This window comes from Psychroflexus sp. MES1-P1E (assembly GCF_002836055.1).
GTDB lineage: Bacteria > Bacteroidota > Bacteroidia > Flavobacteriales > Flavobacteriaceae > Psychroflexus.
On the sequence record NZ_PJBS01000307.1, the window covers coordinates 1 to 56022 of the forward strand.

Below are 56022 nucleotides of genomic sequence, written 5' to 3' on the forward strand. Positions count from 1 at the left end.
AAAATATGAAAAACTTGAATTTGATCTTAATACCATAGATAGTTCGCTTATAAATAGTAGGATTTTCAATGGTATGGAGTTTATTTTTGATGATTTAGATACGAACGCTGTTACTGGAAAAACTTATCTGCCTATTTTTCTCAATGAAGCAGCTTCCGAAGTTTATGGAAGCAATGTCTTAAATAAGGAGAAGGAAATTTTATCCGGGAATAAAAATTCAGGATTTAGCAATAACCAGAGTCTTATCGCCTTTATTAAAGATCTGTACGCAGAATATGATGTCTATAATAATTATATCAAATTTTTTGATAAAAGTTTTGTAAGTCCTCTGTCAAAGACCGGTATAGATAATTACAATTACGTGCTTACTGATAGCACCTACATAGATAAAAAGTGGTGCTATAATATTGTCTATTATCCTAGACGAAAAGGCGAGCTCAATTTTAAAGGAGATTTTTGGGTTAATGATACGACCTGGGCTATCAAAAAAATAAATTTGGCCATGTCCAAAGGCGCTAATATCAACTGGATAAAAGATGTCTACATTGAACAAGAGTTTGATGTGCTTAACGACTCTGTTTTTTTGATTACTAAAGATTTATTTATGACCGATTTCTCCTTAACTAAAAAAGAGGAATCTCGTGGAGTCTATGGAAAACGTACCACCCTATATGATAATTATATATTCGATAAGCCTAAAGGGAGTTCCTTTTACAATTATCAGCCAGAGGTCTACAACGAAGCTATATATAATAGAGATGACCAATTTTGGACTCAAAATCGACAAGAGGAATTAAACAAAGATGAAAATCAGGTTTATAAAACTCTAGATACCCTTAAAACCGTAGATGCGTTTAAGCGAATATATAATGTAGGAACTATTTTAGCTACAGGATATTGGGAGCAAAAGGGCTGGGACTTTGGTCCGGTATTTTCAACCTTTGGCTTTAATGAAGTAGAAGGCGTAAGATTAAGAGTTGGGGGAAGAACTTATTTTTCTCAAAACGATCTTTGGAGAGTTCAGGGATTCATGGCTTATGGATTTGGAGATGATAAGTTTAAGTATGGTATATCAGGGAAATGGCTGTTAGACCCAAAAACAAGATTGACTATCGCTGGAGGAAATAGAAGAGATGTGGAGCAACTTGGTGCTAGTCTTACCAGTTCTACCGATGTATTAGGGAGAAACTTGGCTTCATCTTCGGTACTTACAGTTGGAGCAAATACGAGCCTTACTAGTATTAACTTGACTAGTTTTTCAATTGCCTTTGAACCTTTGAAGAATTTTAATTTAAGGTTTGAGGGAAACTTTAAAAGCCTGGAATCCGCATCAGATCAATTTAGCTTAGATTACTTTACAAATACAGAGCGCACGGAAACCAAGGCTGTAACAGAACAAGTGGAAATCTCTTCTATTATACGATTTTCTCCAGGTCGAGAAACGACAGGCTATGGGGTGGAGCGGCTCACGGTAAACACCGATAAATATCCAGAACTCTTTTTTAATTATACAAAAGGACTGAACAACATTACCACGAATGATTTCGACTACGAGAAGCTGCAGTTTTATTATAGACAACCTATCCAAATTGGTGGCTTTGGTAGTTTTATTTCCACTGTAGAATTAGGGAAAACCTTTGGGGCCGTTCCTTTAAGCTTATTGAGCATTGTACCGGGTAACCAAACCTTGTTTTCTATACAAGGCACATTTCCTTTATTAGATTTTTATGATTTTGCAACAGATACTTACGCGAGTGTTAACTTTGAACATAACTTCAATGGTCGATTCTTTTCCAGAATACCATGGCTTCGGGAGCTAGATTTAAGAGAAATTGTCTCGGTGAGAGCAGTTGCAGGGAGTATTTCAGAAGAAAATCAGTTGCTTAATGCTTCATTTTCCAATCCGATATTAAGGGCGCCAGGCCGAGAGCCCTATTGGTCCTATAGCTTTGGGATTGGTAATATATTTAGGATTTTAAGAATAGATTTTCACTTTAGGGGTAACTATAATGATCTCCCTAGTGCCAGAAAATTTGGGGTGACAGGTGGATTTGGGTTTCAATTCTAAAATAAATTTTAAAGTAGGGTAAACAGATTTTGTGTTGTTTTATACTTAAACACCTAAAACAAACACATAATGAAACTCTTAAATCAACAGTAGGACCTACTTGGATTAGTTTTAATGTCTTCCTGCTCGTTAGACGATTCTGTCTCAGATCCAAATCTAGGCACTACTCCTAAATCTAATCTAGAAATCAAAGCCCCTGTTGACGCAACCTCTTTTGCTAGTGTAGAAGTTGCTGAATTTTTCATCAACATTAAAAATATTAAATTCGATTTTGCAGACGAATTTGGTGATAGAAATTCATCTGATTCTGACGATGAGTATGATTTGACTTTTGAAGACTTATACCAAATTAAACCTATAATGTCGCAATAAATCGTTTCTTTTTCGCCTGCTTTTTATCAAAAATAATTACCGTAACTAAGGCTATGCTAATTATTTTCAACTTCAATCAATCAAAAAATAATTCAATTTATTTATACGACATTATAAATTTAATTTGGTATTACCTAGTGAGATCGTAGCTTATCTAGAGGGCAATTATCCGAACGATCCTTTTTGTAAAGAAGAACTAGAAGATGATGACGATGACCCTTATGTCTATGAAATCGAATTGCAAAGTGAAACTGAAATCTATTTCAGAGCCGACTTTAGCATTTATGCAACAGAGTTTGATGACGATGGTTGCGATTTTGATGACGACGGTGATTACAATGACGGAAATTACGGAAATGATGACGATTTCGAATTAAATGGTCCTTTCGAGCTGAATCTAAATTCAGATGTGATCACAGTGATTAACGTTGAAATTCCGGTTGGAGAATATGAAGAAGTAGAGTTTGAAATGGATAGAAGCAGTGATCCAAGTAGTGACTTATATCAAAAATCTATCCTGATGAGAGGAACAATCTCAGGAACAGAATTTGAATTTTCCCACACTTTCAGTGAAGAGTTTGAAATAGAAGACGAAGATGCCGGTCAAAATCTTGTGATCACCGAGGACAATAATAACAGAGTTATTTTTGAATTTGATTTAACTTCAGTATTTGGTTTTGTCGATTTAAGTGGTGCTACAGATGGAAATGAAAATGGAGTCATTGAAATAAGCCCAGAAGATAAGGATGGTAACAGACAACTTGCCTACAGAATTAAAAATGCAATTAAAGATTATCTAGACTTACTAGACGACTAGAAAGTGTTCTAGACTCCATTTTAACTCCCTATTTGGATCGCCAAATAGGTTTTTTTTATGCTATATTTTTTATTGATCTATCAGTTTAATGTGATATTGTAGTGTATCCAGAGATTATTTTGGGATAAGAAATGCTGCATAAAACTATTTATAAAGGGTTGTGTTTTAGGCATTCTCTATTTCATTTTTAATCCTAGTTTTGATCTGGCTTAAAATCAAAAGTGCCCCAACCAATGGGATAGAAACAATGAATAATGTTTGAGTGCTCTGGGAAGTAAAAAGTCTGACAAGGATAACTACAATGAGAATTAACCATGCTAATAGGGCTAAATAAAAAATAATGTTTAAAATTTTTAATTTGGATTTTAAATCCTCTGTAGTCGGTTGATTAGAATTCATTAAATAAATTTATTAGTTAGAGTTTTTCAACTATTAAAAAACTCAATTCATCAGTATCTTCATCGGAAAGTTCAATAGTATTTGGGGTCGAAAACCTGTCGACCACCCAATCTTCATTAAACTCTTCCAATAGTTCATTGTTTTCAAAATCCAGCTCAAAAATCAATTCTTCCTCATCAATTTCTGCAGTCCATTCACCTTTAAAAGAGTTTCCGCTTGTTAGTCATCAAATTCATTTAGGGTGAAGGCGTTATTTGAATTGATGGTAATCTCGTATTGAAATTCAAGGCTTAGGCTATTAGAATTATCGATGAAATCGTCAAAAGCGGTCGGGTTTTGATGAAGTCTGGAGATGAGGCCAGTCAATTCACTTAGACTTGTAAGACTAGAAGTTTTATCCACTTGTTCAAAAAATTCCTCAGTTTGACAAGAGAGTAAAATAAAAAAGAAACCAAATCCGTAAAATTGTTTCATAATCTGTAAATTTATAAAAACCTATCTTAAGATATAACAACTTTTTCCATATAAACCCTAACTTTCAATTAGGGTTTATATATTGTCATTTGTTTATATAAAACTAGTTAAGGAGATCCTATGGAGAAACAACTCGTCAATAATGTTTGTGAAGAACAGGTTTTTGAAGGGATTTATAGCAAAAATTCAGAAGTGATAAATAATTACTTCTTCTATAAGTTTGGTCATAAAATCATGGCAGAGGACTCTGTTCAGGAAGCTTTTTTAAAGCTCTGGGAGAATTGTAAAAAGGTTCCTTTTGCAAAGGCAAAATCTTATTTATACACAGTAGCCAATACTATTTCTTTAAATAAATACAAACACCAAAAGGTGGTTTTGAAGTATGCAAAGACTGAGCCTCAACGGACTGAAGATTTCCAAAGCCCAGAGTATAAGATGGATGAAAAAGAGTTTAAGGTAAAGCTAGAAAAAGCTATACAAGACTTGTCAGAAAAGCAAAGAGTTGCCTTCTTGCTCCATCGGATTGATAATAGATCTTATAAAGAAATAGCAGAAATTTTGAACATAAGTGTAAAGGCTGTTGAGAAGCGCATGCAAAAGGCTTTAGAGGGGGTGAGAAAAAAAATTGATGAATTTAAGTAGGGTAAACCCTTTTTAATTATTCTTTAAACAGAGAGTATAAAAATGAAACAAAAATATAATTTAGTAGATTGGCTCGACGGTAAAGTAGATGATGAGGCTGTCAAAAACACGAAGGGATTTGATACATTAAAGAAGATCAAAATGTATTCAGCGCATTTTCAAAAGCCAGAGTTTAAAAAAGATGAAGTTTATAAGGCTATTAAGAAGAAAAAAAACAGCCGTAGAAAAACTAAATTTAATTGGTCTATAGCTGCATCTACCCTTTTAATTATTGGAGTATCAACACTTGTTTATACTTTATCCAATAAAGATTTTACATCCAAAATCAACTCCCAAGAAACGGTTTTGCTTCCCGATGACTCTAAAGTTATTCTAGCTCAAAATAGCAAATTTCAATTTAATAATTGGTTTTGGAGTTTTGATAGGTCCACCACACTTTTCGGTAAGGCTTATTTTGATGTGGCTAAAGGAAAAACATTTACGGTTAAAACCGATTTAGGAACCGTTCAAGTGTTGGGAACTCGCTTTGATATTGAGTCCAGAGATTCTATTTTTAGAGTAGTCTGCTATGAAGGATCAGTAAAGGTGACCTCATTAGAAAATGAAATCATTTTAGAAAAAGACGAGTTTGTTGCTTTTCAAAATGGGCGCAAAGTAGAGCAAAGTAATGTTTATATAGATGAGCCAGACTGGATATCCACTGCGAATGTATTTAAAGACTCTCCTTTGTCTGAAGTAATCCTTCAGTTAGAAAAAGACTATACTATAGAAATAGATATATCTAAGCTCAACCAAAACAAGCGTTTTACAGGAAGTTTACCTTCAGATAGTTTATCCTTGGCTTTAGATATTTTAGTTAAAACGTATCAAATCAATTTCAAAATTATCAATAGAAATAAGTTCATTTTTGTTGATGATGAGACCCAATAAACCCTCTACGAGATTTCTTTTTTTAATATTGTTTATCCTATCAGTCAATTCCCTTTTTTGCCAACCCTTTAAAAAGTTAAGTCTTGTTGATTTACTTATTACCCTAGAAGAAAAATATGAGGTGTCGTTTAATTATTAGTCTGAAGATTTATCTGATGTCAGAGTCCTTGCTCCACAAAACGTAGAGCTTAAGTTAGATTTAAAGTTCTTAGAACAACAACTCCCTCTTGAGTTTACTTTTATTACTGAAAAATATATAAGTATTTCTTATAAAAGGAATCTAAAGTGCTAGACGTTTTTAAATGCAAATGCCTTGTCTCCCGTTTTTGGTGTAAAAATATACCGAAATACTAAGCTTTTGGGAGAATCTAATGGCATGGGAAAAGTCTTTGTCGATTCTACGCTTGAACTATCAGAGTTGAAATTCTATCATCCTAAGTATTTTAATACTAAAGGGGTGCAAGCTCAATCAAATGTAGAAAGCATTTCTTCAGGCAGTCAAGGCTTTCAAAACCAATTGGAGTTTTTGCGGTTAAGTGGAAATTATGAGGTTTTTGGTGCTGAGTTTCTTGCTCAAAAAAGAGTTAATCAGTTCATTTTTTGGGTTAACTTCTCTGTGATGGATAATAGGTATGATGTCTAAAATTTTGATCCTCAGCAGTTTGCTAATAATTTTGAAATCAGACAGAGTTCAGCATTTGGGATGAGCTACGACTCAGATGAGCTTAAATTATCTTTTGGTGGCCGCTATTTCTCAGGTAAGCCAACCACAGATATAGGTCTTGATAATCCAATTTTGTCTCCACAAACCAATCCAAGTTTAAATTTCCTAAGTCCAAACGAAGCCAATTTGCAAGATTATTTTCAGCTTAATTTTTCAGGAAGTTATACGCTCAACTTTGATTCTTCAGCCTTAGAAACTGGTTGAGTATTTTGAACTTCTTCAATAATGACACTTTAACCAATCAGTTTTCAGACTAGATGAGTCTGGATCCACTGAAGAAAATAGTCGCGTTAGAAATCTAGAGTTGACTCCTAATCTTTTCTTGACCTATCGGTTTTAGCACAATTACACCAATTTAAACCTATAATATCGCAATAAATCCTTTTACCGAAACGAATTCGGCACAGGCTTTTTTCGCCTGCTTTTTATCAAAAATAATTAGCATAACTAAGGCTATGCTAATTATTTTCAACGTCAATCAATCAAAATACTTGTGCTGAGCTACGTCGTAGCATAATTAAATTTATGTCATACGACATTATAAATTTAATTTGGTATTACTTTTTTTCTTTTGAATGTTTTACGGTTCATCTGAATTATTCAACTGCTCGTCAATTAATTAAGAATACAATGAAGCTTTCATTCTATTTTTGACATGAATTTAAAACCCAAATATCATGTATACTATTGTGAAATTAATGATACTAGCTTTACTATTTTTTCTTCAAAGTCTTGTTGCTCAGGATGCGGGAGATTTGACCGTTAGATTTGAGAATGTAAAAGAAACTAACGGAGAACTCTATGTTGGAATTTTTGAAAAGGATAATTTCCTAAGACAACCTACTATTGGAAAAATGGTTAAAGTAGATTCAAATGGCTCAGAAGTAACCTTCGAAGGAGTGGCCTATGGCTCTTATGCGATTTCAGTATTTCATGACCTTAATGGGAATAAAACAATGGATCGTGAGTCAGATGGAATGCCATCAGAACCTTGGGCGATGTCTGGATCTGTGGATCCTAATCAATATCCAACTTGGGATGGCGCTAAATTTGAATTAAACTCAAAAAAACAGGAACTTCTTCTCGAGTTTTAATAAAGTAAGAAGGTCTGACTCGGAATTTACTTTTGAGTCAGGTTTTTTATTTACATATTTTTTAACTATAAGTCAAAGATTTTGCTATTTTTGCGATCCTTAAAATTTACATAAATAAGCGATTATGACATTTGATGTTTTGATAGAGATCCCGAGAGGAAGTAGAAATAAATACGAGTACGATTTTAACTTAAAGCAAATTAGGTTCGATAGGATGTTGCATACTTCAATGATGTATCCTGCAGACTACGGTTTTGTCCCAGAAACTTTAGCCTTAGATAACGACCCTATAGATGTATTAGTGTTATTCACCAATCCTGTTGTTCCAGGTTGTGTCGCTAGGGTTAGACCTGTAGGTGTTCTGAATATGTCTGATGAAAAAGGCCCTGATGAAAAAATTATTTGTGTTCCAGTAACAGATCCAATGGGAGATGATGTTCACAAATTTTCAGATTTAAACCCTCATACAATCAAAGAAATCGAGCACTTTTTTAGAACGTATAAAGATTTAGAAAATAAAGAAGTGATCATAGGAAACTGGGGCGATGAGCAAGAAGCTAAAGATTTAGTTGATAAAGCTATAGCGCGCTACAAAGAAAGCGATACAGTGACCAATAACTTCAGTTTATAAGAGGTTATATCATCTACACTAATTTTAAGCCACTTTATTTGAAGTGGCTTTTTTAGTTAATAAAAATCTTCTTTAATAGATTTCAAATTCCTATTTTTGCACAAATACAGATGAAATTATGTTCGATAGTTTAAGTGATAAATTAGACAAGGCATTTCATGTTTTAAAAGGACATGGACAGATTACAGAGGTTAATGTAGCAGAGACACTTAAAGAAGTAAGAAGAGCATTGGTAGATGCCGATGTCAACTTTAAAATAGCAAAAGATTTTACAAACCTCGTCAAGGAAAAAGCCCTAGGTCAGGATGTTTTAAAGACTTTAAAGCCTAATCAATTGATGGTCAAAATCGTTAAAGACGAGTTGACAAAATTGATGGGAGGTGATGCAGAAGAAGTTGATTTATCGGGTAATCCTAGCGTTATTTTAATGTCTGGACTCCAAGGGTCTGGTAAAACAACCTTCTCTGGTAAGTTGGCCAACTACCTAAAGTCCAAAAAGTCTAAACAACCCTTGCTGGTTGCTTGTGACGTTTATAGACCTGCAGCTATAGATCAATTGCATGTCGTTGGAGACCAAATAGGCGTTGAGGTATTTTCTAACAAAGAAGAAAAAAACCCAGTTTTAATAGCAGAAGCTGCAATAGCTCATGCTAAACAAAATGGACATAATGTTGTGATTTTGGATACGGCTGGGCGACTTGCTGTCGACCAAGTCATGATGAATGAAATCTCCGATATTTACAAGGCTGTAAAGCCTCAGGAAACTTTATTCGTTGTCGATGCTATGACAGGACAAGATGCGGTCAACACGGCCAAGACTTTTAACGATGTCTTAGATTTCGATGGTGTTATTCTTACAAAATTAGATGGTGATACTAGAGGTGGAGCAGCAATCTCTATTAAGTCTGTGGTCAATAAACCAATTAAATTCATTGGTACTGGTGAGAAGATGGATGCTATAGACGTCTTCTATCCTTCTAGGATGGCAGATCGTATATTGGGAATGGGAGATGTTGTTTCCTTAGTGGAAAGAGCACAAGAGCAATATGACGAGGATGAAGCTAGAAAAATCCAAAAGAAAATTGCCAAAGATAAATTTGGCTTTGATGACTTCTTAAAGCAGATCCAACAGGTGAAGAAGATGGGAAGTATGAAGGATTTAATGGGAATGATTCCTGGTGCTGGAAAGATGATGAAGAATATGGATATCGATGATGATGCTTTTAAGCATATAGAAGCAATGATCCATTCCATGACTCCACATGAGAGGGAAAATCCAACTAGCATAAATGCTAGCCGAAAGAAAAGAATAGGAAAAGGTTCCGGAACTTCCGTTCAAGAGGTAAATCAACTCCTAAAGCAGTTTACTCAAATGAGTAAAATGATGAAGATGATGCAAGGCGGTGGCGGTAATAAAATGATGGAGATGATGAAAAAGATGCAATAACTAAAATCTAAATACATGACAATTCTTGACGGTAAGAAATGCAGCAACGACATCAAAAATGAGATCAAAGATGAAGTTGATAAGATGAAAGCTAAAGGTGAGAAAGTACCACACCTTGCCGCAGTTTTAGTTGGAAATGATGGAGCTAGTCTTACTTATGTAGGAAGTAAAGTTAGAGCTTGTGAACGAGTTGGATTTAAATCTACTTTGGTTAAGCTATCCAGTAATATTTCAGAATTAGAATTGTTAGATAAAATTGAAGAGCTTAATCAAGATGATGACATAGACGGGTTTATTGTTCAGCTTCCTTTACCTCCTCAAATTGATACCCAAAAGGTCTTGATGCAAGTGGATCCTCAGAAAGATGTGGATGGTTTTCATCCGACAAATTTTGGAAAAATGGCATTGGATATGACCACTTTTATTCCTGCGACACCCTTTGGGATTTTAGAACTATTGGAAAGGTATAATGTAGACACCAAAGGAAAGCATACGGTTGTGATTGGGAGAAGTCACATTGTAGGAAGACCTATGAGTATTTTGATGGGTCGCAAGGGTTGGCCGGGTAACTCGACAGTCACCCTAACCCATAGTCATACTAAAAACATTACACAAATCATAAGCCAGGCGGATATTGTGATTTCAGCTCTAGGTATTCCTAACTTTTTAAAGGCAGAAATGATTCGCGATGATGCTGTTGTTATAGATGTTGGAATTACAAGAGTGCCAGATGAGAATGCTAAAAAAGGCTATATTATTACTGGTGATGTAGATTATGAAAATGTAAGTAAAAAAGCCTCTTTTATTACACCTGTACCAGGAGGAGTAGGACCAATGACCATAGCTATGTTATTAAAAAACACACTCTTAGCTAGAGAGTTGCATAGATTGAGAGAATAATAGCTATAGTGTAGTAGTGATCTCTTCGGATCTGGCTATTTTCCAGTTCTCATAATCCAACAAGTCATCATTAATGAGCTTTAGGACAAAACTGAAAACGGTGATGTCATCTAGATATCCTAGAAAAGGGATAAAGTCAGGAACCAAATCTAAAGGGTTAATAATATAGAGAATGGTAAAAATCATTGCTGCTATAGTCTTCCAAGGTGTTTCAGGATATTTCTTTTGCTTTACATCTTTTAGCATTTGAAACATCAGAATTATTTTATCTTTATACTTCTTCCAATTGGGATGGTTGATTTTCGCAAACAATTGATCCTTTTTATTAAAGACAGTTTCAAAATCTATATCTGAAACAGTTTCTATTCCTTTTTCAATAAAATTCTTGTCAACTTTCTTCTTTTTCTTGTTTGATGTTTTCATTTAATTTAATTTCTTTTTCAGATTCGAATTCACCATATTCTTTTTTGTAAATCACGACTACCAACAAGAATAAAGAGAGTAATAAAGGTCCAAAGATCAATCCTATAAAACCAAATAAGGGAACTCCAATAATAACTCCTATTAAAGTGATGAGCGGATGTTCGTTGGCCATCTTCTTAAGAACAAGTAGTCTAACAATATTATCTGAAGATCCTACAATCACAAAGCCATAAAGCAAAACCCCAATAGCGGAGGCTGTTTCTCCTTGGTAGTAAAACAATAAAGTTACCGGGATAAAACCAATTGCTGTCCCAACAAATGGGATCATTGAACCAATAGTGGTTATGACGAACCAAAACATAGCTTCTTGAACTCCAAAAATCCAATATCCTATCAAAGAAATGATGCCTTGAAAAAGAGCAACAAGAGGGATTCCAATGGCGTTTGCTTTCACCTTCTTTGCAGACTCTTTAGCGATGAGTTTTAGATTTTCTACATCGATAGGGATATAGGTCTCCATAGATATCGTTAGCTTTTTTTGATTGAGTAGCATATAATATAATAAGAAATACATGATACTAATCGAGATAAAAACTTCAAAAGTTCCTCCAGCCAACCCTTGTAAATTGTTAGATAACCAATCGGTTACGGCTGTACTGTCAATTTTTTCTCCGAGATTAATTCCAGACATGGTTTCAATCTGAACCAACTGAGCTTTTGTGGCTTCAATGACTTTTTCTGAATTCTGGATAGCGCTACTTACTTTGGAAGAAAGCATAAGAATAATTCCTAAGACAGGAACAAGAATTAAAATAAAGGAGGCGACCATCAATATGCTGACACTTACAGTTGGGTTCCAGCCATTATTGAGCATCCATCTCATAAGACCCCTCAATAAAACATAAAAGGTAATTGCGCCTAATATTCCCGAGATATAGGGGAGGAGTTCTCCAAAAATAAGACCTCCGAGAGAAAGAATAATCAATAGAATGAAGAGCTGTCTAACAAGTCTTGGTGAGAGTTTATCCATTTTTATTTAGCAAAGATTTGATCTGTATTTTTAAAGCTTTTAAATTCTAATGCATTTCCACTTGGATCTTTAAAAAACAGTGTGGCCTGCTCGCCAGGCTTTCCTTGAAATCTTATGTAGGGTTCAATAACGAAGTCGATATTCAAATTCTCTAACCTTTTTGCGAACTCATGGAAATCATTCCATGCCAAAACAACACCGAAATGGGGTATAGGAACTTCATGACCGTCCACTACACTGAAGGCATTTGGATTAGGTTGATGGGTTTTGTCTTCGTGAATAACAAATTGATGACCAAAAAAGTCATAATCAACCCAATGTGAATCGCTCCTACCTTCTTTAAAGCTTAAGGTGTTACTGTAAAATGATCTTGCTTGGCTTAGATTATTTACAGGGATAGCAAGGTGGAAGGGGGCTAAAGACGTCATGGTAGTATTTTTTTGTTTTAATCTTTATGATTTGTTAGTGTACAAATCTTTTATTTCTTCTTCAGTAAGGTTTCTATAGTTTCCTTTCTCCACATCTAAAGTAATGTTTTTTATTCTTGTGCGCTTCAGGGTTCTTACTCTATAGTCTAAGGCTTCACACATTCTTCTTATTTGACGGTTAAGCCCCTGTGTCAAGACTATTTTAAAACTCCTATCCCCCAATTTTTCTACTTCACATCTTCTTGACATGGTGTCTAAAATTGGAACACCCTTTCTCATTTTTTCAATAAAATCATCGGTTATGGTCTTGTTAACAGTAACTAGATATTCCTTGTCATGAAAATGTCTTGCTCTAAGGATATGATTTACGATTTCACCATCATTTGTCATTAGGATTAGGCCTTCACTCATTTTGTCTAGCCGTCCTATGGGGAAAACTCGAGTAGGATAATCTACAAAATCGACAATATTGTTTTTTTCGACTTTAGAATTCGTAGTGCAAACGACACCTTTAGGTTTGTATACCGCTAGATAGACTTTTTCTTCAGTCTCTTTCTCCACAAGTTTTCCATCTACATAAACTTTATCACCGGAATTAACTTTAGTTCCCATTTCTATGTATTCACCGTTAATGGTGACTCTACCTTGTTCCATCAATTTATCTGCTTCTCTTCTTGAGCAGAAGCCAGCTTGACTTAAATATTTATTAATCCGAATAGACTCTTTATTCATAGGTGTTGGTTAAGAATTTTAAAATATCATCTCGAATTTCACTTTTATTAAGGGAATGGCCAGCACCTTCTGTAATCTTAAGGATGGAGTCCTTTAAATTTTTATGAATTGATTTTGCGGCTTCAACTGGAGCTACTTTATCGTAACGATCATGGATAATTAATGTGTCTTTTTGTACTCCTTTGGCAAATTCTGCAATAGAGAATTCACTAAAGGTATAACTAAATTTTTCTTTAAAGAAAGCTTCTAGAGAAGACATGAATTTAACGTTGAGGTTCAATACCCGTTTATAATCGCTCATGATTTCACTCATCTCAGATGGAGCGCCAAGCAAAACTAGTTTTTCTACATGGATGCTGTGCTTTAAATATTGATTATAAACCACAGTCATTGCTCCTACGCTATGTCCAATAACAATTTCTGGTTGGTAAAGACTCAGTAATTGATCCAGACATTTCGAATATATAAGGACATTAAGTAATTTTCCTTCAGAATAGCCATGTGCTGGTGCGTCAAAAGCAACTATATTAAAATCTTTTTTTTGAAGATCTTCAATAAGATCTTTCCATCTATGGGTGTTGCTATCCCAGCCATGAATAAGAATGACGGTTTTGCCATTGCCTTTCCAGTGATAGGTTTGTATTGTTTTTGAATCATGCTCAATCGCAGTTGATTTGGCTTTATTCAAAAACACCTCCTGTTCTGGTCTTACTTTTCCTTTTCTTGGAGAAGAAAATAATTCATAGGCCTTCAGTAAGGCTTTGTCTGGATTAACAAGATAGAGTGAACTCAACCGAAGACCTATGATTTTTGGGAGATATTTGTTAACTATTTTCTTAGATGTTTTCATAAGGTTGACCGAGATAGTTGAGGGAAAACTTTAAAAATAAGACTTTATGCTTTAGTCTAGATCCTTAAACTTTAACCAAAAGTACTTAATAGGAGCTTCGTCTGGAATTTGATTGGCTTCAATCTTAATTTCAGAATCGAATCTCAATTCACTAGGGAGATGTTTCTTATCAATCACGATATAGGCTCCAATTACATTGATGTTTAAAATAACACTATTGATGCTATTCTGGATATTATCAATTTTATAATTTTTATAGATGGCTTTAAAATTGCTATCAATACCTAAACCTTCTTCTGTTTTATATCTGGAGTCTAAAATTTGAATTTCATCGATAGTGAGTAATGTGTCATTTTTGAATTTAGGTTCTACAATTAAAGATACATTCCCTTTGCTATCATATATTTCGATTTCTTCTGTCTTTCCAAATCTAGTTTCAATATCAAAATCAGCAATAGAGTCGGTTTCTAAAATAGTTTTTAAGTCTTTAATTTCTGTTTTTGGGGTAAGTTGGCCTAATTGATTTTTGCTGATAAGTGTTTTAGAGGTAGAACCATCACAACTCACAAGCAAAACTAAAAGCAAGCTTCCAAATAGGGATAAAAGTTTCATTTAAATTTTTCTTCAAAAATAAATAAAGTCTCGTACTTAATAAGATTTAGTGTCATTTATTATGAGAAGACTTTTGTTATATTTTATTTCGAAAAAAGCTTTCAGTATATTTGTAGCATGCAAAATGAAAAAATCGAAGATCTCGTTCAAAAAGGTGTAATGTTACCCCTTATGGAAGAGTTTTATACTATCCAAGGTGAAGGGTATCATACTGGGACAGCAGCTTACTTTATCCGAATAGGAGGATGCGATGTGGGTTGCCATTGGTGTGATGTGAAAGAGAGCTGGGATCCAGAACGGCATCCTCCCACACAAATAGGATCTATTATTGAAAATGCTAAAAAATATAGTAACACTATCGTGATTACAGGTGGTGAACCTCTTACTTGGGATATGTCTATGCTTACCCAAGGCCTGAAAGATAACGAACTTAGCATTCATATAGAAACATCTGGAGCTTACGACTTGACTGGGGTTTGGGATTGGATTTGTTTATCTCCCAAAAAAAATAAGTTACCTAAACCAGAAATTTATCCAAAAGTAGACGAGTTAAAGGTCATTATTTTTAATAAACATGATTTTAAATTTGCTGAAGAGCAAGCATCACAAGTAGGCGATGACTGTGAACTTTTTCTACAACCCGAGTGGAGCGTCAGAGAAAAAATGACTCCACAAATTGTAGAGTACGTCATGAAGCATCCTCAATGGAGGATTTCGTTGCAAACGCATAAGTATCTCAATATCCCTTAAACACTTTCTATAATTAAACATACATCAAATTCATTTTGTCATCGAAGTGTTTAAAATTAATTTTTTTTCGCCAAGTGCTAACGACAATATTACTGCAATTGGTCAACCCAAGTCTGCTAACCTAAATGATGGTAAAGAATTTGGTGTTGCACATGTACTAGCCTTTTATGGATATGTAACTGTTCATTTAGGCGCTATTCAAACGGTAAGTAGTTTTTATCAACGTAATATAGAGGACAACCTTGAGTAGTCTTCAGTCATAAATAATAAACTAAAAGCGGCCAATTGGTCGCTTTTTTTATGGGTTTAAATAGTGTCCTTCCCACTGATTAGACTTATCAAACCTAACTCTTACATGGTTTGGTCTGCTTAATTGAAGGTATTCTAAGGTTTCGGGAATTAATTTTAAAACGCAAAAGTGATGTTCATCCTCTTTATAGTCAACGTGGTCTGGATTGTCTATGGGTGTTCCTGGGGCATGTTTGGTGATAAAATCTTTTTGTGACTTTCCTTGTACTCGACTCCAGTAGTCTTCATAAGCCTTACCAGATCTTACTAACTCCACTTGTCCCTCAACTTTAATCTGCAAAAGTTTTTTAGGATGGTAGAACAGTAAGCTCGCTTTTGAGTTTTTTTCTAATTGTTGCACTTTATCACTTCTATTGTCTGAGTATATGATAAGGTCAAAATCATCTGTAGCATCTCTTAAAACTACCGTGCGCTGGGTAGGGGCACCATTTTCAATACTCGCTAAACTCACATACCTAAAGGGATGTTTTTTTTTGAGATATCCAAATCTAACTTCACTTTTTAAATCCTTTAAAATTTGGTCTAACATTTTTTGCTTAAAAGTAAAAAAATAGCAGCTAAACGGAAGCCAGTTTTGTCTCAAATTTATACTTTTGCCTATGCAAAAAAATGTTCTTATTCTCGATTTTGGATCTCAATATACACAGCTCATCGCTAGGCGAGTACGCGAGTTAAACATCTATTGTGAAATCCATCCCTTCAATAAATTGCCTGAAGACTTATCTGCTTTTAAAGCTGTGGTACTTTCAGGAAGTCCCTTTTCCTGTAGAAACCCTGAAGCCCCTCAACCAGATTTGAGTCAGATTAAGGGAAAAATTCCACTTCTGGGAGTCTGCTTTGGTGCTCAATTTATGGCACACAACTTTGGAGGTGAAGTTGTAGGTTCTAATACCAGAGAATTTGGAAGAGCCAACCTGTCCTTTATAAAAGATAAAGAATTGCTTTTTGAAGGAATCCTTGAGCAATCCCAAGTATGGATGTCACATAGCGATAGCATCGAGTCTTTGCCAGATCATTTTATAAGAATAGCGAGTACAAGCGACGTGCTTAATGCAGCCTACAGAATTGAAGGAGAAGACACTTATGGAATTCAGTTTCATCCAGAGGTCTATCACTCTAAAGACGGTGCACAACTCTTAGAAAACTTTTTAGTTCATATTGCTCAAGTTCCACAAACTTGGACTCCATCTGCTTTTGTAGATATGACGCTAGCTGACTTGAAAGAAAAAATTGGAGACGATAAAGTGATTCTAGGATTAAGTGGTGGAGTAGATTCTACAGTTGCTGCAACCTTGCTTCACAAAGCTATCGGTAAGAATCTACATTGCATCTTTGTGAATAACGGACTACTGAGGAAAAACGAATTCGACTCTGTTCTTGACCAGTATAAACACATGGGTTTAAACGTAAAAGGGGTGGATGCCACAGATTTATTTTTAGATGCTTTGCATGGTGTTTCTGACCCTGAGCAAAAAAGAAAGAAAATAGGAAATTCATTTATCGAGGTTTTTGATGATGAAGCCACTAAAGTAAAGGACGCTACCTTTTTAGCTCAAGGGACTATCTATCCTGATGTCATAGAGTCTATTTCTGTCAATGGACCTTCTGCAACCATAAAATCACATCACAACGTAGGAGGTTTGCCGGATTTCATGAAATTGAAAATTGTTGAACCTTTAAGAATGTTGTTTAAAGATGAAGTGAGACGGGTAGGAGCAGAGATGGGCATCGATCCAAAACTTCTGGGAAGACATCCTTTTCCTGGACCGGGTTTAGCCATTAGAATTTTAGGAGAAATTACCAAAGAAAAAGTAAGTATATTACAAGAAGTTGATGCCATTTTTATTGATGCGTTAAGAGAATGGAACTTGTATGACAAAGTTTGGCAGGCAGGAGCAATTTTACTTCCTGTAAATTCCGTTGGCGTAATGGGAGATGAAAGAACTTACGAAAAAGTAGTCGCCTTAAGAGCCGTAGAATCCACAGATGGGATGACGGCAGATTGGGTAGATTTACCTTACAACTTTCTCCAAAAAGTATCTAATCAGATAATTAATCGTGTTAAAGGCGTTAATAGAGTAGTGTACGATATTAGTTCTAAACCACCAGCAACTATAGAATGGGAATAATGAAAAGATTTATTTTAAGTAGTATTTTAGTGTTAGCCTTTGTGAATCTGAGTGCGCAAGACCTCAAAAGTTATGCGGCAGAACAAGGTGAAAATCTTCAAGAAATAGCTTCAAAATTCCAGGTAGATTTATTAACCTTAAGAAAGTTGAATCCCTCTATAAGCGACCTTAAAGATATATCGGGGCACCTTTTTGTAGTTCCCGCTCAGCCTAATTTTAGTTTAAATTCAACTGTTAAATTAATTTCCTATGATGTAAGTCCCAAAGAGACGCTTTATAGTATTTCAAAGACTTATAATTTAAAAGTCAAAGATTTAAAAACGTATAATCCATTTCTTTTTGAAAGGGGATTAGACTATAATGATATACTTAGAATCCCTGTATACGAACTTAAAGACAAAGATTTAGATATTAATCAGAGTATTAAAAACTCTGAATTTAGTTCTTTAATGCACCTTGTTTTACCTCATGAAACGAAGTATGGAATTTCAAAAAAATATGGGCTCAGCGTAGAACAATTAGAAGCGCTTAATCCCGGTATTGATGAAAAAGAAATCCAACCAGGGCAATTTGTGAAAATCAAGCGTCCTGTTGAAATTAAGAGTTTTCCAAGACCTAGAGATGAAAACTATGTTTACTTAGAGGTAGATCGTGAAAATTCTATTCAATCTATTTCTGAAAATTACGATGTTACAGAATATGACTTATTAGCTTCCAATCCTTCTTTGAAATTTGAAGGTATGAGTGAAGGTCTTATTCTAAAAATACCTCAAATAGATGAGGCTGAATTTTTTAAATATCAAAAATTCACTTTTGAGGATAAGCTTAAGTATTTTGATACAAAATCTATTGCGGTGATGCTTCCTTTAAATTTAGAGCGGACTAAAATTGATAGTATTGATTTTGGTTCCCTATTGAAAAATAGTAATCTGCTAAGAATTTCGCTGGATTTTTATGAAGGGATACAAATGGCTATCGATTCTGCATCTGCAAGAGGAATCTCAGTAAATATGGATGTTTATGATACTCGGAATGATCCCTCTCATGTTAGCCAACTTTTAACTGAGGATTTTAAAAAATATCAGGCTGTAGTTGGTCCATTATTGGACCCAAGTCTTAAGAAAGTCACCAACTTCCTCTCGAGAGACAACGTGCCTGTTATTTCTCCACTGGTGAATCCAAAATTTGAATTTAACAATCTCTTCAGTACGCTTCCCAAAGACGAAGCTATGCAAGAGTTGTTAATTACTTATATTCAAAAGTCGTGGAGTGATGAAAATATGGTCATCTTAACCGATAGTATTTCAAAGCCTATCCAGAGAAAATACACCTATACATTTCCAGATCTTAAAGTTGTGAATCAAGAAGATTCACAATACTTGCAAAAGATGGACATACAACCTCATTTAGATTTGTTAAAAACCAATTGGTTTATTTTGGAAACAGAAAATATAGGCATCGCTGAGGCAACAGTTTCTTTTTTGAAATCCTATTCTAGAAAAGGATACGACATTAGGCTTTTTACATCAAAACGGAATTCATTTTATGATGATGAAATTTCAAACTACTATCTCAGTGATCTCCAATTTACATTTCCATCTATTTCAAAATCTCACTTAGCATCGGCAGATAGCCAAACTTCCAATGCTTATTACATCAAGCATGGTGCGTCTGCAAACCGCTATGTGATGAGAGGTTATGATGTGATGATGGATTTGCTCTTAAGGTTGACTTATGCTAAAACTCTTCAATCTTCCACGGAAATACAAGGCTATACTGAGCATCTTGAGAATAAATTTAATTACACTAAAAATGAATTTAGTTTAGGTTATGAAAATGATGCAATTTATCTTTTCCAGTATGGTAAAGATTTAAACATTGAAGCTATTGATTTGTCAAAGTTTCTAAGAGCAGGTGAATAATTTAATAGAGCTTGAAACGTTAAAACTCAATTTGGCTGGCTTTAAGTTTGGCAGTCTCAAATTCAGTAATAAGATTTTCAACAATTATTTTAGCAGGTATAACATCATCTATCAATCCAGAGATTTGCCCAATTTCTAATTCACCTTCTTGTAGATCACCTTCAAACATTCCCTGTTTTGCCCTAGCTCTTCCTAGTAATTGTTTAAGGTCTTCCTTTGAAGGAGAAGTTGTGTATAAGCTTTCGATATCATTGTAAAACTTATTTTTTAAAAGCCTTACAGGAGCTAATTCTTTTAAAGTAAGCTTAGTATCGCCTTCTTGAGCTTTGAGGACTTCATTTTTGAAATTGATATGACAGGAAGCTTCTTCACTAGCCACAAATCGAGTTCCTACTTGCACAGCATCAGCACCAAGAATCATCGCGGCTAACATGCCAGCTCCTGTTGCAATTCCTCCAGCAGCGATAAGCGGGATGTCCAAATCCTTCTTGACCATGGGAAGTAACGTAAAGGTGGTGGTTTCTTCACGTCCATTATGACCTCCTGCTTCAAATCCTTCTGCAACGACAGCGTCAACTCCAGCATCCTGAGATTTCAAGGCAAACTTTACACTGCTTACTACATGAACCACTTTTATACCGTTAGACTTTAAATGAGCGGTCCATGTTTTTGGATTTCCTGCAGAAGTAAATACGATAGGAACCTCCTCTTCTATAATGATTCCCATGATTTTATCCAAATCTGGATACAACATAGGAACATTGACTGCAAAAGGCAGAGAAGTTGCTTTTTTACATTTTTGAATATGTTCTCTTAAAATATCTGGATACATAGAGCCAGCACCAATGATGCCAAGGCCGCCAGCCTTACTGACTTCACTTGCCAGCTTCCAACCACTTGCCCAGATCATCCCAGCTTGAATAAGAGGGTGCTTAATACCGAATAATGAAGTTATTCTATTTTGAGACATGAAAAAATATTATGCGATTACACCTGACCCTAACACTTCGTCTTCGTGGTACCAGGCCACAAATTGCCCTTCAGAAATGGCAGTCTGTTCATCTTCAAAAATAACATAAAGTTCGTCTTTCATCTTGTAAAGCTTAGCTTTTTCCAAAGGCTGTCTATACCGGATTCTTGCCATCACCTCCATGGTATCGCCCTCTTTTAATTCCAGATCTTGTCTTATCCAATGCACTTCATCATTTGTGACCCAAAGGCCTTTTTTATGAAGTCCAGGATGAGTTTTGCCTTGGCCAGTGTATAAAATATTATTTTCTACATCGGTATCTATGACAAAAAGTGGTTCTTTGGTACCTCCAATAGCTAAACCCTTCCGCTGTCCTTTAGTAAAAAAATGAGCCCCAACGTGAGTGCCCATAACCTTACCAAACTCAGGTTTTAAACTCAATTTTTTGCTATCCTTTTTAAGCTGAGTTATTAATTCTGAATCTGTTTTCGTTGACTTTTCTGCTTTAAAGACGTCGTGAGAAGAATCAATTTCGATCACTTGGCCTTCCTTGGATTCAAGCTTTTGCTGAAGGAAATCTGGTAATTTCACTTTACCAATAAAGCATAAACCTTGAGAGTCTTTTTTATCTGCAGTGATTAAATTCTGAGATTTAGCGATTTGTCTCACTTCAGTTTTTTGAAGTTCTCCAACGGGGAATAGTGTTTTAGCCAATTGCTTTTGAGACACCTGACATAAAAAATAAGATTGATCTTTATTCTTATCTTTTCCTGCCAACAATCTATAAATGGTTTCACTGTTTTTTTTAATGCTGTCTTTTCTGCAGTAATGCCCTGTGGCGACATAGTCTGCGCCAAGAGAGGTTGCGATATCCATAAATACATCAAACTTTATTTCTCTGTTGCAAAGTACATCTGGGTTTGGAGTTCGACCTTTTTCGTATTCGGCGAACATATAGTCTACAATACGTTCTTTATACTGCTTGCTGAGGTCCACGGTCTGAAAAGGGATTCCTAATTTTTCGGCAACTAACATGGCGTCGTTGCTATCCTCAAGCCAAGGGCATTCATCACTAATTGTCACAGAATCATCGTGCCAATTTTTCATAAATAAGCCTATAACTTCATACCCTTGTTCTTTGCACAAATAAGCAGCTACACTGGAATCGACACCACCACTTAAACCAACAACAACTCTTTTCATGACTCTTAAATTAAAATGCAAAATTACGAAAGTTTATATTGACTCAGTTAAAATAGCTTTGTTAACTTCTTCATATAAGATTCATCTTGTCTAAAATTATTTAACCTAAATTGTAAAGAAAAATAATACCCATGAAAAAGAAAATATTTTTATCTAAATTAATTTTTATAACACTAGTCAACAGCTTCCTGTTCGCGTGTAGTGGCGATGAGGCGGCGGTTCCTATAGCTGACAATCCAACTACTTTTGAAATTATCTCTGAAAGTCTAGATCATACTATATTAGAAGATTTACTTTTGAGCTCTGGTTTGGATCAGGCCTTAAATTCAGGAATCTATACTGTATTCGCCCCTACCGATGCTGCATTTGGAAATATAGACACGTCTAATTTAAGCGATAGCCAAGTAAAAAATATTCTTATGAATCATGTTGTTCAGGGTGCAGCGGAGTCTTCAAATCTTATCACTGCTTACCTCAATACATTAGCTGTAGAAAGTTTATCTGGTGTAGAAAATAATTTAAGTTTATATGTCAATGTAGGAACTGACATAACTTTAAATGGTCAATCCGTTGTCACTGGTCCAGATAATTTAGCGTCTAATGGCGTAGTTCATATTGTGAACGAAGTCATTACCATTCCAGATGTAACTACTTTTGCTATAGCCGATCCAACATTTGGAACCTTGGTCGACGCTTTAATCTTGGATGGACAGCCAGATTTTGTAGCTACCTTGAGTTCTTTTCAGGCTCCAGCTCCGTTTACTGTATTTGCTCCTACCAACGATGCATTTGTAACAGCATTGACTGAATTAGGCGTTGAGAGTCTGACGGATATTGACCCAACAATTCTAACGTCTATATTGAACACACATGTTATTGCTAATGCTAATATTACATCAGCCGAACTTGAAAGTGGAACCATCGAGACTTTAGGTGAAACATTCGAACTAGATGCTCCAAATGCTACAATAACAGACCAAAATGGAAGGTCAATTGCTATTGTTGTGACAGATGTGCAAGCGGGCAATGGAGTTGTTCATGTGGCAAGCAGTGTAATTCTTCCAGACTTAAATTTAGACCCACCACCATCTGCCAATAGTGTAGAAATGACAGTTGGTAATAATGGGGCCTCATCTTACTTTGTGAGTGAAATCATTGGTGATGAAAATGTAACTCCCTTAAATGTGGCTAATAGCTCTTGGGTTTTGACTGAAGGGACCCGTTATCAATTGACTATCTTGGGAGCAAATTCTCATCCCTTCGAACTAAGAAATTCAAATGGTGATGCTCTTTTAAGTCAAAGTAATGAGGGGTCATTTGAAGCAGATACTGCAGTTGACTTTCAAACTGATGGACAACAATTCGACTTTACAGTTACACCTGAGTTAGCAGCTGAACTAAACAAATACTTTTGTGCGATTCATTCAGGTATGAATGGTATGGTGAGTGTTCAGTAATTTTTACAAGCTTTATCAAACAAAAAAGGAGACCAATTTTGGTCTCCTTTTTTTATGTGAAATAAATTTATTTTTTATCTTCTTGTTTCTTCTTTTGTTGTTCAGCAGCTTGTTCCATAATATTTTGAAATCTTTGGCCAATCTTCCCTTTTTTCTTTTTGGGTTTTTTCTTCTTTTCTTCAATCTTAGCGAGAATCTTTTTATCATCTATAATGACATGTTTTATAACCAGCATAATCCCAATGGTAATTAAGTTAGAGATAAAATAATAAAGAGATAAACCACTCGCATAGTTATTAAAGAAAATAAGCATAATGAACGGCGCAAAATACATGATCACCTTCATATTCGGCATTCCAGGCTGAGAGCTTTGTTGCATGTTTTGTCCAGCAGTCATTTGGGTATAAAAGAAAATGGCTATAGACGCTAAAATAGGAAACAAACTCACGTGGTTTCCATACGCAAAAGATACCAATGGAATGTAGGCATCCCATTCGAAAATTACATCGTAACTCGATAAATCATCCGCCCATAAAAATCCTTTTTGCCTTAGATCAAAAGCACTCGGGAAAAATTGAAAGAGCGCATAAAAGACCGGTATTTGTAACAAGGCAGGAATACAACCTGCTAATGGGCTTACTCCGGTTTTGCTATACAGCTTCATGGTCTCCTGCTGCTTTTTCATGGCATTGTCCTTGAACTTTTCGTTGATCTCATTGATCTCTGGTTTCAAAACTTTCATTTTGGCTTGAGATACGTAAGATTTGTAAGTAATAGGGGATAAGACAATTCTTACGACGATAGTCATGACGATAATAGCAAGACCATAACTAGGCAAGCTACTACTTAAAAAGCCAAAAAACGGAATAAAAATATATCTGTTTATCCAGCCGAATAATCCCCAACCTAAAGGAACAATTTCATCTAATTTACGTTCATAAGAACTCAAAACATCAAAATCTGAAGGGCCGTGATACCAATTCATGGTTTCTGAAAACTCTCCGTTATTTAATTTTATGGGAACTTCAGCAAGGAAATTTTTTGTAAAAACCGTATCAATCTGTTCATCCTGAACTAGGTTTAGCGAAGTCATTTTTCCTTTTTCAAACGGAGTATCTGTTAATAAAACCGATGTAAAAAAGTGCTGTTTAAAAGCTATCCAATCAATAGATTCATCTTCTTCTACAGCCTCGTCGCCTTGCCCTGTATAATCGTCCTTTTCATCTTCATAGAGGTATTTAATTTCTGTATATCTGTTTTCATAAGAAATACTCTTAGCTTTCCTTAGAACTTTAACTTTCCAAGATAAGTTAGCTTGATCGGAAGAAACCACACTGTTTAAGCCTTGAGAGCGGATCTTAAAATTCATCATGTAATCCTTCGACTCAAGTCCATAATAAAATTCTAGAAACTCAAGATCGGAGACTTTAGCACGCATAGTCAAGACTTGATTTCCATTTTCAGTGGTAAGATTGGGCTCAAAGTAAAGATCACTTGTATTTATGACACGACCATCGTTGGTTTCAAATTCAATATTAAAATTGGCATTTCCATCTTTTATGAGATAAACAGGATTGCCTTTATAGGTATCATATTGTTTCATTTTAGCTTCAACAATCTGTCCACCTTTGTTGCTAATCTCCAATTTTATAACTTCATTTTCGATGGTGGTCACTGCGTCATCTTTAGCAAAATCTTGCAAAGCAGAATAAGCAAAAGCGCCATAGTCTCTTCTGGCAAGCTCGCTATTTACTGAATCTTGGAGGTTGCTAGCCATTCCATTTTCCTGTGATCTTTTGGGAGTTTGCTTTGAAGTAGAAACAGGATCTGTTGAGGTATTGGTTTCAACTTGGTCTGTAGTATCTTGTTCAGGAATTATGTCCTCATTAGGATTCATGTACATTACCCCAATCAGAATTAGCCCTATAAGTGCAAATCCAATAATAGAGTTTTTATCAAATGTCTTTTTTTCTTCCATTGACTATATATTGTATATTTTGATTTTACAAAATCTTTGCAAAAATCAGCATTTTGTTTCAATTAAGAAAGATTAATCTAGGATTATTTGCTAAGGTGATCCCATTATGATTGATGACTGTGTTTTTTTGCAGCTTTTATAAAACTTAAAAACAAAGGATGCGGAGTCGCTACTGTGCTTTTATACTCTGGATGAAATTGTACTCCAACAAACCATGGGTGATCTTCGAGCTCAATAGTTTCAACAAGTCCCGTTTGTAGATTTTTACCTGAACAGATTAAGCCATGGCTTTCTAGATCACTTACGTATTTATTATTAATTTCATGTCTATGTCTGTGGCGTTCTGAAATTTGAGTAGTTCCATAGATTTCAGCTAACTTAGAGCCAGGTTGAAGTTCACAGTCCCAAGCCCCTAGTCGCATTGTGCCTCCCATTTGTTGAATGTCCTTTTGATTCTCCATAAGACCGATAACTGGGTGTGGAGTTCTTGGATTCATTTCTGTTGAATTTGCCCCTTCCAGTCCCAATACATTTCTAGAAAATTCTATCACAGCCATTTGCAAACCAAGGCAAATGCCTAAAAATGGAATCTTATGTGTCCTAGCATAATTAACGGCATTTATTTTACCTTCGATGCCACGCTCACCAAAACCTGGTGCTACCAAAAGTCCATCGAGTTGATGGAAGATAGTTTCATTGTGCTTTTTCTTTTCCGAGTTGATCCAAACGACCTTCACCCTTACATCGTTGTAGGCTCCTGCATGAATAAAAGATTCTAAAATAGATTTGTAAGAATCCTGAAGATCGACATATTTACCTACAAGTCCAATAGATAACTCTTCTGTGGCATTTTTAAGTTTATCGACGAAGAAGTTCCACTTATCGAGGTTGGGAACTATATTATCTTCAAGATTAAGTTTTTTAAGGGTAATCGTATCCAGTCCTTCTTCTGCCATTAGGTTAGGAACATAGTAGATGGACTCAGCATCGATAGATTGGATGACGGCCTCTTTTTTGACATTACAAAATAAAGCTATTTTGTTACGGATGTCATCGTTGATTTGATGCTCGGTTCTACACACCAAAATTTCAGGAGAGATTCCACTTTCCATCAGTGTTTTGACGCTGTGCTGAGTAGGTTTTGTCTTCAATTCCTTGGCAGCAGATAGATAAGGGATTAGAGTAAGATGAATGACTAAGGAATTGTGATCTCCAAGTTCCCATTTTAGCTGTCTCACAGCTTCTATATATGGTAAAGACTCTATATCTCCAACAGTACCTCCAATTTCAGTGATAACAATATCGTAGGAGTTATCTTGACCTAAGATCTGTATACGTTCTTTAATTTCATTGGTAATATGAGGAATCACCTGAACTGTTTTTCCTAAGAAATCTCCTCTTCGCTCTTTATCGATCACACTTTGGTAGATTCTACCGGTGGTGACATTATTGGCTTGTGAGGTATTTACGTTCAAAAAACGCTCGTAATGGCCAAGGTCTAGATCGGTTTCAGCTCCATCCTCAGTGACAAAACACTCACCATGCTCATAAGGATTCAGAGTCCCTGGATCGATATTGATATAAGGATCTAGTTTTTGGATGGTAACTTTGTAGCCTCTTGCTTGAAGAAGTTTAGCTAAAGATGCTGCGATTATTCCTTTCCCTAAAGACGAAGAAACACCGCCTGTTACAAAAATATACTTTGTATCGGCCATTTGTGTCAGAAGTTTGTGACTATATGGGATGCAAAAATATCATTTAATTTTTGCATAAGAAGATAAAAACCTTAAAATAATTTCAATTTGTATTTCTGATTTTTCTCAAAATAAACTCAAGTCCATTTACTTTCATCTCTAATACTTCTTGCATTTGTTGCCCTAGCTTATTTTCAGGGAAACCTTTTCGTTTATACCAAATAAGATAGTATTCTGGAATGTCTGCCAGATAGTAACTCTTGTATTTGCCAAAAGGCATTTTAGCATGAGCAAGTTCGTTAAGGTGTTTTTTCTGAAAATCTGGAGTCATAAGTGAAACATTAAAGATTATAATGGTAAGAATCTTGCTCAAAGCTAAGTTGCTAATAAACCTTTTTAAATTATTGCAGCCAACTATTAAATTATTACTTTTGTGCTCCAAATTTATATCATAAAACCTGATTATGAATCTACATGAATATCAAGGCAAAGAAATATTAAGCAGTTTTGGTGTCGGCATCCAAAAAGGAATCCTTTCCAAAACTCCTAAAGAAGCTGTTGAAGCTGCTAAAAAACTCACTGAAGAAACCGGAACTGGGTGGCATGTTATAAAAGCTCAAGTTCATGCAGGTGGACGTGGAAAAGGGGGTGGAGTTAGGCTTGCCAAAAACCTTAAAGAGGTAGAGCAGATAGCAGAAGAGATTTTAGGAATGCATTTGGTAACCCCACAAACCAGTAAAGAAGGTAAGGAGGTGCATCAAGTTCTTATTACAGAAGACGTTTATTATCCAGGGGATAATGAACCAGAAGAATATTATATGTCTGTTTTATTAAACAGAGCTACAGGAAGAAATATGATTATGTATTCTCCAGAAGGTGGAGTCGATATAGAAAGTGTAGCAGAAAATACACCAGAAAAAATATTTACTGAAGAAATAGATCCTGCTACAGGTATTCTGCCATTTCAAGCTCGTAAAATTGCTTTCAACTTTGGATTAGAAGGGAAAGCTTTTAAAGAAATGACCAAATTCGTTACTTCTTTATATAAAGCTTACGAAGGTTGTGATTCTTCATTATTCGAAATCAATCCTGTTTTGAAAACCAGTGATGACAGAATTATAGCTGTAGATGCTAAAGTAACTTTAGACGATTCAGCGTTATTTAGACATAAAGATTATCAAAACATGCGCGATACGCGTGAAGAAGATCCTACAGAAGTTGAAGCTAGAGAAGCTGGTTTAAGTTATGTCAACCTAGATGGTAATGTTGGTTGTATGGTCAACGGTGCTGGACTTGCCATGGCCACTATGGATTTAATTAAATTTGCTGGAGGAGAACCGGCTAACTTCCTAGACGTTGGAGGTACTGCTGATGCAAAACGTGTTGAACAAGCTTTTAAACTAATTCTGAAGGACAAAAAAGTAGAAGCTATCTTAATCAATATTTTTGGAGGTATTGTAAGATGTGACCGAGTTGCTAAAGGTATTATTGAAGCTTACAAAAACATGGGTGACCAAATAAATGTTCCTATTATTGTAAGGCTTCAAGGAACCAATGCTGAAGAAGCTGTGAAATTGATCAACGAAGCTGGAATTAATGTGGAAACTGCAGTTCAATTTAAAGAAGCTGCGGATAAAGTACAAAAAGTTTTAGCTTAAGCCATAAACTCATACAATCTAAAAGCCCCTTATATTCGATATTCGGGGCTTTTTTATGCTTAAATTTTTATCTTTTCCTTTTTAGAGTCTACTTCCAGAATATAATCTCCTAGATAGTCAGCATCCTTTTTGGTGCCTCCTAAAGTGGCAGAAGCTCTAGTATGTAACCAAGGCAAACCAATAAAATATAAACCATCGATATTGCTTACTCCTCTATGATGTATAGGGTAGCCGTTTTTGTCTAATTCCAAACCTTCTATCCAATCAAATTTTGGCCGATATCCTGTAGCCCAAATTATATTTCTGACATCGGTTAATTTTGCTTCTTCTGTTACGATTTTATGAGAATTAGCATTGAGGGCTTTTCCGACTGGAATGACATTTTCTTTATGTAGAATCCCTTTTACATCCACTCCTATAATAGGTTGTTTAGATTCACTTATCTTTTTTCCTAACCAAGACGTTTTGCTAAAGCTTAAATACCTCGTCTTAGTGAACCACCACCATAAAGTTTTACCTAAAAATTCCCGTGGTAAAGTTTTAACTTCTGTATCTCCGGAAAAATAGACGTCTCTATCCGTATTGGAAATTTCGTCTAAGATCTGATATCCAGAATCTCCTGCTCCAACCACCATCGCTTTTCCGTCTTGCAACTGACTTGGATTTTTGTAATAATCGCTGTGAATTTGAAAAATAGAAGCCTCTATTTTTTGGTAAAATGGGGGTATGTAAGGAATATGAAATGGTCCTGTAGCTATGATGACTTGCTCTGCTTCATAAAATCCATCTTCGCACTTGACAACAAAATAATCAGATTTATCTTGAATTTCTGTGACTAAAGTATTGAATTCAACAGGAATATTGAAGGTATCCACATAGTGCTTAAAATACTCTGCAACTTCATATTTATCTGGATAATGTCCTTTTGGTTTTGGAAATTCAAGACCTTTTAAATTGTTAAACTCAGAAGGCGTAAATAAAGTTAGAGAGTCCCACCTCTTTAACCAAGAGGCCCCTACTTGGCTTTCTTTATCTAAGATTACATAATTTTTTTTTAACTGTTTAAGCTCATAAGCCATAGACAAGCCAGCTTGCGCAGCGCCAATAATTATAAAATCCAACATTATTTTTCATTTTTTTATAAGGTACACTGAAACGGACTTATATCCAAATAGCTAAGGTTTTATTCTTTGATACAGTTTAAAGTATTGATTATAAATATAGAGTATCAATACGCCAAAACTTACGGCGACTACAATCAAGATGGTATTGATAATATTATCTGCAGAAAATGAAAGTTTGATAAGAATAGTTGAAATAACAAATCCTGAATTACGAATAACTCTGCTAAATTCTTCAGTTTGAAGAAATGAAAATAGTAGTAATAGCACATCTATGAGGATTAAAACAGTAAAGAAGTCATCAAAGAAAATGGTATTCACTGTTTTGATAGAGGTAGATGAGTAATCGGTACTATTAAACGTTTCAAAAAGCCAGCTTCCAAGAGAAAAAATGGCGAGAACGACAATAACTGGAACTAAAATAGTTGCAAAAACATTCTTTACTTTAATGTGGGTCTTAGTCTTATTGGTCAATTCTTCTTTTTTAACCTTATTTTTAGCATTTAGTCTATAAAATTGAAAAATCAAGAAAAACAAGATTAAAGTTGCTATTAAATCTATGGTGAATTGGATATCACCTTCTATGGAAAACCAATCGGACGAAAATTCAAGATTCGATAAATCGTAAAATATTTTCCGAATCAATATCAGAGTAATAATTTCATATTGCTTACCAATGTAATTGGTAATGGATTTAGGAAGGTAGAACACCAAAAGGTAAACCTCGTAAATTAGGATAATTGAGAAAGGGGTATAGATAGCAGATATGGGGCTAATAATTAAATTCCCATCATATTTGCCTATATCCAAGATATTGAAATCAATAAGTCCAATAACCACTAAGTGGATTCCAAAACTTACGATAGCTACAATAACAATTACTTTCTCTAATTGTTCTTTTAATTTCTCTGAGAGGAAATAAGAATTTAAAAATTTAAAAGACTCTTTGAAGCTGAAATTTGACATATTTAAAGGTAATCAAATTGTTAAATAAGACTTAATAAAAAATTATTATTTAAGAATTAATATTTTCCATGATCATTTTGGCGTGAATTCTAGAGTTTTCTATAAACCATTTATGGGTCTCCATACCACCACATATGACACCTGCAAGATAAACACCTTTTAGATTGGTTTCCATGGTTTGCTGATTATAGTCAGGTATTGAAAGGCCATCGTCGCTTAAGGCCACCCCAATCATTTTAAGAAACTCAAAGTTTGGGCGATACCCAGTAAGAACAAGTACAAAGTCATTTCCTATTTCTTGAACATGGCCCTGGTCATCTTTAAATTTTACGTAATCCTTTCCGACTTCTGTTAATTCAGAATTGAAATAAGCCTTGATACTGCCTTCTTTAATTCTATTCAGAACATCTGGTCTTACCCAATACTTTACGCGTTCCCCAATTTGCTCACCTCTTATGATCATAGTCACATCTGCACCTTTTCGATAAGTTTCTAGGGCTGCATCTACAGAGGAATTACTCGCTCCCACAACGACAAGTTTTTGGGTAGCATAATAATGGGGATCTTTATAATAGTGAGAGACTTTATCCAACTCTTCTCCAGGAATATTAAGGTGATTTGGAATATCGTAGAACCCCGTTGAAACCACTATATTCTTGGCTTGATAATCTGCTTTGCTAGTAGATATCCTAAAGAAGCTTTTGTCCTTAGTTACTTTTTCTACTTTTTCAAATAGGTTAATGTGGATTTGCTTGTAGTCTATGATCCTTCTGTAATATTCCAACGCCTCCTGTTTTGTAGGTTTGTTGTTATTACTTACAAATGGAATTTCATCTAGTTCTAATTTTTCAGACGTAGAGAAAAAAGTCATTTTGTCTGGATAATTATATAGGGAGTTAACTAAGGCTCCTTTTTCTATAATAATATAAGAAAGATTCTTTTTTTTAGCTTCTATTGCACTAGCTATACCTATGGGTCCACCACCAACAATCAACACATCGTAAGTCATAGTCTATTTATTTATAGAATTTTTAAGGTTCAAAATTGTTTCTTCTGGATCATCACTTTTAAAGACATAGCTTCCAGCTACCAAGACATCTGCTCCACAGGCAATGAGTTCTTCAGCATTCTTACCGGTGACTCCTCCGTCAATTTCGATCTTAGTATCAGCCCCTTCCTCAAGAATCAGTGCCTTGAGTTGTTTTATTTTTTTGTAAGTACGTTCAATAAAGTGTTGTCCACCAAAACCAGGATTCACACTCATAAGGCATACCATATCTATGTCATTGATACAATCTCTCAATAACTCTACATTGGTATGAGGATTTAAAGCAACACCAGCTTGCATTCCATGATTTTTAATGGATTGTAAGCTTCTGTGCAAATGTGAACAGGCTTCGTAATGAACTGTAAGCATATTCGATCCCAAATCTGCAAACTCCTTTATATATCGATCTGGATCAATAATCATGAGGTGTACATCGATGAATTTTTTAGCATGTTTGGAAATAGCTTTTAAAACGGGCATCCCAAAAGAGATATTAGGCACAAATACACCATCCATAATATCGATATGGAACCAATCTGCTTGACTCGTATTTATCATTTCTATATCACGTTGTAAATTGGCGAAATCTGCGGCGAGTATAGATGGGGCTATAAGTTTATCACTCATGACTTAAATTTTGATACAAAAATAAGGTTTTAGTCGGGGAAGTTGTTCATATATTCACAAAAACCCCTTGCGTTTAAGAGCTGTTTAACTGTATTTTGCAACTTGATTAAACGATAACGATGTTGCAAACTTTTGTTCATTACGCAAATCATTTTTTAGTGATTTTTTTCATTGCTAGGTTGTATACTCCTAAACACGTTTGGAAAAGCTATTTGGTTTTATTGACTACAATGCTTGTTGATATAGACCATTTATGGGCAATTCCTATTTTCGATCCCAGCCGATGTAGCATAGGCTTTCATACGTTTCACTTAGAAATAGCGATTCTAATTTACATCCTTATCTTCATATTTGTAAAGAATAAATGGGTGAGGCTGATAAGCATAGGCTTAATATTTCATATGATTACAGATGCCATTGATTGCATTTGGTCTAACTTTGATTGTTTTCTGGATTATTTTATATGGTGATGAATTATTTTATTTTATGAAGCTGCTCTATCTTTTTTTTCTTCTGACTAGCATAACTACCAGCTTAAATGCTCAAGAACGAAATTTGAAACTTATAGATAGTTTAACCTTGCAAGCAGATCGCTTTTGGGGAGTGGATGTTTACGATAGATTTTACTTTTCTGAAAGAAATGTTTTTTATAAGACTGAAAACAAGCAAAAGTTTCAATTTCAAGATTTACAACTCGGTGATCTCGAAAGTGTGGATTTATTAAATCCTCTAAAAATTCTTTTGTTTTATAAAGAAGCCAATACCATCGTAATTTTAGATAATCGGTTAAATGAAATAAGCCGTATTAATTTCGGCGTTATTTCAGATTTTAAAACAGTTGATTTCGTGGGTGTTTCTAAAGATAATTCACTGTGGATTTTTAATGCAGATATCCAGCAATTGGAATTGTTCGACTATCAAAATGAACTTACACAAAACACCTCATTACCCATAAATCTGGAGATCTTACATTTCAAAAGCAATTACAATTTTTGTTGGCTTCAGCATTCAAACTCATTTACAAAGTATAATATCACTGGAAGTGTCGTGGATAGATTTAGTATGGAAGGAGCAATATCCTTTGCGACATTTAAAAGTCAAGTGATGGTACAAACTCAGTCGAGTTTGGAATTGTTTGAAAAGGACTCACGTCAAAGAACCTCTTTTAAAAAACCTAAAATTACGTTCAATCAATTTTATTTCAATGCCCAAAACCTTTATATTTGCAGCGATAAAGTACTTTACACTTACAGATTAACCGCCGTAAATAATTGATTATATGCACGTTGCAATCGCTGGAAATATTGGAGCAGGAAAGACAACTCTTACCAAACTTATAGCTAAACATTATAATTGGAGAGCAGAATACGAAGATGTTATTGAAAATCCCTTTTTGGAAGATTTTTATGAAGACATGAAACGATGGTCTTTTAACCTTCAAATTTACTTTTTGAACAGTAGATTTAGACAAATTCTCGAAATTCGGGAAAGCAATACAGACATTATTCAGGATAGGACTATTTATGAAGATGCTTTTATTTTTGCTCCCAATTTACATGCGATGGGTTTGATGTCTAATAGAGATTTCAAAAACTACTCCTCATTATTCGACCTTATGGAGTCTGTTACAGAGGCTCCAGATTTGCTGATCTATCTTAGAAGTAGTGTGCCTAATTTGGTAAAGCAAATTCAAAAACGCGGTCGCGATTATGAGAATTCTATTTCTATAGATTACCTTAATAAGTTGAACGAGCGCTATGAAGCTTGGATTCAATGTTATGATAAAAGTAAACTCTTAGTCATCGATGTTGATGATCTTGACTTTGTTGATAAGCCAGAGGATTTGGGGTTGATATTTAATAAAATCGATGGTGAAATTCACGGCCTATTTTAACGGTCTAAAATATTCTTGAGTTTGGGCTTAAAATAATGGAGTCCTTTTAAAACTTTGCCATCTTCTCTGTAAATCGGTTTTCCATTTTCATCTAGTTTGCTCATGTTGCTTCGATGTATTTCTTCAAAGACTTCCTCTATTTTATAATGCATGCCATGGGAAATGATGGTTCCGCATAAGATGTAAAGCATGTCTCCTAAAGCGTCTGCAACTTCTACAAGATCACCTTGAGAAGCTGCTTCTAGATATTCTTCATTTTCTTCTTGCATCAGCTTGTAGCGAAGCATGTTTTTATCAAGTCCAAGATCTGCTTTTTGGACTTCTGAAACATCAAGTCCGAAAGCTTTATGAAATATTTTTACATGTTCTAATGGCTTTTTCATAAGATTTAAAAGTATTTTTGTGAAAAATATAAAATTATGTTTACTCCAGGGCGTATTGCCTTTATCATTTTCTTTGTAGTGGTGTTTGTTTCCATTATTATTTATTCATATATCAAAGATAGAGGACTTCATAATAAGTATTATAAAGGAAGTCTGTTTGTGTTATTGGGTTTTTTTACATTTATTATCTTACTTATCCTTTTAAGATTTTACTGGAGAGAAGAATCCATCTTAGACCTCATCAAAAATATAATGGGAAGTTCTTAGGTTTCTTAAATATTATTTTAACTTTAGAAAAAATTGGAGAAGGAATATATATGTTTTTTACCAAAACCCTAGTGGTTTCTCTTTTAAGTATAATAAGCCTTAGTTCTATAGCTCAAACAGCTGAAATCGATAGTCTTTTTGAACATAATAAGTTTGAAAGACTAGAGGATTTGTTGTTTCAGTCTGAGTCGTTAAACTCAATTAACTTAAAGCTAGCAAAGACTCGCTATTACAATACGTTTAAACAATTGGAAGAATCATTTAAGGTTCTTTACAGTATAGATACTACCACGCTAGATTCTAAGCAAAAGGCCTACTATTTTTATAATCTCGGCGAGTCTTTTGATATGAATAGCAATTTCGATTTTGCTGCGCTTAACTACACCAAGGCACAAATCTATTTTAAAGAGATAGGTGACTTAGTGAGATACAATCGCATCAATTTAGACCTTTTTTACACTGTAGCCAACGAGGATATTTACCAAAAACCGGTAGACTATCTTGATGAATTTCAAAAAATAGCAATCGAACTTAAAGATCCCATGCAAATGGTAGATCTAGAAATTGAGTTAGCTTATATGAGTTTGGAAGGCCCAGATTCTACTTCAGGCTTTCTCGATCATATACATAACGCCTACCGTTATTTAGAAAAAGATCCCAATATTTATAAGTTAGGAAACGTTCACACTTATCATGCTATGTATTATACGGATGTTGCTATCCAAAAAGATTCAGCAGAATTTTATTATAATAAAGGTATTGATATTTATGAACAACTGGGTTTACCTCATAAAGCAGCCCTTGGCTATTTTAGTTTGGGAGATCTAAATAGTTTTATTGGAGATTATGATAGAGCGGTGTATTGGACCAAAAAGGCTAATGGTTATAGGAATTTTAATTACGATTTTGAGTTAACCGCTTATATCAATCAAAAGCTTGCTAAAGATTATAAGGCCTTAAACCAACCCGACTCAGCTTATAAATATTTAAATGAATCTTTACTTTATCGTGACAGTATTGACATTACGCAACAAAATATCTCGCTAACCCAATTTGAGGCGGAAAAAAAAGAGAGGGAGAATTTAGTTTTAGAAAAGAAAAATGAAAGAAATCAGTTTATTATATATTTTTCAATAGGAGCTTTTATTCTTCTTGTATTTTTATCTATTGCGATTTATCAAAATGAAAAAAAGAAACAACTCCTAATTCAGAAAAACAAGGCCCTCGAAATTAATAAAATTCAAAAAGAGTTAAAAGAACAAGAAATTAAGGCTATAGATGCCTTGGTAGTTGGACAAGAGAAAGAGCGTGCTAGACTTGCAAGTGATTTACACGATAATATCGGATCTAATTTTACAGCTATCAAGTCTTATTTTGATCATTTGTATACAGAGTTAAAAGCAATAGATTCCAAGCCCATAGGTTTTGAGAGAGCTTACAATCTACTAGAACAAACCTATCAAGACATCAGATCACTAGCTCACCTAAAACACAGCGGCCTTATGGCTGAAAATGACCTCATTCCTGCCTTGAGTACTTTAAGTAAAAACATCAGTTCCTTTAGTAAGATTGAAGTGGATTTCTTTCATTTTATTCCTGCCGAAGATCAACTGGATGATAAATTAGAACTTAATGTGTTTAGAATTATCCAAGAGACCATGGCCAATGTGGTTAAACATTCTCAGGCTAGTACAGCTTCTATTTCACTTACTAAATCTGATGATTTCTTAAATATTATTGTAGAAGATAATGGTGTTGGTTTCAATAAAAATAAAATTAAAGAAAAAGGGTCTTTCGGCTTACAAGGCATAAAACAGCGAGTCACCTATTTAAAAGGAGAATTCACCATAGATTCTTCTGAAGGTAGTGGGACTACATTAATAATAGATATTCCACTATGATAAGAGTAGCAATTGCAGATGATCACCAAACTCTTATTGATGGTATAAGTCTTAGGTTTGATGGAAATGAATCCATAGATCTTGTATTTTCTGCCAATGACGGTAAGGATTTCTTAAAACAGCTTAAAATTACTCCGGTAGATCTTGTAATTACAGACCTTAAAATGCCAAAAATGGATGGTGTTTCCTTAGCTAGGCAGATTAAGCGAGATTTCAAAAATGTAAAAGTAATAGTTCTCTCTATGTTCGATCAACCCGATGTAATCAATAAAATGATAGACGTAGATGTGGATGGCTATATCTTGAAGACATCTTCGCTAGATGAGTTGGTAACTGCTATTGGAGAGGTAAATAAGGGACAGAAATATTTCGATAAGCATCTTCACGGGATTACTAGCTTGTTTGATGTTAATTCAACATCTTCAAAAACAAATCTATCGAATGCAGAAAAGGATATATTAAACCTTATTGCTGAAGGTAAAACATCACAAGAAATAGCTGATGAAAGAGCTTGTGCTGTTTCCACGATCCACACCCACAGAAGAAATATGGCCCATAAATTAGAACTATATGGCAAGGGGGAATTGTTGCGTTATGCTATGGATAAAAAGTATAATTTTGAATAAAGTCAATAATCATGTCCATATTAATTGTAAGTACAACTAGGGATCCCCAAAAATGGAAACACACATTAATGTCTAAAAATGAATCTTTAGATATTCAAATTTATCCAGATATTGACCGTCCAGAAGATGTTGAATTCGCTATTTCTTGGAAACATCCAGAAGGTCTTTATAACGATTTTCCAAATCTTAAAGTCATCGCTTCTATGGGAGCAGGCGTGAATCATATTTTAAAAGATAAAGATTTGCCTGAACAGGCAAGGGTAACTAGAATTGTCGATGGGCAGTTAACAGAAGATATGAGCCAATTCGTCCTATTAAACTGTTTGGCGGTCTCTAGAAATCTTTTCACACATCTCCAGGATCAATCTGCTAAACTTTGGAATACTAAGCCTTATCAAATTCCAAAACATACTTCAGTTGGTATTATGGGGTACGGTGTTCTCGGACAAGAAGCTGGTAAAGTTTTGAAAAAAAATGGGTTTGAGGTCATAGGATATGCCAACTCTTCAAAAATAGTTGAAGGCATCCGAGTTTATGGAGAAAAAGAACAGGATGAATTTTTAAATAACACTCAGATTCTTGTTTGCTTATTGCCTGTCACCGAACTCACCACTGGAATTCTTAATCTCGATCTCTTTAGGAAACTAAAAAATAAAGCTTACCTAATTAATGTGGCTAGGGGAGAGCACCTTAATGAAGATGACTTACTAAAAGCTATAGATCAGGACATCATAACTGGAGCAAGCTTAGATGTTTTTCGAGAAGAACCTCTTCCGAGTTCTCACCCCTTTTGGGAACATCCTCAAATCCAAATCACACCACATATTGCGAGTATGACAGATCCAGAATCTGTAGCCAATCAATTGCTAGACAACTATAAGAGGATGAAAAATGGAAAAGCCTTACTGAACGAAGTCAATACTGCAAAAGGATATTAAAAGCTAATGAGCAGTTAAGTTTTTAGTAATCATAAAACCTAAAAATACGGCCAAGACTCCCAAAACTAGGCTTCCTAGAGCATAAAGTAAAAACTCTAAGTAAAGGTTGCTTTTTAATAAAATTAGATTTTCTGAAGAGAAAGTGGAGAACGTTGTAAATCCGCCACAAAACCCTACCGCTAGTAAAAGATGTAAATTCGAGTACTGACCTTCAGATTTCATCAACCAACCCAATAAAAGTCCAATTAAAAGACTTCCTAAAACATTCACAGTTAAGGTGCTAAAGAAGTTAAACTTCGAGTCAACTTGTGTTTTAAAAAATAAAGTTACCAGATATCGGCAAACACTTCCTAATCCACCCCCTAGAAATACTAGCAAAACAGACTTCATATTTATTCAATTATGGGGATATAATAATTGGTAATCCACTTGGAAGGATTAACAGTTGAGTTTGAATTGATTTCAAATTCAAGAAAGGGTTTTAGCCGTGTATTGATTTTTAGGGACCTATTTGCAACTATGGTATTGCTATATTCGATAAGCTCTTCCATATTGATATGGTCTCCCGTCAGCTTGGTTTTAAAATAAGCTCCTTGACTAACGGATTTAGACAAAATCTCATAAGTATCAGGGATGGCAATTTTTTCTTGGGAACCTATTCCAGGAGAAAATATCAGATTACCGGTATTTTCATATAAATTCTCAAATAAAATAAGTCTTCCTTTATAGATTTCAAACTTTTTCTCCGTCATAAAGTTTTCTATACTTTTGAAAATGGGCTCAGATTTTTCTAGGATTTTATTAAAGTTAAGTCTAGCGGCAGAGGTAGCGTGAAGCAAGTAAAATCGACTGGTTTCAACTTTGCCTACAACAGCTATATCATAGACTGAAATTTCTTTCTGAATAGAGCTTTCAAGGCTGCTTAAGCTATTTTCGATAGAGGTTTTAGCGATGTCTAAATGTGAAATTCCAGTAAATACGTATTCAGCTTTTTGCCAAAAATCAGCATTTGATTCTAGGTGAAGTATAAGGTTTGAGTTGTTTTCTAAAGTTTCAAATTTCCAGGTTAAATCAATTTCAGAAAGGCTCAACCACGTTTTTAAAGTGAGCTGCTGTACAAGTGAATCCGAGAATTTAGATTTGTTTTGAAGATTGATACCTTCAAATTTACTATTCTGCCAAGAAAGTGTTGAGTTTTCAAAATCCTCAGAGTTGCTTAGTCTAGGATTTATAGCCTCATCTTCACCAATAGAAAACCAGTTGGAGTAACTAGAAAAATCCTTAATCTTCGATTCGAAGAGCTTAGCATTGATGGGGGTCTCAAAATTTATCGTTTCTTGATTATGTACACTTACCGTTGCAATATAGAGGGAGCCCAAAACAAAAATTAAAACAATAAGAAAAAAGATATATTTAAAAAATTTCATATGGTAGTTCTTACATGAACGAATATACTTAAAATCAAGCTATGTTTTAAGATTTAGCGACGTGCTGTGAGTTCTGCAATTTTGACAATGACTTCACTAGCTTTCACCATGCTTTCTAACGGAACATACTCGAATTTTCCATGAAAATTATGCCCTCCTGCAAATATGTTAGGACAGGGTAGGCCTTTATAACTAAGTTGAGCACCATCAGTGCCTCCTCTTATAGGTTTTAGGACAGGAGTGATGTTAAGTTCTTTCATGGCTTGCTCTGCAATATCTACAATGTATTTGATAGGCTCTACTTTTTCTTTCATGTTGTAATATTGATCATGAATTTCTAACTCTACAACCTCTTCTCCGTGGGTTTTATTCATTTTAGCAACAACGCCTTCAAAAAGTTCTTTTCTGGCTTCAAATTTTGTTTTGTCATGATCTCTTATAATATAGTTTAATTCAGTAAGCTCTATAGTCCCATTCATTTTGCAGAGGTGAAAAAACCCTTCGTAGCCTTCAGTTTGTTCTGGGACTTCTTCTTTTGGTAAGACATCAATAAATTTTTGAGCGAGGTACATCGAATTTACCATTTTTCCTTTAGCGTAGCCTGGATGGACACTTATTCCTTTAAATTTAAGGGTAGCAGCCGCAGCATTAAAGTTTTCGTATTCCAATTCGCCAATTTGACTTCCGTCCATGGTGTAAGCGTATGCTGCACCAAATTTTTCGACATCAAAATGGTGGGCGCCTCTTCCTATTTCCTCATCTGGGGTAAAACCGACCCTTAGCTTTCCATGTTTTATTTCGGGATGGTTTACAAGGTATTCCATCGCCATAATGATTTCAGTAATTCCCGCTTTATCGTCGGCGCTTAAAAGAGTAGTTCCATCTGTCGTAATGAGGGTCTGACCTTTGTAGAGTTTAAGATCCTCAAAATAATCGGGAGACAAAATTATATTTTTTTCTGCATTGAGTATAATATCTCCTCCATCATAATTTTCATGAATTTGAGGCTTAATGCTAGAAGCATTGAAATCTGGTGAGGTATCAAAATGTGATACAAAACCTACCGTTGGAACCTCGTGGTCAACATTTGAAGGTAGAGTTGCCATAATATAAGCCTTGTCATCTATAGAAACATCGTGTAAACCAATGCGTTCTAACTCCTCTTTTAAGATATGAGCAATCGTCCACTGTTTTTCTGTACTAGGTGTGTTTTCATTATTTGGATTGCTTTGTGAATCAATTTTGATATAGGTAAGGAATCGATTTAAAAGCGTGTTAGAATTTATCATCTATTGTTCTTATTTTGCTCAAAAATAAGAATTTGTATTCATTAATTTCCAATAAAAAGTTGCTCATCCTAAGATTTACTTTATTTTTGTATTCAAATTAAAGTGAAGATGTACAAACAAATTTTAAGGCCAATTTTATTCCAGTTTGATCCTGAAGCTGTACATCATTTTAGTTTCAACGTTTTGAAGTTTGTTTGTAAAATCCCTGGGTTTTCTTCAATTTTAAAAAAGAATTTCGTTCTTGAAGATAAAAGATTAGAACGAGAGGTTTTTGGTCTTAAGTTTAAAAACCCCGTTGGTCTAGCGGCAGGGTTTGATAAAAATGCAGAACTCTATAAAGAATTATCTAGCCTTGGCTTTGGTTTTATTGAAATAGGAACAGTCACTCCTAAAGCCCAACCTGGGAATCCAAAAAAGAGGGCGTTTAGATTAAAGCAAGACTCCGCGATTATAAATAGATTTGGGTTTAACAATGAAGGGGTAGAGGAAGCTGTAAGACGATTGAAACAAAATTCAAATATTCTTATTGGTGGGAATATCGGTAAAAATAAAGCAACGCCTAATGAAGATGCTATCACTGATTATGATTTCAGTTTTGAAGTCCTGTTTGATTATGTAGATTACTTTGTTGTGAATGTGAGTTCGCCGAATACTCCCAACTTAAGAGCTTTGCAAGATAAGGAGCCTCTACAAAATCTTTTAAATCACCTACAAGTCAAAAATGAAAAAAAGCAAAAGCCAAAACCTATTTTGCTAAAAATAGCGCCAGACCTCTCTGAAGAGCAATTGATGGACATTATCGACATTGTTATATCGAGTAAAATAGCAGGTGTTATTGCGACCAATACTACTATTTCTAGAGAAGGATTGTCTTCAATTCATAAAGATGAAGCAGGAGGTCTAAGTGGAAAGCCACTTACCAAATCGTCCACAGAGGTAATTCGCTTTTTATCGACCAAAAGCAATAAAGCTTTTCCGATTATTGGAGTTGGGGGCATTATGACACCACAAGATGCTTTAGAAAAACTAGATGCTGGTGCAAGTCTTGTTCAGCTGTATACCGGTTTTGTTTACGAAGGTCCAAGTCTTATCAAAGCCATCAATCAAGCTATTCTAGATCGTAATCTCAAGTAGTACATGCTTGAGCAAATTCTTCCATTCCTAATCGCTTCTATTTTTTTAACACTTTCACCAGGGCCTGACATTATTTATGTTCTTTCTCAAAGCCTGGTTGGAGGCTATCGGCGAGGACTTATCATCGCCGCAGGATTGGTGACTGGTATAATTGTTCATACGTCTTTGGTTGCTTTTGGAGTGTCGCTGGTTATTAAAAACTCTGAGACCTTGTTCTGGGGTATAAAAATCGCAGGAGCCTTATACTTATTTTATTTAGCTTATAAAGTATATATATCTTCTCGAGGTGAAGGATTTTCCTCAAGTGAGGAAACCAAAATTAGCAAATCTAGCTTTAGCTATTATAAAACAGGTTTGGTTATGAATATGCTCAATCCTAAAGTAACCATCTTTTTTTTAGCCTTTTTCCCAGGTTTTTTGTGGGATACCGACTCCAATTTAGTTCTTCAATTTTACATTTTAGGGGGCTTATTTATGCTTCAGGCCTTTTTTATTTTTAGTGTAGTTTCAGTTTTAGCAGGTAAGGTTTCGACAGTGTTGTTTCAGAAGTCAAGTCATTTCTCTTTTTTAAAATGGTTTCAAATTTTAACTTTTATAGCTATAGCTATTCTGATTTTACTTTAAGCTCATTTCATTTTTCTAAAAACCTTAAAACTGTATATTTGGCCTATGAAATCTGTTAAGTTAATCGAGTGTCCTAGAGATGCGATGCAAGGCATAAAGTCTTTTATTCCAACTGAAGAAAAAGTAAAATACATCCAATCCCTTTTAAGGTGTGGGTTCGATACTATAGATTTTGGAAGTTTTGTATCGCCTAAAGCGATTCCGCAAATGCAAGACACTTCTAAAGTCTTATCCATGCTGGATTTGTCTGCTACTAAAAGTAAACTTTTAGCTATTGTAGCAAATCAAAGAGGAGCTCAAGATGCTTCTCAGTTTCCAGAAATCGATTATTTGGGATATCCTTTTTCAATTTCCGAAAATTTCCAAATGCGAAATACGCATAAGACCATTGCAGAATCTGTTGAGGTTTTAAAATCTATTCTTGAGATAGCTCATAAGTCCAATAAATCTGTTGTTGCATACTTATCTATGGGATTTGGAAATCCTTATGGAGACCCGTGGAACACGAATATCGTAGGGAAGTGGACTGAAATCCTGGCAGATCTCGGAGTGAAAATTCTATCCTTATCGGATACCGTAGGGAGTTCCACTCCAGAGGTGATCGAAGATTTATTTTCCACACTTATTCCTAAATACCCTACTATGGAATTTGGTGCTCATCTACACACTACTTCAGACGCTTGGTTCGAAAAAGTAGATGCTGCTACTAAAGGAGGATGTAGGAGGTTTGACGGAGCTGTACAGGGATTCGGTGGTTGCCCTATGGCTAAAGATGATTTGACCGGAAATATGCAGACTGAAAAAATGCTCTCTTATTTTAATTCTAAGAAGATGGAGAATTCCATAAAAATGACAAGTTTTGAATCAGCTTACAATAAAGCATCAGACTTATTTTCTAAATACCATTAGTATACTTTTTGGAGGATTCCTCTCTTTTTTACTTAGTTTTGCAATGTGGAAAATTCAAAGAAAGATATACGGGCATTAAGCAAACAAGAGTTGAATGAATTTTTTGTTTCTCAAGGGGATAAATCATTCAGGGGATCTCAAGTCTACAATTGGCTTTGGAACAAAGCGACTTACAATTTTGAGGAGATGACCAACTTGTCCAAAGAGACTCGACAAATGCTTGAGGATAATTTTGTGATCAATCATATTGAGGTAGACGAGATGCAACGAAGTAAAGATGGTACTATCAAAAATGCCGTTAAACTTCATGATGGTTTTACTGTTGAATCTGTATTGATTCCAACCTTATCAAGGACCACTGCTTGTGTATCCTCCCAGGTGGGATGTAGTTTGGATTGTAAATTTTGCGCCACTGCGAAATTGAAACGAATGCGAAACCTCAATGCCGATGAAATTTTTGACCAAGTGGTCGCTATCGATAAAGAGAGTAGACTTTATAATGGCATTCCATTGTCCAATATTGTATTCATGGGAATGGGAGAACCCTTGATGAATTATAAAAACGTGCTTAAGTCTGTAGAAAAAATCACCTCTCCTGATGGATTGGGCATGTCGCCAAAGCGAATTACTCTATCCACTTCTGGAGTTCCAAAAATGATAAAAAAACTGGCAGACGATGATGTTAAATTTCATTTAGCTGTATCTCTTCATTCCGCGATTGATGAAATAAGAACTCAAATTATGCCATTCAATGCAAAATTTCCTTTGGCAGATCTTAAGGACTCCTTGTTATACTGGTACGAGAAAACAGGTAAATCTGTGACTTATGAATATATTGTTTGGAAAGGGATTAACGATACTCAAGAGGACATAAGCGCTTTAGTAAAGTTTTGTCAATTGATTCCTTGTAAGGTGAATATCATAGAGTACAACCCAATAGATGATGGACAGTTTCAGCAAGGAAGTGATGATGCTGTTGCCAAACACGTTAATGCTCTAGAAGCTAATCATATTACGGTGACCCTAAGACATTCTAGAGGGAAGGATATAGATGCGGCTTGTGGACAGCTGGCTAATAAGATTAACGCTTAATTTAAATAAAAAAGTATCTAAAATAGAAAAGCTCCGATCAATGATCGGAGCTTTTGTTTAAACTTAAGAATTGATAACTCTTATTGTTTTACAAATTTGAATGTATTCACTTGGTCTCCTGAAGCAACTTTAGCGATGTAAAGTCCAGTGCTTAAGCTAGACACATTAACTGAAGTATTGTCAGGATTTAAGTCCTTATTTAAAACTTCTTGACCCAAGGTGTTGAATAAAGACACATTGTCTAAGTTAAAGCTAGATTGAATAGATAGTTGTCCTGCTCTGTAGAAGTGAGTTAAATCTGATATCTCGAAACTTTCATTTGATAAAGTAGTAGCGGTTACGCTAAAATCATCAATATGTAAAACATATACATCACTAGCTTTATATCGAATAGCTATATAAATATTTTCTCCTGCAAATCCATCTAAATCAAAAACGAATTCTGTCCATTCTTCAGCTTCAGGTGATTGATTTGGTAAAACTAAAAAAAAGTCACCAGCTTCAGTACCAGTTGTAGAGATTTCAAGGTCAAAAAGTTCTGGGCCATAAATATCTGTCGGTGCTTTTGCCCAGAAGCTAAGAGTGTTACCATCACTACCTAGAGTGATTTGAGGTGAAACTAATCTGTCATCGTTTGCATCAACTTGAGTTGGAACAGCTGCAAATGCACTAATAATTTTATCACCTGTTCTAGCAGACCATGCATCATCTCCATCTAAAGGAGCATCTACTTGAAGAGGATTAAAAAAGATGTAGGAACCTATATAGCCTTGATTAGGGAAAGTTGAACCCTCGATAGAATACGTATTTCCCCCATCACCATCAATTAGTGTCCAATCACCAATTTCAGAAATAATGAAATCATCATAATCTTCGAAACTATCTTCAAAGAGTGTTACTTGAGATTTATCCACAAAGGAAATCATCGCTAAAATAAATAAAAAGTAATTTTTTTCATAGAGTTAAAATTTTTGAAATTAGTTTATAAATGCAGTAAAAATTATTTGTTCAACTGCGTTTGCTTTGACTTTTTTAAAATTAACACTTAATCCTCTGAAACAGTAAAGCTGTTTTCCAATCCTGGTTTTAAGGCCTTTTTAAGACATAAAACTCTATATTTGTTGCACATTGAAAACTGTCTCACAAATAAAAGAGCCCGTAGCTCATGAGATGGAACTTTTTGAAAAAAAGTTCCATCTTTTCATGTCTTCTCGTGTAGCCCTTCTCAATAAAATCACTCATTTTATCGTCAACAGAAAAGGCAAGCAAATGCGGCCTATGTTCGTCTTTCTCGTCGCCAAAATGGTGTCTAAAGGAGAGGTAAACGATAGGACTTATCGCGGGGCTTCTGTTATAGAACTTATCCATACGGCTACCTTGGTTCACGATGATATTGTGGACGATAGCAACCAACGTCGTGGTTTCTTTTCCATCAATGCTTTATGGAAAAATAAAATAGCGGTTTTGGTCGGTGACTTCCTGTTGTCTAAGGGGCTTTTGTTATCTATAGATAACGATGACTTCGATTTATTAAAGATTATTTCAGTGGCCGTACGTGAAATGAGTGAGGGGGAATTACTTCAAATTGAGAAAGCACGCCGACTCGATATTACTGAAGATATTTATTATGAGATTATTCGGCAGAAAACCGCCACCCTCATCGCCGCCTGTTGCAGTCTTGGTGCAGCTGCTGTAAGACCAGGTTCTAAAGACGTGGAGGACATGCGTAAATTTGGTGAACTTATAGGAATGGCTTTTCAGATCAAAGATGACCTCTTTGACTATGGTGACCAAAAAATAGGTAAGCCTACTGGTATAGATATTAAAGAACAGAAAATGACTTTACCCCTCATTTATGCAATCAATCAAGCGTCAAAAAAGGAAAAAAACTGGATCATCAATTCTGTTAAAAATCACAATAGAGACAAAAAGCGCGTGAATGAAGTGATAGACTATGTAAAATCTGTAGGAGGGCTTAGTTATGCTCAAATTAAAATGAAAGAATTTCAAAGTGAGGCTTCAGAAATTCTTCAACGTTATCCAGATTCTACTTACAAAGCGTCTCTTCAATTGATGATAGACTATGTAATTGATCGAGAAAAATAATTTTATTCTTACATTTATTTCAAATTAAATTCCATTGATAAGTAAATCTACTATTGACAAAGTCTTTGATATTTCTCGAGTAGAGGAAGTGATAGGTGATTATGTTCAGTTGAAAAAATCTGGCAGCAATTTTAAGGGGTTAAGTCCTTTTACAGAAGAGCGATCTCCTAGTTTTATGGTCTCTCCAGTGAAGCAAATATGGAAAGATTTCAGTTCTGGTAAAGGAGGGAATGTGGTTGCTTTCTTAATGGAACATGAGCATTATACCTATCCTGAAGCCATAAAGCATTTAGCAAAACGTTACAATATTGAAGTTGAAGAAACGGAGCAATCTTCAGAAGAAAAAGAAAAGGCTAGTGAGAGAGAAAGTATGTACTTGGTCAATGAGTTTGCCAAATCTTTTTTCATCAAGCAAATGCTTCACACCGATGAAGGGAAGTCAGTTGGTCTCAGTTATTTCAAGAAGAGGGGATTTACGTCAGAAACGATGGAGAAGTTTGATCTCGGCTATTCTCCAGATGAGTGGCAAGCCTTCACAGATTCAGCTTTAGAAAAGGGATACCGTTTAGAGTTCTTGGAGAAAACTGGGCTTAGTATCGTAAAGGGAGAAAAGCGCTTCGACAGATTTAAAGGTCGGGTGATGTTTCCCATACACTCTATGTCTGGAAGAATTTTAGGGTTTGGAGGTAGAATTCTTACAAATGATAAGAAGCAGGCAAAATACCTCAATTCACCTGAAAGTGATGTCTATCATAAGAGCAAAGTTTTATACGGGCTTTATCAAGCCAAGCAGTCTATTGCTAAGGCAGACAACTGTTATCTAGTGGAAGGGTATACGGATGTGATTCAGTTTAACCAAACAGGAATTGAAAATGTAGTTGCTTCTTCTGGTACAGCCTTAACGCCAGAGCAAATTAGACTTATCAATAGACTAACCAACAATATTACAGTTTTATTTGATGGAGATGCTGCGGGATTAAGAGCTTCTGTGCGTGGTATTGATTTAATTTTGGAACAAGGTATGAACGTGAAAGTCTGCTTATTCCCAGATGGTGAAGATCCAGATAGTTTTGCAAAATCCAATTCCAAAGAAGAGTTAGAAACTTATCTCAATAGCAATGCTCAGGATTTTATAAGATTCAAAGCTTCCTTATTACTTGAAGATGCGGAAAATGATCCTGTAAAAAAAGCTGAAGTGGTCAGGGATATTGTAAATTCTATTTCTAAAATACCAGATCAAATCACTCAGGAAATTTACATCCAAAGCTGCTCCAATCTTTTGGAGGTCTCCGAAGATGTTCTTTTTAGTACACTTGCACAAATTCTAGCTAAGGAAAGAAAAGAAAGTCAACGCCGGCCTAGGCAGGGGTCTTTAGAAATTGTAAAGGAGAAAAAAATTGAGCCAGTTGTCTCTAAAGTCAATCAGCAGTATGTGCTAGAGAGAAATATTATTCAGTTGCTTCTAAAATATGGGGGTAATACTGCGGTATTTGTAGATGTAGACTTCGATTTTGACGACTTTGATAAGGATAAGCATACTGAGGTAAAACGTGAATATGTTGTGTTTGAAAAAATATTTATAGAACTTCAAGAGGATGAAGTTGAATTTTCTAATCCTTTGTTTAAGGAATTATATGCCCTAATTATTGAGATTTATACAAAAGAAAGAGCCTTGAAGATCGATACGTTTATCAACCATCTAAAGCCAGATTTGTCTCAAGAGGTGACGTCTATTATTATGGAAAATGAAAAAAATCAATTACACGATTGGAAGCGTCAAGAGATTTTTGTAATTGATAAAAGCGAGGTGGACCCTAGAGAAGTCATGGAAACCATTTTAAATTTGCGTCGATTTTTAATCAGAAAAAAAGTTCAAGATTTAAGTGAAATCATAAGAGAACAAAAAGAGGAAGTGGATCGCGAACTGATGATAGAAACCATGGAATATAATGGATTGGAAGTTTTGATTTCCAATAAATTAAATCGGGTTCTATAAGCGAATTATCTTAATTCCTTGGGAATTTCACACACAGGAATCGGTTGCATCTTGTGTTGGTTAGATCTGTTCATGGAATTATAAATTTTTAAAACTTCTTTTTCTCTGTCAGAAATTTTAGAAATTCCACCTTTAAAATTCATTGCCCATTCCAATTCGTTGTAGCTGGCACCAATTTGATCTTCATCTGTTCTGCTATCACCAAACAAACCATCGGTAGGCTTTGCGTTTTGTATATCGTCTATTATATCAAGGTCCTTCGCCAGTTCGAAGACCTCACTTTTCATTAAATCGGCAATAGGGCTAAGATCTACGCCACCATCTCCATATTTGGTGTAAAATCCAACACCAAAATCCTCAACTTTATTTCCAGTACCAGCAACCAAATAGCCGTGAATACCAGCAAAATAATAAAGCGTTGTCATTCTTAATCTAGCCCGTGAGTTGGCTAGCGAAAAGTCTCTTAGATCTATCTCTTCAATTTCTGGTAAGCTATTTTTGAAAGTTTCGAAGGTGTCGGAAAGATCAATTTTTACCGAGCTTACATTTTCAAATCGTTTTTCCAAATGATCTATATGTTTTCTTGCCCTCGACACTTGGTCTTCGTGTTGGTGTATAGGTAATTCTAGACATAAGGTGGGTTTGCCAGTTTGTGCACAAAGTGTAGAGGTTACCGCAGAATCTATTCCTCCAGAAACACCTATCAAAAACCCATTTTGCCCACTGTTTTCAAGATATTCCATCATCCAATTGGCTATATAATCGATCGTTTTTTGAGACTTCATAAGCTATGATTTACCTTTTAAATATTACATTTGCATCAAATATAAGTATTCTATTCCGGTACAAAACCAAATGTCTTCAAATATGAGATTTCGTTTAATTTTGTTGAGTCTTTGCTGCTTTATGGTGAGTTGTGATCAAAACTCTAAAATGAATCCAGAGGCTGAAGATCTTACTATTGACTTAGAAGTGGTTCGGTTTGATCAAGAATTTGATCAAGCTTCGGCAATGGATTTGCCAAGGCTAAAAAATAACTTTCCACGTTTATTTCCAGAACAAGTGCCAGATAGTTTGTGGATTTCAAAAATGCAAAGCGACTTGCAAAAGCAAATTCATGCGGAGGTTAATCAAGCTTTTCCGAATTTCGACAAAGAAAAAGAAGATTTAGAGCGTTTTTTTAAATACGCTAAGTATTATTTCCCGTCGTATAAACTCCCGAAAGTGTATACGTTGGCCGAAGAGGTGAACTATAGAAATAAATTGGTGTTAACGGAAGATTTACTTCTTATCTCTTTAGATAATTATCTAGGAAAAGACCATAAGTTTTATGGAGGTTTTGCTGATTATATCGCCTTTCAGCAAGATAGAAAGTTCCTGCTTTCCGAAGTTGTAGATGCCTTTGCTAAGCAACATATCGATGAAAAGAGGTCTAGAAAATTCATATCGGAGATGATTTATTATGGCAAGATCCTTTATTTAAAAGACATCCTTATTCCTTTTAAATCTAATGCTGCAAAAATTTATTATTCTGAAGATCAATTTGAGTGGGCCAAAGAAAATGAAACTGAAATCTGGTCCTTTTTTGTAGAGCGAAACTTGATTTACTCGACAGACACTACTTTGGAAGATCGCTTTATCAACCTAGCTCCTTATTCTAAATTTTATTTGGAATTGGACAATGAGTCTTCTCCTAGAATAGGACAATATATAGGTTGGCAAATAGTAAAAGCCTTCATGAATAAAAATCTTAATACTAGTATAAAAGACCTCCTGAATATGAAGTCTGATGCTATTTTTGAAAAATCAAATTATAAACCTTAAGCAATGATTGAAAAAAAGTCTGAAATTAAAATAAACGTAGAAACCGACGAAAATAGAATTCCAGAAAAACTCACTTGGTCCGCTCAAGATGGAGGGATTGATAATGAAGAAACCAAAGCAGCTTTTTTGAGTATTTGGGATGATAAAACTCAGGAGACATTACGCATAGATTTATGGACCAAGGAAATGCCTATTGATGAAATGAAAAAGTTCTTTCATCAAATTTTAGTGGGCATGAGCGATACATTTTACAGAGCTACAGACGACAAGGAAATGACAGAAACCATGAAAGATTTTTGTTCTTATTTTGCAGAAAAGATGGATATTGAAGACGCTAAATCCAATGATGATAAAAAGTAATAAAGCCGTAATTTTTGTCTATAATGCAAATTCCGGTGCATCGAACGGCTTATTGGATAGTGCTCACAAACTTTTTAGCCCTAAAACTTACAATTGTAATCTTTGTGATTTAACCTATGGGTTGCTTTTAGAGAATAAGAAATGGAAAGCGTTTAGAAAGGAAACTGATATAGAGTTTATCTTTTTACATAAGGATGAATATCAGAAGAATTTCAAATCGAAATTTGAAAGCCTCTACGAACTCCCTGTGATTTTATTTCAGGATAACTATGAATTAAGTCTTTTAATGTCGAGTAAAGAACTTAATGAGATTGAAGAGGTAGAGGTGTTGATAGAAAAAGTGAAATCTAGGTTTTGATTTATTATACCAGGCTTTGATTGATCTCATGGATATAATTCAGAATATCATCTCTTCCAGTTTTATGGGCAGAAGAGGTTGTAAAATAAGGAGGGAGCTCCTCCCAAGTTTCCATTAATTTGGTTTTGTAATCAATGATATTATTTTCTAAAACTTTAGGTTTTAATTTGTCTGTTTTTGTAAATACAATTGATAAAGGAATGGCATTCTTACCTAGCCATTCTAAAAACTCAAGGTCTAAAGGCTGTGGAGCGTGTCGGGAATCTATAAGGACAAAAGTATTTACCAATTGCTGTCTCTTTTCGAAGTAAGCGGTAATGTATTTTTGGAAGGTCTTTTTCTCTTTTTTACTCACTTTGGCGTAACCATAGCCAGGTAAATCCACTAGATGCCAAGAATCGTTAATCAAAAAATGATTAATAAGTCTAGTTTTCCCTGGTTTACCTGAAACTTTTGCCAAGCTATTGCGTTCTGTGAGCATATTTATCAATGAAGATTTACCCACATTACTCCTGCCAATAAAAGCGTATTCCGGTAATTGAGAATTTGGACATTTAGTCACATCCGAATTACTCATTACAAATTCTGAAGTCTTAATTCTCATAATAGACTAAAATTTTCTTTTTTGAAGCCAAGTGTATAAAATGGTATTGAACTCATCTGGATGTTCCATCATAGCTGCATGACCACATTTGTCTATCCAAAATAACTCAGAGTCTGGTAAAAGTTTATTAAAATCTACAGCGACTTCCGGAGGAGTGACTTCATCTTGTTCTCCCCAAATGATACAGGTTGGCGTATGCATGTCTGGTAAATCTTTGGACATATTGTGGCGTATAGCACTCTTCGCTATAGAAAGGGTCCTTATCAATTTATTTCTATCATTCACCACGCTGTATACATCATCGATGATTTCTGGTGTTGCGATTTCAGAATCATAAAAAACATCTTGAACTTTCTTTTTCATGTATTCATAATCACCTCGCTTTGGATAACTTTCACCCATCGCGCTCTCATAAAGACCAGAACTTCCTGTGATCACAAGAGCCTTGACGCTCTCTGGATAGTATTTGGTGGTCAATAAACCAACATGTCCACCTAGAGAATTTCCAACTAGTATGACCTTGCCATAATTCTTAAAATCTATAAAATCTTTAATGTAATTGGCCAGGTTTTTAGTATTGGTTTTTAATAAAGGCATGTCATAAAGTGGAAGTTCAGGAACCACTACTTTATACCCTTTTGTAGGGAAATAATTCATAACTCCGTCGAAGTTACTCAACCCACCCATCAATCCATGTAAAACCACTATTGGAGTCCCTTCACCCTTTTCAAAGTATTTAAATTTCCCTTCCTGCTTTATATGTTCTTCCATAAGGTTTTTAAAATTTCAAAATTCAAATATAAAGATATTTGAATAAGAAAGGGGCACTGATTTTAGGACTTGTACTAGTTTAATCTAATTCTATGAAAATAAGCTCTTTAAAGACGTTTTATCGAAGTTGAATATGCCGTTTTAAGCCCAAATCAAGCGATTTTTTAGAATTATTTGCTTTATCTACAGCAATTTAGCCAAATCATGAATGTCTGAAACCACTAGTGAATAGGTATTTCAACAACTCTTAAAGCCTTCTTTAGGAAAAAGTTATCCACAATGTGGTAGAAAGTGGTAAAATATGGTAAAAATTTCAATACATTTGAAATTGAAACCTAATGTGTTATGAACAACCTCATAGGTACATACGAATGCAAAGTTGACACAAAAGGCCGACTTATGCTACCGTCTTCGCTGAAAAAGCAGATGCTCCCTACTCTCGAAGAGGGCTTTGTTTTGAAACGATCTGTGTTTCAGCCTTGTCTAGAGTTGTATCCAATGAGCCAATGGAATTTGCTCATGGACAAAATGAACGGATTAAATAGATTCATCAAAAAGAACAACGATTTTATAAGAAAATTTTCAGCGGGTGTGAGGGTAATAGAGGTGGATACCAATGGAAGAGTGTTGATTCCAAAAGACCTCATTGGCTTTGCTGGAATTGAGAAAGAGATCGTGGTTTCTTCTGCGATAAATATCGTGGAAATTTGGAATAAGGATAAATATGAATCAGTCATAAGCGATTCTGAAGGATTTTCAGAATTAGCTGAAGATGTAATGGGAAATGATAATGACCAATAGAGCGTACCACTTACCTGTTTTGCTTAAAGAAAGCGTTGATGGCATGTCTATAAAGCCCGAAGGGACTTATGTAGATGTGACCTTTGGAGGTGGTGGTCATTCAGCTGAGATTTTATCTCGACTTGGGGAAAAAGGGCGACTTTTTGCTTTTGATCAAGACCAAGATGCCCAAGAAAATAGTATAGATGATCCGAGGTTTACCTTAATTCCAGCTAATTTCAGATTTATAAAGCGCTTTTTAAGGCTAGAAGGAGTGAATGAAGTTGACGGAATTTTAGGGGATTTTGGGGTCTCTTCACATCAATTTGATAAAGGTGAGCGCGGATTTTCCATTCGGTTTGAAGCTGAATTAGATATGAGAATGGATCAAAACACGGGCTTGGGCGCTTCAGAATTGCTAAACACTTATTCCCAAGAGCAATTAGCTCAACTTATCTGGCAGTATGGCGAAATCAAAATGTCTCGGAAACTTGCTAAAGCCATCGTTGAGAGAAGAATAATTGAGCCTATTAAATCTACAAAGGATTTAAATGATTTATTAACGCCTTTTTTTCCACCGACTAAGGTGAACAAATTTTTAGCACAGGTTTACCAAGCTATCCGTATTGAAGTGAATCAGGAAATGGAGGCTTTAAAAGAATTTTTACTTCAAACTTCAGAATTGATAACCAAAGGAGGGAAGTTAAGCCTTATTTCGTATCACTCTTTAGAAGACCGGTTGGTAAAGCGATTTGTAAGGGATGGGAAGTTTTCTGGTGCCCCCGAAAAAGACTTTTATGGAAATATGCTGGTGCCTTTTAAAAAAGTGGGGAAAATGATAACTCCAGGCGCAGCAGAATTACAGAAAAACAAGAGGTCTAGAAGTGCAAAATTAAGAATTGGAGAAAAATTATAAAGATGAAAACGGGTTTAGCAGATATTCTAAAAGGGAAGTTTTTGGTAAGCGATGGTGCTTTTAACCATTGGGTTTTCATTGTGTTTTGTGCTCTGCTGGCTATCATTATGATTGCGAGTTCACACAGTGCAGAACGAAAAGTGTATCAAGTTGCAGAACTCAATCAGCAACTTAAAGAGTTAAGAAGCGAATTTGTAGACACACGTAAAACGGTGATGCAAAAGAAAATGGAATCCAACGTAGCTAAAAAAATGGAGAAGCGTTCCATAGGATTGTCCGATAAGCGTCCATATAAAATCACCATAAAATGACAACAGATAGAAGCATTTTAAGGCGGTTTTACATTATTGCGGCTTTACTCGCCCTTGTGTTTATGGGGATGGGATACAAATTATTTGATATTCAAATCGTTGAAGGGCAGAAGTATAAGGATATCGCTCAGCAAACCGTGTTTAGAAATTTCAACATCGAACCCAACCGAGGGAATCTCTATGATACCAATATGAACTTGCTGGCTACATCGGTTCCTAAATACGATATTAGATTTGACGCTGTTACTGTTTCTGAAGCCAATTTCCAAAAGTATGCTTCAGCTTTAGCTTCAGAATTATCGAAAATGCTAAAAGGTTCTAAGGACGATTATCTTCGAAAATTTAAAAGAGCACGTGTTATAAAAAACAGATATGTCTTAATTGTCAGGCAACTCGATTATTCAGATTATATCAAGATAAGAGAATTTCCTTTATTTAACCTAGGCCCTTACAAGGGTGGATTTATCGCCGAGCAATCTACAGTTCGTGAAAATCCGTTAGGCAAAATTGGTGAACGAACCGTAGGTTTCGGAAACGTTGGTCTTGAAGGCGCTTTTGATGAATACTTAAAGGGGAAACAAGGTCACCGCTTAAAACAGAAAATCGCTAAAGGACAATGGAAACCAATAAGTGATGTCAACGAGGTTGAGCCAGAAGACGGGTATGATGTTGTTTCTACGATAGATGTAAATATTCAGGATGTTGCGCATCATGCCTTACTAGCACAGTTGGAAAAGTTTGAAGCTGATCATGGAAGTGTCGTGGTGATGGAGACCAAAACAGGAGAGATTAAGGCGATTTCAAATTTAGGTCGAATTAAAAACTCAACTAAGTATTACGAGAAACTCAATTATGCTGTATATGAGCCTCATGAGCCAGGTTCTATTTTTAAGTTGATGAGTATGGCGGTAGCCTTAGAGGATAGAGTGATCGATACCAGTACTGTTTTTGATACTGAAAAAGGGGTAGTTCAGTTTTTTGATCGAAAAGTTTACGATTCAAAACGCGGTGGTTATGGAAAGATCTCAGCTGCAAAAGCTTTTGAGGTTTCTTCTAATACGGCTTTTGCTAAAATGATTTATGCTAATTATAAAGATAATCCAGAGC

The 56022-nt window shown here is 35.1% G+C and carries 63 protein-coding genes (1 of these 63 only partly in view); 36 read left to right on the forward strand and 27 right to left on the reverse strand.

Annotated elements, in window-relative coordinates; genetic code table 11:
* The 3 genes from CXF67_RS10300 to CXF67_RS10310 form a co-directional block, all read left to right on the forward strand.
* A partial coding sequence (locus CXF67_RS10300; RefSeq protein ID WP_102088667.1) for a DUF5686 family protein occupies positions 1–2068 on the forward strand: 2068 nt, incomplete at its 5' end.
* Between the two features lie 114 nt (positions 2069–2182).
* A complete protein-coding gene (locus tag CXF67_RS10305; protein WP_180957960.1) occupies positions 2183–2440 on the forward strand; it encodes a hypothetical protein in 258 nt (85 codons plus the stop codon).
* A 124-nt stretch (positions 2441–2564) separates the two neighbouring features.
* A complete protein-coding gene (locus CXF67_RS10310; protein WP_257984659.1) occupies positions 2565–3257 on the forward strand; it encodes a hypothetical protein in 693 nt (230 codons plus the stop codon).
* A 165-nt stretch (positions 3258–3422) separates the two neighbouring features.
* Here CXF67_RS10310 and CXF67_RS10315 read toward each other — a convergent pair whose 3' ends face one another.
* Genes CXF67_RS10315 through CXF67_RS18825 form a run of 3 tightly spaced genes read right to left on the reverse strand, consistent with a single transcriptional unit; the run spans position 3423 to position 4130 of the window.
* The gene (locus CXF67_RS10315) at positions 3423–3656 is read right to left on the reverse strand and encodes a hypothetical protein (protein WP_102088668.1); all 234 of its coding nucleotides are present in this window, start codon (positions 3654–3656) and stop codon (positions 3423–3425) included.
* A gap of 16 nt (positions 3657–3672) precedes the next feature.
* A complete protein-coding gene (locus CXF67_RS18820; protein ID WP_257984660.1) occupies positions 3673–3822 on the reverse strand; it encodes a hypothetical protein in 150 nt (49 codons plus the stop codon).
* Positions 3823–3875: 53 nt separating this feature from the next.
* Entirely contained in the window at positions 3876–4130 is a 255-nt protein-coding gene (locus CXF67_RS18825) for a hypothetical protein (protein WP_257984661.1), read from the reverse strand.
* Between the two features lie 120 nt (positions 4131–4250).
* On the opposite strand from CXF67_RS18825, the gene CXF67_RS10325 reads away from it, so the two are divergent.
* From CXF67_RS10325 to CXF67_RS10355, 8 genes are all read left to right on the forward strand, one after another.
* On the forward strand, positions 4251–4772 hold the full coding sequence (locus CXF67_RS10325; protein WP_102088669.1) for an RNA polymerase sigma factor: 522 nt from the start codon (positions 4251–4253) through the stop codon (positions 4770–4772).
* A gap of 42 nt (positions 4773–4814) precedes the next feature.
* Positions 4815–5702 carry a FecR family protein gene (locus CXF67_RS10330; protein ID WP_102088670.1) on the forward strand — a complete coding sequence of 296 codons (888 nt, stop codon included), beginning with the start codon at positions 4815–4817 and terminating at the stop codon, positions 5700–5702.
* A gap of 313 nt (positions 5703–6015) precedes the next feature.
* Complete coding sequence (locus CXF67_RS18830; protein ID WP_257984662.1) at positions 6016–6345, forward strand: hypothetical protein; 330 nt, start codon at positions 6016–6018, stop codon at positions 6343–6345.
* 60 nt (positions 6346–6405) lie between these two features.
* Positions 6406–6630 carry a hypothetical protein gene (locus CXF67_RS18835; RefSeq protein ID WP_257984663.1) on the forward strand — a complete coding sequence of 75 codons (225 nt, stop codon included), beginning with the start codon at positions 6406–6408 and terminating at the stop codon, positions 6628–6630.
* Positions 6631–7103: 473 nt separating this feature from the next.
* Entirely contained in the window at positions 7104–7520 is a 417-nt protein-coding gene (locus tag CXF67_RS10340; protein ID WP_102088671.1) for a DUF2141 domain-containing protein, read from the forward strand.
* 124 nt (positions 7521–7644) lie between these two features.
* Positions 7645–8151, forward strand: coding sequence for an inorganic diphosphatase (locus tag CXF67_RS10345; RefSeq protein WP_015025302.1), 507 nt, complete (start codon positions 7645–7647; stop codon positions 8149–8151).
* A gap of 118 nt (positions 8152–8269) precedes the next feature.
* Entirely contained in the window at positions 8270–9598 is a 1329-nt protein-coding gene (gene ffh / locus CXF67_RS10350) for a signal recognition particle protein (RefSeq protein WP_015025303.1), read from the forward strand.
* A gap of 15 nt (positions 9599–9613) precedes the next feature.
* Positions 9614–10498: a bifunctional 5,10-methylenetetrahydrofolate dehydrogenase/5,10-methenyltetrahydrofolate cyclohydrolase gene (locus CXF67_RS10355; RefSeq protein WP_102088672.1), complete on the forward strand. Its 885-nt coding sequence runs from the start codon at positions 9614–9616 to the stop codon at positions 10496–10498.
* Positions 10499–10501: 3 nt separating this feature from the next.
* Here CXF67_RS10355 and CXF67_RS10360 read toward each other — a convergent pair whose 3' ends face one another.
* The 6 genes from CXF67_RS10360 to CXF67_RS10385 are packed head-to-tail and all read right to left on the reverse strand — an operon-like array spanning position 10502 to position 14573.
* A complete protein-coding gene (locus CXF67_RS10360; RefSeq protein WP_102088673.1) occupies positions 10502–10921 on the reverse strand; it encodes a YkvA family protein in 420 nt (139 codons plus the stop codon).
* Complete coding sequence (locus tag CXF67_RS10365; protein WP_102088674.1) at positions 10887–11951, reverse strand: AI-2E family transporter; 1065 nt, start codon at positions 11949–11951, stop codon at positions 10887–10889. The genes CXF67_RS10360 and CXF67_RS10365 overlap by 35 nt, the downstream gene beginning before the upstream one ends.
* Positions 11952–11953: 2 nt before the next feature.
* Entirely contained in the window at positions 11954–12379 is a 426-nt protein-coding gene (locus tag CXF67_RS10370; protein WP_102088675.1) for a VOC family protein, read from the reverse strand.
* A 24-nt stretch (positions 12380–12403) separates the two neighbouring features.
* Positions 12404–13111, reverse strand: a complete 708-nt coding sequence (locus CXF67_RS10375; RefSeq protein WP_102088676.1) for a pseudouridine synthase — start codon at positions 13109–13111, stop codon at positions 12404–12406.
* The gene (locus CXF67_RS10380; RefSeq protein WP_102088677.1) at positions 13104–13961 is read right to left on the reverse strand and encodes an alpha/beta fold hydrolase; all 858 of its coding nucleotides are present in this window, start codon (positions 13959–13961) and stop codon (positions 13104–13106) included. The genes CXF67_RS10375 and CXF67_RS10380 overlap by 8 nt, the downstream gene beginning before the upstream one ends.
* 51 nt (positions 13962–14012) lie before the next feature.
* Complete coding sequence (locus CXF67_RS10385) at positions 14013–14573, reverse strand: hypothetical protein (protein WP_102088678.1); 561 nt, start codon at positions 14571–14573, stop codon at positions 14013–14015.
* Between the two features lie 117 nt (positions 14574–14690).
* Between CXF67_RS10385 and CXF67_RS10390 the strand changes: the two genes are divergently transcribed.
* Positions 14691–15323, forward strand: coding sequence for a 7-carboxy-7-deazaguanine synthase QueE (locus CXF67_RS10390; protein ID WP_102088679.1), 633 nt, complete (start codon positions 14691–14693; stop codon positions 15321–15323).
* A 298-nt stretch (positions 15324–15621) separates the two neighbouring features.
* Here CXF67_RS10390 and CXF67_RS10400 read toward each other — a convergent pair whose 3' ends face one another.
* Positions 15622–16161: a pyridoxamine 5'-phosphate oxidase family protein gene (locus CXF67_RS10400; protein ID WP_102088681.1), complete on the reverse strand. Its 540-nt coding sequence runs from the start codon at positions 16159–16161 to the stop codon at positions 15622–15624.
* A 70-nt stretch (positions 16162–16231) separates the two neighbouring features.
* Between CXF67_RS10400 and guaA the strand changes: the two genes are divergently transcribed.
* Together guaA and CXF67_RS10410 are read left to right on the forward strand one after the other, a co-directional pair.
* Positions 16232–17761, forward strand: coding sequence for a glutamine-hydrolyzing GMP synthase (gene guaA / locus CXF67_RS10405; RefSeq protein WP_102088682.1), 1530 nt, complete (start codon positions 16232–16234; stop codon positions 17759–17761).
* Entirely contained in the window at positions 17761–19683 is a 1923-nt protein-coding gene (locus tag CXF67_RS10410) for an amino acid ABC transporter substrate-binding protein (RefSeq protein ID WP_257984664.1), read from the forward strand. Before guaA ends, CXF67_RS10410 begins: the two co-directional genes overlap by 1 nt.
* A gap of 19 nt (positions 19684–19702) precedes the next feature.
* Here CXF67_RS10410 and CXF67_RS10415 read toward each other — a convergent pair whose 3' ends face one another.
* Entirely contained in the window at positions 19703–20653 is a 951-nt protein-coding gene (locus tag CXF67_RS10415) for an NAD(P)H-dependent flavin oxidoreductase (protein ID WP_102088684.1), read from the reverse strand.
* A 9-nt stretch (positions 20654–20662) separates the two neighbouring features.
* Complete coding sequence (gene mnmA, locus CXF67_RS10420) at positions 20663–21856, reverse strand: tRNA 2-thiouridine(34) synthase MnmA (RefSeq protein ID WP_102088685.1); 1194 nt, start codon at positions 21854–21856, stop codon at positions 20663–20665.
* Positions 21857–21987: 131 nt separating this feature from the next.
* Between mnmA and CXF67_RS10425 the strand changes: the two genes are divergently transcribed.
* Positions 21988–23313, forward strand: coding sequence for a fasciclin domain-containing protein (locus tag CXF67_RS10425; RefSeq protein WP_102088686.1), 1326 nt, complete (start codon positions 21988–21990; stop codon positions 23311–23313).
* A 67-nt stretch (positions 23314–23380) separates the two neighbouring features.
* On the opposite strand, the gene yidC is transcribed toward CXF67_RS10425, so the two are convergent.
* The 3 genes from yidC to CXF67_RS10440 all read right to left on the reverse strand — a co-directional run bounded on the left by yidC (position 23381) and on the right by CXF67_RS10440 (position 27316).
* A complete protein-coding gene (yidC, locus tag CXF67_RS10430) occupies positions 23381–25291 on the reverse strand; it encodes a membrane protein insertase YidC (RefSeq protein WP_102088687.1) in 1911 nt (636 codons plus the stop codon).
* Positions 25292–25395: 104 nt separating this feature from the next.
* On the reverse strand, positions 25396–27006 hold the full coding sequence (locus tag CXF67_RS10435) for a CTP synthase (RefSeq protein WP_102088688.1): 1611 nt from the start codon (positions 27004–27006) through the stop codon (positions 25396–25398).
* 82 nt (positions 27007–27088) lie between these two features.
* The gene (locus CXF67_RS10440; RefSeq protein ID WP_102088732.1) at positions 27089–27316 is read right to left on the reverse strand and encodes a DUF3820 family protein; all 228 of its coding nucleotides are present in this window, start codon (positions 27314–27316) and stop codon (positions 27089–27091) included.
* A gap of 133 nt (positions 27317–27449) precedes the next feature.
* Here CXF67_RS10440 and sucC point away from each other — a divergent pair, with 133 nt between their 5' ends.
* A complete protein-coding gene (gene sucC / locus CXF67_RS10445) occupies positions 27450–28643 on the forward strand; it encodes an ADP-forming succinate--CoA ligase subunit beta (protein ID WP_102088689.1) in 1194 nt (397 codons plus the stop codon).
* 59 nt (positions 28644–28702) lie between these two features.
* On the opposite strand, the gene CXF67_RS10450 is transcribed toward sucC, so the two are convergent.
* Genes CXF67_RS10450 through rpe form a run of 4 tightly spaced genes read right to left on the reverse strand, consistent with a single transcriptional unit; the run spans position 28703 to position 32405 of the window.
* A complete protein-coding gene (locus CXF67_RS10450) occupies positions 28703–29767 on the reverse strand; it encodes a flavin-containing monooxygenase (RefSeq protein ID WP_102088690.1) in 1065 nt (354 codons plus the stop codon).
* A gap of 51 nt (positions 29768–29818) precedes the next feature.
* Positions 29819–30730, reverse strand: coding sequence for a hypothetical protein (locus CXF67_RS10455; RefSeq protein WP_102088691.1), 912 nt, complete (start codon positions 30728–30730; stop codon positions 29819–29821).
* Positions 30731–30779: 49 nt separating this feature from the next.
* Positions 30780–31739: a YpdA family putative bacillithiol disulfide reductase gene (locus CXF67_RS10460; RefSeq protein ID WP_102088692.1), complete on the reverse strand. Its 960-nt coding sequence runs from the start codon at positions 31737–31739 to the stop codon at positions 30780–30782.
* A gap of 3 nt (positions 31740–31742) precedes the next feature.
* Positions 31743–32405 (reverse strand): ribulose-phosphate 3-epimerase, encoded by a 663-nt coding sequence (rpe, locus tag CXF67_RS10465; protein WP_102088693.1) that lies wholly within the window; start codon positions 32403–32405, stop codon positions 31743–31745.
* A gap of 119 nt (positions 32406–32524) precedes the next feature.
* Between rpe and CXF67_RS18480 the strand changes: the two genes are divergently transcribed.
* Genes CXF67_RS18480 through CXF67_RS10480 form a run of 3 tightly spaced genes read left to right on the forward strand, consistent with a single transcriptional unit; the run spans position 32525 to position 34299 of the window.
* Positions 32525–32875, forward strand: a complete 351-nt coding sequence (locus tag CXF67_RS18480) for a DUF6122 family protein (RefSeq protein WP_102088694.1) — start codon at positions 32525–32527, stop codon at positions 32873–32875.
* Positions 32817–33680, forward strand: a complete 864-nt coding sequence (locus CXF67_RS10475) for a hypothetical protein (RefSeq protein ID WP_257984665.1) — start codon at positions 32817–32819, stop codon at positions 33678–33680. Before CXF67_RS18480 ends, CXF67_RS10475 begins: the two co-directional genes overlap by 59 nt.
* 4 nt (positions 33681–33684) lie before the next feature.
* Positions 33685–34299, forward strand: coding sequence for a deoxynucleoside kinase (locus CXF67_RS10480; RefSeq protein ID WP_015025329.1), 615 nt, complete (start codon positions 33685–33687; stop codon positions 34297–34299).
* Here CXF67_RS10480 and CXF67_RS10485 read toward each other — a convergent pair.
* On the reverse strand, positions 34296–34682 hold the full coding sequence (locus CXF67_RS10485; RefSeq protein ID WP_102088695.1) for a pyrophosphohydrolase domain-containing protein: 387 nt from the start codon (positions 34680–34682) through the stop codon (positions 34296–34298). The genes CXF67_RS10480 and CXF67_RS10485 overlap by 4 nt on opposite strands.
* A 36-nt stretch (positions 34683–34718) precedes the next feature.
* On the opposite strand from CXF67_RS10485, the gene CXF67_RS10490 reads away from it, so the two are divergent.
* The 4 genes from CXF67_RS10490 to CXF67_RS10505 are packed head-to-tail and all read left to right on the forward strand — an operon-like array spanning position 34719 to position 38414.
* Positions 34719–34949, forward strand: a complete 231-nt coding sequence (locus CXF67_RS10490; protein WP_015025331.1) for a hypothetical protein — start codon at positions 34719–34721, stop codon at positions 34947–34949.
* Between the two features lie 50 nt (positions 34950–34999).
* Complete coding sequence (locus CXF67_RS10495) at positions 35000–36850, forward strand: sensor histidine kinase (RefSeq protein WP_102088696.1); 1851 nt, start codon at positions 35000–35002, stop codon at positions 36848–36850.
* Positions 36847–37476 (forward strand): response regulator transcription factor, encoded by a 630-nt coding sequence (locus CXF67_RS10500; protein ID WP_102088697.1) that lies wholly within the window; start codon positions 36847–36849, stop codon positions 37474–37476. The genes CXF67_RS10495 and CXF67_RS10500 overlap by 4 nt, the downstream gene beginning before the upstream one ends.
* An 11-nt stretch (positions 37477–37487) precedes the next feature.
* A complete protein-coding gene (locus tag CXF67_RS10505) occupies positions 37488–38414 on the forward strand; it encodes a 2-hydroxyacid dehydrogenase (RefSeq protein WP_102088698.1) in 927 nt (308 codons plus the stop codon).
* Between the two features lie 3 nt (positions 38415–38417).
* Here CXF67_RS10505 and crcB read toward each other — a convergent pair whose 3' ends face one another.
* The 3 genes from crcB to pepT are packed head-to-tail and all read right to left on the reverse strand — an operon-like array spanning position 38418 to position 41130.
* Entirely contained in the window at positions 38418–38804 is a 387-nt protein-coding gene (crcB, locus tag CXF67_RS10510; RefSeq protein WP_102088699.1) for a fluoride efflux transporter CrcB, read from the reverse strand.
* A 2-nt stretch (positions 38805–38806) separates the two neighbouring features.
* On the reverse strand, positions 38807–39841 hold the full coding sequence (locus tag CXF67_RS10515) for an AraC family transcriptional regulator (protein ID WP_102088700.1): 1035 nt from the start codon (positions 39839–39841) through the stop codon (positions 38807–38809).
* A gap of 53 nt (positions 39842–39894) precedes the next feature.
* Positions 39895–41130 (reverse strand): peptidase T, encoded by a 1236-nt coding sequence (gene pepT, locus CXF67_RS10520; protein ID WP_102088701.1) that lies wholly within the window; start codon positions 41128–41130, stop codon positions 39895–39897.
* A gap of 108 nt (positions 41131–41238) precedes the next feature.
* Between pepT and CXF67_RS10525 the strand changes: the two genes are divergently transcribed.
* The 4 genes from CXF67_RS10525 to rlmN are packed head-to-tail and all read left to right on the forward strand — an operon-like array spanning position 41239 to position 44889.
* Positions 41239–42264, forward strand: a complete 1026-nt coding sequence (locus CXF67_RS10525; protein ID WP_102088702.1) for a quinone-dependent dihydroorotate dehydrogenase — start codon at positions 41239–41241, stop codon at positions 42262–42264.
* Positions 42265–42267: 3 nt separating this feature from the next.
* Positions 42268–42888 carry a LysE family translocator gene (locus CXF67_RS10530; protein WP_102088703.1) on the forward strand — a complete coding sequence of 207 codons (621 nt, stop codon included), beginning with the start codon at positions 42268–42270 and terminating at the stop codon, positions 42886–42888.
* A gap of 45 nt (positions 42889–42933) precedes the next feature.
* A complete protein-coding gene (locus tag CXF67_RS10535; protein ID WP_102088704.1) occupies positions 42934–43797 on the forward strand; it encodes a hydroxymethylglutaryl-CoA lyase in 864 nt (287 codons plus the stop codon).
* Positions 43798–43842: 45 nt separating this feature from the next.
* Entirely contained in the window at positions 43843–44889 is a 1047-nt protein-coding gene (gene rlmN, locus CXF67_RS10540; protein WP_102088705.1) for a dual-specificity RNA methyltransferase RlmN, read from the forward strand.
* Between the two features lie 80 nt (positions 44890–44969).
* Here the strand turns inward: rlmN and CXF67_RS10545 are convergent, their stop codons facing one another.
* Complete coding sequence (locus CXF67_RS10545; RefSeq protein ID WP_102088706.1) at positions 44970–45815, reverse strand: T9SS-dependent choice-of-anchor J family protein; 846 nt, start codon at positions 45813–45815, stop codon at positions 44970–44972.
* A gap of 202 nt (positions 45816–46017) precedes the next feature.
* Here CXF67_RS10545 and CXF67_RS10550 point away from each other — a divergent pair, with 202 nt between their 5' ends.
* Both CXF67_RS10550 and dnaG read left to right on the forward strand, forming a co-directional pair.
* Positions 46018–46995, forward strand: a complete 978-nt coding sequence (locus tag CXF67_RS10550; RefSeq protein ID WP_102088707.1) for a polyprenyl synthetase family protein — start codon at positions 46018–46020, stop codon at positions 46993–46995.
* A gap of 34 nt (positions 46996–47029) precedes the next feature.
* Complete coding sequence (gene dnaG / locus CXF67_RS10555) at positions 47030–48991, forward strand: DNA primase (protein ID WP_102088708.1); 1962 nt, start codon at positions 47030–47032, stop codon at positions 48989–48991.
* Between the two features lie 5 nt (positions 48992–48996).
* Here dnaG and nadE read toward each other — a convergent pair whose 3' ends face one another.
* A complete protein-coding gene (gene nadE, locus CXF67_RS10560) occupies positions 48997–49776 on the reverse strand; it encodes an NAD(+) synthase (protein ID WP_102088709.1) in 780 nt (259 codons plus the stop codon).
* A gap of 82 nt (positions 49777–49858) precedes the next feature.
* Here nadE and gldB point away from each other — a divergent pair, with 82 nt between their 5' ends.
* Genes gldB through CXF67_RS10575 form a run of 3 tightly spaced genes read left to right on the forward strand, consistent with a single transcriptional unit; the run spans position 49859 to position 51533 of the window.
* Positions 49859–50815 (forward strand): gliding motility lipoprotein GldB, encoded by a 957-nt coding sequence (gene gldB / locus CXF67_RS10565; RefSeq protein ID WP_257984666.1) that lies wholly within the window; start codon positions 49859–49861, stop codon positions 50813–50815.
* A 3-nt stretch (positions 50816–50818) separates the two neighbouring features.
* Positions 50819–51175 (forward strand): gliding motility protein GldC, encoded by a 357-nt coding sequence (gene gldC / locus CXF67_RS10570; protein WP_102088711.1) that lies wholly within the window; start codon positions 50819–50821, stop codon positions 51173–51175.
* The gene (locus CXF67_RS10575; protein ID WP_308302193.1) at positions 51159–51533 is read left to right on the forward strand and encodes a GTPase; all 375 of its coding nucleotides are present in this window, start codon (positions 51159–51161) and stop codon (positions 51531–51533) included. Before gldC ends, CXF67_RS10575 begins: the two co-directional genes overlap by 17 nt.
* A gap of 4 nt (positions 51534–51537) precedes the next feature.
* Here the strand turns inward: CXF67_RS10575 and yihA are convergent, their stop codons facing one another.
* Together yihA and CXF67_RS10585 are read right to left on the reverse strand one after the other, a co-directional pair.
* Entirely contained in the window at positions 51538–52137 is a 600-nt protein-coding gene (gene yihA / locus CXF67_RS10580) for a ribosome biogenesis GTP-binding protein YihA/YsxC (protein ID WP_102088712.1), read from the reverse strand.
* 6 nt (positions 52138–52143) lie between these two features.
* The gene (locus tag CXF67_RS10585) at positions 52144–52908 is read right to left on the reverse strand and encodes an alpha/beta fold hydrolase (protein WP_102088713.1); all 765 of its coding nucleotides are present in this window, start codon (positions 52906–52908) and stop codon (positions 52144–52146) included.
* Positions 52909–53253: 345 nt separating this feature from the next.
* Between CXF67_RS10585 and mraZ the strand changes: the two genes are divergently transcribed.
* The 4 genes in view from mraZ to CXF67_RS10605 are tightly spaced (at most 2 nt apart) and all read left to right on the forward strand, a layout consistent with a single transcriptional unit that may run on beyond the window.
* Positions 53254–53709, forward strand: coding sequence for a division/cell wall cluster transcriptional repressor MraZ (gene mraZ / locus CXF67_RS10590; RefSeq protein WP_102088714.1), 456 nt, complete (start codon positions 53254–53256; stop codon positions 53707–53709).
* Entirely contained in the window at positions 53699–54604 is a 906-nt protein-coding gene (gene rsmH / locus CXF67_RS10595; protein WP_102088735.1) for a 16S rRNA (cytosine(1402)-N(4))-methyltransferase RsmH, read from the forward strand. The genes mraZ and rsmH overlap by 11 nt, the downstream gene beginning before the upstream one ends.
* A 2-nt stretch (positions 54605–54606) precedes the next feature.
* Positions 54607–54915, forward strand: coding sequence for an FtsL-like putative cell division protein (locus CXF67_RS10600; RefSeq protein ID WP_015025368.1), 309 nt, complete (start codon positions 54607–54609; stop codon positions 54913–54915).
* Positions 54912–56022 carry the 5' portion of a penicillin-binding protein gene (locus CXF67_RS10605; RefSeq protein WP_102088715.1) on the forward strand. 854 nt of this gene lie beyond the right edge of the window, so 1111 of the gene's 1965 nt are visible here — the first part of the coding sequence; it begins with the start codon at positions 54912–54914; its stop codon lies beyond the right edge, outside the window. Before CXF67_RS10600 ends, CXF67_RS10605 begins: the two co-directional genes overlap by 4 nt.

What these genes read in the sequence shown, in the direction of transcription:
- CXF67_RS10305 (WP_180957960.1), top strand. Translation starts at nt 2,183, where the DNA reads ATGTCTTCCTGCTCGTTAGACGATTCTGTCTCAGATCCAAATCTAGGC.
- CXF67_RS10315 (WP_102088668.1), bottom strand. Translation starts at nt 3,656, where the DNA reads ATGAATTCTAATCAACCGACTACAGAGGATTTAAAATCCAAATTAAAA.
- CXF67_RS18825 (WP_257984661.1), bottom strand. Translation starts at nt 4,130, where the DNA reads ATGAAACAATTTTACGGATTTGGTTTCTTTTTTATTTTACTCTCTTGT.
- CXF67_RS10325 (WP_102088669.1), top strand. Translation starts at nt 4,251, where the DNA reads ATGGAGAAACAACTCGTCAATAATGTTTGTGAAGAACAGGTTTTTGAA.
- CXF67_RS10330 (WP_102088670.1), top strand. Translation starts at nt 4,815, where the DNA reads ATGAAACAAAAATATAATTTAGTAGATTGGCTCGACGGTAAAGTAGAT.
- CXF67_RS18835 (WP_257984663.1), top strand. Translation starts at nt 6,406, where the DNA reads ATGAGCTACGACTCAGATGAGCTTAAATTATCTTTTGGTGGCCGCTAT.
- CXF67_RS10340 (WP_102088671.1), top strand. Translation starts at nt 7,104, where the DNA reads ATGTATACTATTGTGAAATTAATGATACTAGCTTTACTATTTTTTCTT.
- CXF67_RS10345 (WP_015025302.1), top strand. Translation starts at nt 7,645, where the DNA reads ATGACATTTGATGTTTTGATAGAGATCCCGAGAGGAAGTAGAAATAAA.
- ffh (WP_015025303.1), top strand. Translation starts at nt 8,270, where the DNA reads ATGTTCGATAGTTTAAGTGATAAATTAGACAAGGCATTTCATGTTTTA.
- CXF67_RS10355 (WP_102088672.1), top strand. Translation starts at nt 9,614, where the DNA reads ATGACAATTCTTGACGGTAAGAAATGCAGCAACGACATCAAAAATGAG.
- CXF67_RS10360 (WP_102088673.1), bottom strand. Translation starts at nt 10,921, where the DNA reads ATGAAAACATCAAACAAGAAAAAGAAGAAAGTTGACAAGAATTTTATT.
- CXF67_RS10365 (WP_102088674.1), bottom strand. Translation starts at nt 11,951, where the DNA reads ATGGATAAACTCTCACCAAGACTTGTTAGACAGCTCTTCATTCTATTG.
- CXF67_RS10370 (WP_102088675.1), bottom strand. Translation starts at nt 12,379, where the DNA reads ATGACGTCTTTAGCCCCCTTCCACCTTGCTATCCCTGTAAATAATCTA.
- CXF67_RS10375 (WP_102088676.1), bottom strand. Translation starts at nt 13,111, where the DNA reads ATGAATAAAGAGTCTATTCGGATTAATAAATATTTAAGTCAAGCTGGC.
- CXF67_RS10380 (WP_102088677.1), bottom strand. Translation starts at nt 13,961, where the DNA reads ATGAAAACATCTAAGAAAATAGTTAACAAATATCTCCCAAAAATCATA.
- CXF67_RS10385 (WP_102088678.1), bottom strand. Translation starts at nt 14,573, where the DNA reads ATGAAACTTTTATCCCTATTTGGAAGCTTGCTTTTAGTTTTGCTTGTG.
- CXF67_RS10390 (WP_102088679.1), top strand. Translation starts at nt 14,691, where the DNA reads ATGCAAAATGAAAAAATCGAAGATCTCGTTCAAAAAGGTGTAATGTTA.
- CXF67_RS10400 (WP_102088681.1), bottom strand. Translation starts at nt 16,161, where the DNA reads ATGTTAGACCAAATTTTAAAGGATTTAAAAAGTGAAGTTAGATTTGGA.
- guaA (WP_102088682.1), top strand. Translation starts at nt 16,232, where the DNA reads ATGCAAAAAAATGTTCTTATTCTCGATTTTGGATCTCAATATACACAG.
- CXF67_RS10410 (WP_257984664.1), top strand. Translation starts at nt 17,761, where the DNA reads ATGAAAAGATTTATTTTAAGTAGTATTTTAGTGTTAGCCTTTGTGAAT.
- CXF67_RS10415 (WP_102088684.1), bottom strand. Translation starts at nt 20,653, where the DNA reads ATGTCTCAAAATAGAATAACTTCATTATTCGGTATTAAGCACCCTCTT.
- mnmA (WP_102088685.1), bottom strand. Translation starts at nt 21,856, where the DNA reads ATGAAAAGAGTTGTTGTTGGTTTAAGTGGTGGTGTCGATTCCAGTGTA.
- CXF67_RS10425 (WP_102088686.1), top strand. Translation starts at nt 21,988, where the DNA reads ATGAAAAAGAAAATATTTTTATCTAAATTAATTTTTATAACACTAGTC.
- yidC (WP_102088687.1), bottom strand. Translation starts at nt 25,291, where the DNA reads ATGGAAGAAAAAAAGACATTTGATAAAAACTCTATTATTGGATTTGCA.
- CXF67_RS10435 (WP_102088688.1), bottom strand. Translation starts at nt 27,006, where the DNA reads ATGGCCGATACAAAGTATATTTTTGTAACAGGCGGTGTTTCTTCGTCT.
- CXF67_RS10440 (WP_102088732.1), bottom strand. Translation starts at nt 27,316, where the DNA reads ATGACTCCAGATTTTCAGAAAAAACACCTTAACGAACTTGCTCATGCT.
- sucC (WP_102088689.1), top strand. Translation starts at nt 27,450, where the DNA reads ATGAATCTACATGAATATCAAGGCAAAGAAATATTAAGCAGTTTTGGT.
- CXF67_RS10450 (WP_102088690.1), bottom strand. Translation starts at nt 29,767, where the DNA reads ATGTTGGATTTTATAATTATTGGCGCTGCGCAAGCTGGCTTGTCTATG.
- CXF67_RS10455 (WP_102088691.1), bottom strand. Translation starts at nt 30,730, where the DNA reads ATGTCAAATTTCAGCTTCAAAGAGTCTTTTAAATTTTTAAATTCTTAT.
- CXF67_RS10460 (WP_102088692.1), bottom strand. Translation starts at nt 31,739, where the DNA reads ATGACTTACGATGTGTTGATTGTTGGTGGTGGACCCATAGGTATAGCT.
- rpe (WP_102088693.1), bottom strand. Translation starts at nt 32,405, where the DNA reads ATGAGTGATAAACTTATAGCCCCATCTATACTCGCCGCAGATTTCGCC.
- CXF67_RS18480 (WP_102088694.1), top strand. Translation starts at nt 32,525, where the DNA reads ATGTTGCAAACTTTTGTTCATTACGCAAATCATTTTTTAGTGATTTTT.
- CXF67_RS10475 (WP_257984665.1), top strand. Translation starts at nt 32,817, where the DNA reads ATGCCATTGATTGCATTTGGTCTAACTTTGATTGTTTTCTGGATTATT.
- CXF67_RS10480 (WP_015025329.1), top strand. Translation starts at nt 33,685, where the DNA reads ATGCACGTTGCAATCGCTGGAAATATTGGAGCAGGAAAGACAACTCTT.
- CXF67_RS10485 (WP_102088695.1), bottom strand. Translation starts at nt 34,682, where the DNA reads ATGAAAAAGCCATTAGAACATGTAAAAATATTTCATAAAGCTTTCGGA.
- CXF67_RS10490 (WP_015025331.1), top strand. Translation starts at nt 34,719, where the DNA reads ATGTTTACTCCAGGGCGTATTGCCTTTATCATTTTCTTTGTAGTGGTG.
- CXF67_RS10495 (WP_102088696.1), top strand. Translation starts at nt 35,000, where the DNA reads ATGTTTTTTACCAAAACCCTAGTGGTTTCTCTTTTAAGTATAATAAGC.
- CXF67_RS10500 (WP_102088697.1), top strand. Translation starts at nt 36,847, where the DNA reads ATGATAAGAGTAGCAATTGCAGATGATCACCAAACTCTTATTGATGGT.
- CXF67_RS10505 (WP_102088698.1), top strand. Translation starts at nt 37,488, where the DNA reads ATGTCCATATTAATTGTAAGTACAACTAGGGATCCCCAAAAATGGAAA.
- crcB (WP_102088699.1), bottom strand. Translation starts at nt 38,804, where the DNA reads ATGAAGTCTGTTTTGCTAGTATTTCTAGGGGGTGGATTAGGAAGTGTT.
- CXF67_RS10515 (WP_102088700.1), bottom strand. Translation starts at nt 39,841, where the DNA reads ATGAAATTTTTTAAATATATCTTTTTTCTTATTGTTTTAATTTTTGTT.
- pepT (WP_102088701.1), bottom strand. Translation starts at nt 41,130, where the DNA reads ATGATAAATTCTAACACGCTTTTAAATCGATTCCTTACCTATATCAAA.
- CXF67_RS10525 (WP_102088702.1), top strand. Translation starts at nt 41,239, where the DNA reads ATGTACAAACAAATTTTAAGGCCAATTTTATTCCAGTTTGATCCTGAA.
- CXF67_RS10530 (WP_102088703.1), top strand. Translation starts at nt 42,268, where the DNA reads ATGCTTGAGCAAATTCTTCCATTCCTAATCGCTTCTATTTTTTTAACA.
- CXF67_RS10535 (WP_102088704.1), top strand. Translation starts at nt 42,934, where the DNA reads ATGAAATCTGTTAAGTTAATCGAGTGTCCTAGAGATGCGATGCAAGGC.
- CXF67_RS10545 (WP_102088706.1), bottom strand. Translation starts at nt 45,815, where the DNA reads ATGATTTCCTTTGTGGATAAATCTCAAGTAACACTCTTTGAAGATAGT.
- nadE (WP_102088709.1), bottom strand. Translation starts at nt 49,776, where the DNA reads ATGAAGTCTCAAAAAACGATCGATTATATAGCCAATTGGATGATGGAA.
- gldB (WP_257984666.1), top strand. Translation starts at nt 49,859, where the DNA reads ATGAGATTTCGTTTAATTTTGTTGAGTCTTTGCTGCTTTATGGTGAGT.
- gldC (WP_102088711.1), top strand. Translation starts at nt 50,819, where the DNA reads ATGATTGAAAAAAAGTCTGAAATTAAAATAAACGTAGAAACCGACGAA.
- CXF67_RS10575 (WP_308302193.1), top strand. Translation starts at nt 51,159, where the DNA reads ATGATGATAAAAAGTAATAAAGCCGTAATTTTTGTCTATAATGCAAAT.
- yihA (WP_102088712.1), bottom strand. Translation starts at nt 52,137, where the DNA reads ATGAGAATTAAGACTTCAGAATTTGTAATGAGTAATTCGGATGTGACT.
- CXF67_RS10585 (WP_102088713.1), bottom strand. Translation starts at nt 52,908, where the DNA reads ATGGAAGAACATATAAAGCAGGAAGGGAAATTTAAATACTTTGAAAAG.
- mraZ (WP_102088714.1), top strand. Translation starts at nt 53,254, where the DNA reads ATGAACAACCTCATAGGTACATACGAATGCAAAGTTGACACAAAAGGC.
- rsmH (WP_102088735.1), top strand. Translation starts at nt 53,699, where the DNA reads ATGACCAATAGAGCGTACCACTTACCTGTTTTGCTTAAAGAAAGCGTT.
- CXF67_RS10600 (WP_015025368.1), top strand. Translation starts at nt 54,607, where the DNA reads ATGAAAACGGGTTTAGCAGATATTCTAAAAGGGAAGTTTTTGGTAAGC.